This is a genomic window from Allocatelliglobosispora scoriae (assembly GCF_014204945.1).
Taxonomy (GTDB): Bacteria; Actinomycetota; Actinomycetes; order Mycobacteriales; family Micromonosporaceae; genus Allocatelliglobosispora; species Allocatelliglobosispora scoriae.
On sequence record NZ_JACHMN010000002.1, the window covers coordinates 3,860,547 to 3,918,217 of the forward strand.

General features: G+C 69.6%; 47 protein-coding genes and 2 pseudogenes (2 of these 49 cut by a window edge). 35 read left to right on the plus strand and 14 right to left on the minus strand.

Features of this window, described 5'->3' with window-relative positions; translation table 11 throughout:
- The 13 genes and pseudogenes from F4553_RS23185 to F4553_RS23245 form a co-directional block, all read left to right on the plus strand.
- On the plus strand, window positions 1-1,054 hold the 3' portion of the coding sequence (locus F4553_RS23185) for an NADH-quinone oxidoreductase subunit D (protein WP_184839227.1). The gene continues 275 nt to the left of window position 1, outside the view; 1,054 of the gene's 1,329 nt are visible here — the last part of the coding sequence; the start codon falls outside the window, past its left edge; the stop codon is at window positions 1,052-1,054.
- A 62-nt stretch (window positions 1,055-1,116) separates the two neighbouring features.
- Window positions 1,117-1,785 (plus strand): annotated as a pseudogene (gene nuoE, locus F4553_RS23190) (NADH-quinone oxidoreductase subunit NuoE); the annotation flags it as partial.
- A 20-nt stretch (window positions 1,786-1,805) separates the two neighbouring features.
- The gene (nuoF, locus tag F4553_RS23195) at window positions 1,806-3,107 is read left to right on the plus strand and encodes an NADH-quinone oxidoreductase subunit NuoF (protein ID WP_184839231.1); all 1,302 of its coding nucleotides are present in this window, start codon (window positions 1,806-1,808) and stop codon (window positions 3,105-3,107) included.
- Window positions 3,107-5,518, plus strand: coding sequence for an NADH-quinone oxidoreductase subunit G (locus tag F4553_RS23200; RefSeq protein WP_184839233.1), 2,412 nt, complete (start codon window positions 3,107-3,109; stop codon window positions 5,516-5,518). Before nuoF ends, F4553_RS23200 begins: the two co-directional genes overlap by 1 nt.
- Window positions 5,515-6,882: an NADH-quinone oxidoreductase subunit NuoH gene (gene nuoH, locus F4553_RS23205; RefSeq protein WP_184839236.1), complete on the plus strand. Its 1,368-nt coding sequence runs from the start codon at window positions 5,515-5,517 to the stop codon at window positions 6,880-6,882. The genes F4553_RS23200 and nuoH overlap by 4 nt, the downstream gene beginning before the upstream one ends.
- Window position 6,883: 1 nt before the next feature.
- Window positions 6,884-7,411, plus strand: a pseudogene (gene nuoI / locus F4553_RS23210) (NADH-quinone oxidoreductase subunit NuoI); the annotation flags it as partial.
- A gap of 5 nt (window positions 7,412-7,416) precedes the next feature.
- Window positions 7,417-8,202 (plus strand): NADH-quinone oxidoreductase subunit J, encoded by a 786-nt coding sequence (locus F4553_RS23215; RefSeq protein WP_184839240.1) that lies wholly within the window; start codon window positions 7,417-7,419, stop codon window positions 8,200-8,202.
- A 2-nt stretch (window positions 8,203-8,204) separates the two neighbouring features.
- Window positions 8,205-8,504 (plus strand): NADH-quinone oxidoreductase subunit NuoK, encoded by a 300-nt coding sequence (gene nuoK / locus F4553_RS23220; protein WP_184839242.1) that lies wholly within the window; start codon window positions 8,205-8,207, stop codon window positions 8,502-8,504.
- A gap of 10 nt (window positions 8,505-8,514) precedes the next feature.
- A complete protein-coding gene (gene nuoL, locus F4553_RS23225; RefSeq protein WP_184839244.1) occupies window positions 8,515-10,434 on the plus strand; it encodes an NADH-quinone oxidoreductase subunit L in 1,920 nt (639 codons plus the stop codon).
- A gap of 4 nt (window positions 10,435-10,438) precedes the next feature.
- Entirely contained in the window at window positions 10,439-11,968 is a 1,530-nt protein-coding gene (locus tag F4553_RS23230) for an NADH-quinone oxidoreductase subunit M (RefSeq protein WP_184839246.1), read from the plus strand.
- 68 nt (window positions 11,969-12,036) lie between these two features.
- On the plus strand, window positions 12,037-13,533 hold the full coding sequence (gene nuoN / locus F4553_RS23235) for an NADH-quinone oxidoreductase subunit NuoN (protein WP_246467334.1): 1,497 nt from the start codon (window positions 12,037-12,039) through the stop codon (window positions 13,531-13,533).
- A 63-nt stretch (window positions 13,534-13,596) separates the two neighbouring features.
- Complete coding sequence (locus F4553_RS23240; RefSeq protein ID WP_376776285.1) at window positions 13,597-14,622, plus strand: polyprenyl synthetase family protein; 1,026 nt, start codon at window positions 13,597-13,599, stop codon at window positions 14,620-14,622.
- 142 nt (window positions 14,623-14,764) lie between these two features.
- Complete coding sequence (locus tag F4553_RS23245; RefSeq protein WP_184839248.1) at window positions 14,765-15,553, plus strand: IclR family transcriptional regulator; 789 nt, start codon at window positions 14,765-14,767, stop codon at window positions 15,551-15,553.
- 62 nt (window positions 15,554-15,615) lie between these two features.
- Here F4553_RS23245 and F4553_RS23250 read toward each other — a convergent pair whose 3' ends face one another.
- The 4 genes from F4553_RS23250 to F4553_RS23265 all read right to left on the minus strand — a co-directional run bounded on the left by F4553_RS23250 (window position 15,616) and on the right by F4553_RS23265 (window position 21,038).
- The gene (locus F4553_RS23250) at window positions 15,616-17,724 is read right to left on the minus strand and encodes a PhoX family protein (RefSeq protein WP_184839250.1); all 2,109 of its coding nucleotides are present in this window, start codon (window positions 17,722-17,724) and stop codon (window positions 15,616-15,618) included.
- A gap of 70 nt (window positions 17,725-17,794) precedes the next feature.
- Window positions 17,795-18,697: an EamA family transporter RarD gene (gene rarD, locus F4553_RS23255; protein WP_184839252.1), complete on the minus strand. Its 903-nt coding sequence runs from the start codon at window positions 18,695-18,697 to the stop codon at window positions 17,795-17,797.
- 127 nt (window positions 18,698-18,824) lie between these two features.
- Window positions 18,825-19,202 carry a phage holin family protein gene (locus tag F4553_RS23260; protein WP_184839254.1) on the minus strand — a complete coding sequence of 126 codons (378 nt, stop codon included), beginning with the start codon at window positions 19,200-19,202 and terminating at the stop codon, window positions 18,825-18,827.
- 9 nt (window positions 19,203-19,211) lie between these two features.
- Window positions 19,212-21,038, minus strand: a complete 1,827-nt coding sequence (locus F4553_RS23265; RefSeq protein ID WP_221469985.1) for a type VII secretion EccE family protein — start codon at window positions 21,036-21,038, stop codon at window positions 19,212-19,214.
- A 50-nt stretch (window positions 21,039-21,088) separates the two neighbouring features.
- Between F4553_RS23265 and eccB the strand changes: the two genes are divergently transcribed.
- The 3 genes from eccB (at window position 21,089) to F4553_RS23280 (ending at window position 23,273) form a co-directional block, all read left to right on the plus strand.
- Window positions 21,089-22,477 (plus strand): type VII secretion protein EccB, encoded by a 1,389-nt coding sequence (gene eccB / locus F4553_RS23270; protein WP_184839259.1) that lies wholly within the window; start codon window positions 21,089-21,091, stop codon window positions 22,475-22,477.
- Window positions 22,478-22,627: 150 nt separating this feature from the next.
- Window positions 22,628-22,951: a WXG100 family type VII secretion target gene (locus F4553_RS23275; RefSeq protein ID WP_184839261.1), complete on the plus strand. Its 324-nt coding sequence runs from the start codon at window positions 22,628-22,630 to the stop codon at window positions 22,949-22,951.
- 22 nt (window positions 22,952-22,973) lie between these two features.
- On the plus strand, window positions 22,974-23,273 hold the full coding sequence (locus tag F4553_RS23280; RefSeq protein ID WP_184839263.1) for a WXG100 family type VII secretion target: 300 nt from the start codon (window positions 22,974-22,976) through the stop codon (window positions 23,271-23,273).
- A 230-nt stretch (window positions 23,274-23,503) separates the two neighbouring features.
- Here F4553_RS23280 and F4553_RS23285 read toward each other — a convergent pair whose 3' ends face one another.
- Complete coding sequence (locus tag F4553_RS23285) at window positions 23,504-24,718, minus strand: S8 family serine peptidase (protein ID WP_184839265.1); 1,215 nt, start codon at window positions 24,716-24,718, stop codon at window positions 23,504-23,506.
- Between the two features lie 139 nt (window positions 24,719-24,857).
- Between F4553_RS23285 and F4553_RS23290 the strand changes: the two genes are divergently transcribed.
- Together F4553_RS23290 and F4553_RS23295 are read left to right on the plus strand one after the other, a co-directional pair.
- The gene (locus F4553_RS23290) at window positions 24,858-26,357 is read left to right on the plus strand and encodes an SseB family protein (protein WP_184839267.1); all 1,500 of its coding nucleotides are present in this window, start codon (window positions 24,858-24,860) and stop codon (window positions 26,355-26,357) included.
- Window positions 26,354-26,719 (plus strand): UCP033725 family protein, encoded by a 366-nt coding sequence (locus F4553_RS23295; RefSeq protein WP_184841108.1) that lies wholly within the window; start codon window positions 26,354-26,356, stop codon window positions 26,717-26,719. Before F4553_RS23290 ends, F4553_RS23295 begins: the two co-directional genes overlap by 4 nt.
- A 213-nt stretch (window positions 26,720-26,932) precedes the next feature.
- Here F4553_RS23295 and F4553_RS23300 read toward each other — a convergent pair whose 3' ends face one another.
- Entirely contained in the window at window positions 26,933-27,856 is a 924-nt protein-coding gene (locus F4553_RS23300) for an alpha/beta fold hydrolase (protein ID WP_312875318.1), read from the minus strand.
- Window positions 27,857-27,881: 25 nt separating this feature from the next.
- On the minus strand, window positions 27,882-29,108 hold the full coding sequence (nhaA, locus tag F4553_RS23305; protein ID WP_184839269.1) for a Na+/H+ antiporter NhaA: 1,227 nt from the start codon (window positions 29,106-29,108) through the stop codon (window positions 27,882-27,884).
- A gap of 156 nt (window positions 29,109-29,264) precedes the next feature.
- On the opposite strand from nhaA, the gene F4553_RS23310 reads away from it, so the two are divergent.
- Window positions 29,265-30,398, plus strand: coding sequence for a C45 family autoproteolytic acyltransferase/hydrolase (locus F4553_RS23310; RefSeq protein WP_281395044.1), 1,134 nt, complete (start codon window positions 29,265-29,267; stop codon window positions 30,396-30,398).
- On the opposite strand, the gene F4553_RS23315 is transcribed toward F4553_RS23310, so the two are convergent.
- The 3 genes from F4553_RS23315 to acs all read right to left on the minus strand — a co-directional run bounded on the left by F4553_RS23315 (window position 30,391) and on the right by acs (window position 35,573).
- Window positions 30,391-30,786, minus strand: coding sequence for a hypothetical protein (locus F4553_RS23315; protein ID WP_184839273.1), 396 nt, complete (start codon window positions 30,784-30,786; stop codon window positions 30,391-30,393). The two genes, F4553_RS23310 and F4553_RS23315, sit on opposite strands and share 8 nt — an antisense overlap.
- Before the next feature lie 144 nt (window positions 30,787-30,930).
- Window positions 30,931-33,306 (minus strand): immune inhibitor A domain-containing protein, encoded by a 2,376-nt coding sequence (locus F4553_RS23320; protein WP_184841112.1) that lies wholly within the window; start codon window positions 33,304-33,306, stop codon window positions 30,931-30,933.
- A 314-nt stretch (window positions 33,307-33,620) separates the two neighbouring features.
- Window positions 33,621-35,573, minus strand: coding sequence for an acetate--CoA ligase (gene acs, locus F4553_RS23325; protein ID WP_184839275.1), 1,953 nt, complete (start codon window positions 35,571-35,573; stop codon window positions 33,621-33,623).
- Between the two features lie 160 nt (window positions 35,574-35,733).
- Here acs and F4553_RS23330 point away from each other — a divergent pair, with 160 nt between their 5' ends.
- Window positions 35,734-36,519 (plus strand): Fic family protein, encoded by a 786-nt coding sequence (locus F4553_RS23330; protein ID WP_184839277.1) that lies wholly within the window; start codon window positions 35,734-35,736, stop codon window positions 36,517-36,519.
- Between the two features lie 6 nt (window positions 36,520-36,525).
- Here the strand turns inward: F4553_RS23330 and F4553_RS23335 are convergent, their stop codons facing one another.
- On the minus strand, window positions 36,526-37,017 hold the full coding sequence (locus tag F4553_RS23335; RefSeq protein WP_184839279.1) for a hypothetical protein: 492 nt from the start codon (window positions 37,015-37,017) through the stop codon (window positions 36,526-36,528).
- A gap of 388 nt (window positions 37,018-37,405) precedes the next feature.
- The gene (locus tag F4553_RS23340) at window positions 37,406-38,218 is read right to left on the minus strand and encodes an HAD family hydrolase (RefSeq protein WP_184839281.1); all 813 of its coding nucleotides are present in this window, start codon (window positions 38,216-38,218) and stop codon (window positions 37,406-37,408) included.
- A gap of 497 nt (window positions 38,219-38,715) precedes the next feature.
- Here F4553_RS23340 and ssd point away from each other — a divergent pair, with 497 nt between their 5' ends.
- From ssd to F4553_RS23375, 7 genes are all read left to right on the plus strand, one after another.
- Window positions 38,716-39,762: a septum site-determining protein Ssd gene (gene ssd / locus F4553_RS23345; RefSeq protein WP_184841114.1), complete on the plus strand. Its 1,047-nt coding sequence runs from the start codon at window positions 38,716-38,718 to the stop codon at window positions 39,760-39,762.
- 5 nt (window positions 39,763-39,767) lie between these two features.
- Window positions 39,768-40,943 carry a TadA family conjugal transfer-associated ATPase gene (locus F4553_RS23350; RefSeq protein WP_376776286.1) on the plus strand — a complete coding sequence of 392 codons (1,176 nt, stop codon included), beginning with the start codon at window positions 39,768-39,770 and terminating at the stop codon, window positions 40,941-40,943.
- Window positions 40,937-41,716, plus strand: coding sequence for a type II secretion system F family protein (locus F4553_RS23355; RefSeq protein ID WP_184839282.1), 780 nt, complete (start codon window positions 40,937-40,939; stop codon window positions 41,714-41,716). The genes F4553_RS23350 and F4553_RS23355 overlap by 7 nt, the downstream gene beginning before the upstream one ends.
- Window positions 41,713-42,318: a type II secretion system F family protein gene (locus tag F4553_RS23360; protein WP_312875319.1), complete on the plus strand. Its 606-nt coding sequence runs from the start codon at window positions 41,713-41,715 to the stop codon at window positions 42,316-42,318. The genes F4553_RS23355 and F4553_RS23360 overlap by 4 nt, the downstream gene beginning before the upstream one ends.
- Before the next feature lie 9 nt (window positions 42,319-42,327).
- Window positions 42,328-42,501, plus strand: a complete 174-nt coding sequence (locus F4553_RS23365; RefSeq protein WP_184839284.1) for a DUF4244 domain-containing protein — start codon at window positions 42,328-42,330, stop codon at window positions 42,499-42,501.
- Entirely contained in the window at window positions 42,498-42,941 is a 444-nt protein-coding gene (locus tag F4553_RS23370; protein WP_312875320.1) for a TadE family type IV pilus minor pilin, read from the plus strand. The genes F4553_RS23365 and F4553_RS23370 overlap by 4 nt, the downstream gene beginning before the upstream one ends.
- A gap of 152 nt (window positions 42,942-43,093) precedes the next feature.
- Window positions 43,094-43,423 carry an Rv3654c family TadE-like protein gene (locus F4553_RS23375; RefSeq protein ID WP_281395271.1) on the plus strand — a complete coding sequence of 110 codons (330 nt, stop codon included), beginning with the start codon at window positions 43,094-43,096 and terminating at the stop codon, window positions 43,421-43,423.
- A 108-nt stretch (window positions 43,424-43,531) separates the two neighbouring features.
- On the opposite strand, the gene F4553_RS23380 is transcribed toward F4553_RS23375, so the two are convergent.
- Window positions 43,532-44,413, minus strand: a complete 882-nt coding sequence (locus F4553_RS23380; RefSeq protein WP_184839288.1) for a bile acid:sodium symporter family protein — start codon at window positions 44,411-44,413, stop codon at window positions 43,532-43,534.
- A 103-nt stretch (window positions 44,414-44,516) separates the two neighbouring features.
- Window positions 44,517-46,772 carry a DNA 3'-5' helicase SftH gene (locus F4553_RS23385; protein ID WP_312875321.1) on the minus strand — a complete coding sequence of 752 codons (2,256 nt, stop codon included), beginning with the start codon at window positions 46,770-46,772 and terminating at the stop codon, window positions 44,517-44,519.
- A gap of 82 nt (window positions 46,773-46,854) precedes the next feature.
- Between F4553_RS23385 and F4553_RS23390 the strand changes: the two genes are divergently transcribed.
- The 8 genes from F4553_RS23390 to tmk form a co-directional block, all read left to right on the plus strand.
- On the plus strand, window positions 46,855-47,217 hold the full coding sequence (locus F4553_RS23390; protein WP_184839292.1) for an STAS domain-containing protein: 363 nt from the start codon (window positions 46,855-46,857) through the stop codon (window positions 47,215-47,217).
- Complete coding sequence (locus F4553_RS23395; protein WP_184839294.1) at window positions 47,218-47,628, plus strand: ATP-binding protein; 411 nt, start codon at window positions 47,218-47,220, stop codon at window positions 47,626-47,628.
- 225 nt (window positions 47,629-47,853) lie between these two features.
- On the plus strand, window positions 47,854-50,226 hold the full coding sequence (locus F4553_RS23400) for a sodium-translocating pyrophosphatase (RefSeq protein ID WP_184839296.1): 2,373 nt from the start codon (window positions 47,854-47,856) through the stop codon (window positions 50,224-50,226).
- 68 nt (window positions 50,227-50,294) lie between these two features.
- A complete protein-coding gene (locus F4553_RS23405) occupies window positions 50,295-50,834 on the plus strand; it encodes a hypothetical protein (RefSeq protein ID WP_184839298.1) in 540 nt (179 codons plus the stop codon).
- Window positions 50,825-51,628: a hypothetical protein gene (locus F4553_RS23410; RefSeq protein ID WP_184841294.1), complete on the plus strand. Its 804-nt coding sequence runs from the start codon at window positions 50,825-50,827 to the stop codon at window positions 51,626-51,628. The genes F4553_RS23405 and F4553_RS23410 overlap by 10 nt, the downstream gene beginning before the upstream one ends.
- A gap of 135 nt (window positions 51,629-51,763) precedes the next feature.
- Window positions 51,764-54,592, plus strand: coding sequence for a type I DNA topoisomerase (topA, locus tag F4553_RS23415; RefSeq protein ID WP_221469988.1), 2,829 nt, complete (start codon window positions 51,764-51,766; stop codon window positions 54,590-54,592).
- A gap of 119 nt (window positions 54,593-54,711) precedes the next feature.
- Complete coding sequence (locus F4553_RS23420; RefSeq protein WP_184839302.1) at window positions 54,712-55,341, plus strand: TetR/AcrR family transcriptional regulator; 630 nt, start codon at window positions 54,712-54,714, stop codon at window positions 55,339-55,341.
- A 302-nt stretch (window positions 55,342-55,643) separates the two neighbouring features.
- Window positions 55,644-57,671, plus strand: the 5' portion of a protein-coding gene (gene tmk / locus F4553_RS23425) for a dTMP kinase (RefSeq protein WP_312875395.1). It continues 21 nt past the right edge of the window; 2,028 of the gene's 2,049 nt are visible here — the first part of the coding sequence; the start codon lies at window positions 55,644-55,646; its stop codon lies beyond the right edge, outside the window.

The following is a 57,671-nucleotide window of genomic DNA, read 5'->3' on the forward strand; positions in this document are numbered from 1 at the left end:
GGGCACCACGTTCGTCACCCGGATGGACTACCTCGCGCCGATCTTCAACGAGACGGCGTACTGCCTGGCGGTGGAGAAGCTGCTCGGCGTCGAGGACCAGATTCCGCAGCGGGCCACCACGATCCGCGTGCTGATGATGGAGCTCAACCGCATCGCCTCGCACCTGGTCTGGCTCGCCACGACCGGCATGGAGCTCGGCGCGCTCTCGATGATGATCTACGGCTTCCGCGAGCGTGAGTTCATCCTGGACATCTTCGAGATGATCACCGGTGCCCGGATGAACATGGCCTACGTCCGCCCCGGCGGCGTGGCACAGGACCTCCCGGACGCCGCGATCCCGAAGATCCGCGAGCTGATCGACTTCATGCCCAAGCGCATCAAGGAGTACGAGGCGCTGCTCTCGGACAACGCGATCTGGGAGGCGCGCACCAAGGGTGTCGCCGTCCTCGACGTGACCGGGTGCCTCGCGCTCGGCATCACCGGGCCGGTGCTGCGCAGCTCGGGCCTCGCCTGGGACCTGCGCAAGACGCAGCCCTACTGCGGCTACGAGACCTACAACTTCGAGGTGCCGGTCGCCGAGACCGCCGATGTCTACGGCCGCTACCTGGTGCGGCTGGCCGAGATGAAGGAGTCGGTGCGGATCGTCGCGCAGGCGCTGGACCGGCTGGAGCCGGGTCCGGTCATGATCGCCGACAAGAAGATCGCCTGGCCGGCGCAGCTCGCGGTGGGTCAGGACGGCATGGGCAACTCGCTCAACCACGTCGCGAAGATCATGGGTCAGTCGATGGAGTCCCTCATCCACCACTTCAAGCTGGTGACCGAGGGGTTCCGGGTGCCCGCGGGGCAGGTCTACGTCGCGGTCGAGGCGCCTCGGGGGGAGCTTGGCGTACACGCCGTCTCCGATGGCGGAACGCGGCCGTTCCGGGTGCACTACCGCGAGCCGAGCTTTATCAACCTGCAGGCCATCCCCGCGATGGCCGAGGGCGGCCTGCTCGCCGACGTCATCGCCGGCGGCGCGTCCCTGGACCCGGTTATGGGAGGGTGTGACCGATGAGCACCGGCGCGAAGAGCCACCTCATCCAGCTGAGCGCTCGTGACTCCGACTCCGATGTCGAGGTGCACTTCAGCGACGCCACCTATGAGCGGGCGAAGGAGATCATCGCCCGCTACCCGGCCGGCAAGGAGCGCTCGGCACTGCTGCCGCTGCTGCACCTGGTCCAGTCCGAGGACGGCTACGTCACCCCGGCCGGCGTCGCGTTCTGCGCGGAGCAGCTCGGCCTGACGAAGGCCAACGTCGGCGCGGTCGCGACCTTCTACACCATGTACAAGCGCAAGCCGACCGGCGACTTCCTGATCAGCGTCTGCACCAACACCATGTGCGACGTGCTCGGCGGGCAGAAGGTCTTCGACGAGCTCAGCGAGCACCTCAACGTGGGGCACGACGAGACGACCGCCGACGGCAAGATCACGCTGGAGCACGCCGAGTGCCTCGCGGCCTGCGACTACGGCCCGGTGCTCACCGTCAACTACGACTTCTTCGACCGGGTCACCCCCGAGTCGGCGGTCGCGCTCGCGGACAAGCTGGCGGCGGGCGAGCGGCCGATGCCGACGCGCGGCGCGCGCCTGTGCACGCTCAAGGAGATGGCGCTGCAGCTCGCCGGTTTCGGTGACGAGCGCGACGGCGCGGTCGCGGACGGTCCCGCCGGAGATCCAACCCTCCAGGGGGTACGCCTGGCGCAGCAGCACGGCGTCAGCGTGGCGGACTTCGACATCAACACTCCGATCCCCACAGCGGGAGGTAGCAAGTGAGTGTCTACGAGAAGCTGACTCCGGTGCTGACCAAGCGGTGGCTCTCGCCGGACGCCTGGCGCCTCGACGTCTACGAGCAGCTCGACGGCTATGCGGCGATGCGCAAGGCGCTCCAGGCGCACCCGGACGACCTGATCGCTCTGATCAAGGACTCCGGGCTGCGCGGGCGTGGCGGCGCCGGCTTCCCGACCGGTCTGAAGTGGGGCTTCATCCCGCAGAACGACGGCAAGCCGCACTACCTGGTCGTCAACGCCGACGAGGGTGAGCCGGGGACCTGCAAGGACCTGCCGCTGATGACGCACGACCCGCACTCGCTGCTGGAAGGCGTCATCATCGCGTCCTACGCGATCCGCTCCAACCGGGCCTTCATCTACATCCGGGGCGAGGCCGTGCACGCGGCCCGGCGGCTGCGCAACGCGGTCGCCGAGGCCTACAAGGCCGGCTACCTCGGCAAGAACATCCTCGGTACCGGCTTCGACCTCGACGTCGTCGTCCACTCCGGCGCGGGTGCCTACATCTGCGGCGAGGAGACGGCGCTGCTGGACTCGCTGGAGGGGTTCCGCGGCCAGCCCCGGCTGCGCCCGCCCTTCCCGGCGACCCACGGCCTCTACGCCTGCCCGACGGTCGTCAACAACGTCGGCACCATCGCGAGCGTGCCCTACATCGTGCTGGGCGGCGCTGCCTGGTGGAAGACGATGGGCACCGAGAAGTCGTCCGGCCCGATGATCTATTCGCTCTCCGGGCGGGTGAAGAACCCCGGGCAGTACGAGTGCTCGATGGGTGTCACCCTGCGGGAGCTGATCGAGCTGGCGGGCGGCATGCTGCCGGGTCACGAGCTGAAGTTCTGGACGCCGGGCGGCTCGTCGACGCCGCTGCTCGCGGCGCAGCACATCGACACGGCGATGGACTTCGAGTCCGTCGCCGCGGCCGGCTCGATCCTCGGCACCACGGCGACCCAGATCTTCTCCGATCAGGACTGCCCGGTCTACGCGACCTATCGCTGGCTGGAGTTCTACCACCACGAGTCGTGCGGCAAGTGCACCCCGTGCCGCGAGGGCAACTACTGGATGGTCCGGGTCTACCGCCGCATCCTCACCGGCCACGGCACGCACGAAGATCTGGACACGCTGCTCGACACGGCCGACAACATCCTGGGCCGGTCGTTCTGCGGTCTCGGTGACGGCGCGACCAGTTCGGTGACGAGCTCGCTGCAGTACTTCAAGCAGGACTACCTGGACTACATCGAGGGCCGGAAGCAGCCTGTGCTCTCGGTCCGCGCACTGGCAGGAGCACACTGATGACTGCTGAGGTAGTAAAAGCGACCGATACGGTCACGCTCACGATCGACGGGATCGAGGTGACCGCGCCGAAGGGTGCGCTGCTCATCCGGGTCGCCGAGACGATGGGCATCGAGATCCCGCGGTTCTGCGACCACCCGCTGCTCGCCCCGGCCGGTGCCTGCCGCCAGTGCCTCGTCGACGTCGAGGGCCAGCGCAAGCCGGTCGCCTCGTGTACGCAGACGGTCGCCGACGGCATGGTCGTGCGGACCCAGCTCACCTCCGAGGTCGCCAAGAAGGCGCAGGAGGGGGTCATGGAGCTGCTGCTCGTCAACCACCCCCTCGACTGCCCCATGTGCGACAAGGGCGGCGAGTGCCCGCTGCAGAACCAGGCGATGTCGACCGGCCGCACGGAGTCCCGCTTCCACGAGCACAAGCGCGAGTACGAGAAGCCGATCAACATCTCCACCCAGGTGCTGCTGGACCGCGAGCGCTGCGTGCTCTGCCAGCGCTGCACCCGGTTCTCGGAGGAGATCGCCGGTGACGAGTTCATCGACCTGATGGAGCGCTCGTCCAACGAGCAGATCAACACCTACCGGGACTCGTTCTACGGCAAGGAGGACGGCGAGACCGAGCCGTTCAACTCATACTTCTCGGGAAACACGATCCAGATCTGCCCGGTCGGGGCACTGACGAGCGCGCAGTACCGCTTCCGCGCCCGCCCCTTCGACCTCGTCTCCACCCCGAGCGTCTGCGAGCACTGCTCGGCGGGGTGCGCCCAGCGCACCGACCACCGCCGCGGCAAGGTCATGCGCCGCCTCGCCGGTGAGGACCCGCAGGTCAACGAGGAGTGGAACTGTGACAAGGGCCGGTGGGGCTTCCGTTACGCCACCAGCTTCGACCGCCTCCTGACGCCGAAGATCCGCGATGCGGAGAGCGGTGAGCTGCGCGACGCCTCCTGGAGCGAGGCGCTGCAGTTCGCCGCCGCCGGGCTGCGCAAGGCCCGCGACGGTGCCTACGGCGTCGGGGTGCTCCCCGGCGGCCGGTTGACGGTCGAGGACGCCTACGCCTACGCGAAGTTCGCCCGCGCGGTCCTCGGCACCAACGACATCGACTTCCGCGCCCGCCCGGTCAGCAACGAGGAGACCGACTTCCTCGCCTCCACCGTGGTCGGCGACAACAGCGTCACCTACGCCGACCTGGAGAAGGCGAAGCACGTGGTCCTCGTCGGGCTGGAGCCCGAGGAGGAGTGCCCGATCGTCTTCACCCGGCTGCGCAAGGCGCACGCCAAGGGCAAGCTGCGGGTCACCTCGGTGGCGCCGTTCGCGACCCGGGGTCTGGAGAAGCTCGGCGGTGCGCTGATCAGCACGGCACCGGGCGGCGAGCCCGGCGCGCTGGAGGTGCTCCAGGGCGTCGACACCGACACGGTCATCCTCGTGGGTGAGCGGCTCGCCACGGTCTCGGGCGGCTTCTCGGCGGTGGCGGGGCTCGCCGGGCGTACCGGCGCGAAGTTGGCCTGGGTGCCGCGGCGCGCGGGTGACCGCGGCGCCGTCGACGCGGGCTGCCTGCCCAACCTGCTCCCCGGCGGCCGGTCGGTCATCGACCCGGCCGCGCGGGCCGAGCTCGCGCAGGCGTGGGGCCTGGAGCCGGGGCAGATCCCCGGCCAGCCCGGACGCGACACCGACGCCATCATCGCAGCGGCCAACAGCGGCCGCATCGGCGCGCTGATCGTGGCCGGAGTCGACCCGGCCGACCTCGCCGACCCGAAGGCCGCCGAGGACGCGCTCGACAAGGTCGAGTTCCTCATCTCGCTGGAGGTGCGCGGCACCTCGGTGGCGCGCCGGGCCGACGTGGTCTTCCCGGTCGCCCCGGTCGCCGAGAAGGCCGGCTCCTTCGTCAACTGGGAGGGTCGCCTGCGCACGTTCGAGCAGGTCTTCGACCTCTCCTCGATGTCGGACGCGCGGGTCCTCGACGCGATCGCCCGGGAGCTCGGCGTCACGCTCGGCACCGGCGACGTCCTCTCCATCCGCCAGGAGCTGGGCAGCCTGCCCGCCACGACCTCGGCCCGGCCCCTGCCGCCGGCGACCCCTGCGGGCGAGCGGACGCTGCCGGGCAGCGGCGAGGCGATCCTCGCCACCTGGCACCACCTGCTCGACCTCGGCAGCCTGACCGACGGCGACGAGGAGCTGGCCGGCACGGCCCGCACCCCGGTCGTCCGGGTCTCCAAGGCGACCGCGACCGAGCTCGGCGTCGCCGACGGCGACCCGGTCACCGTCGGCACGAAGCGCGGCGCCATCACGCTCGCGGCGCTCGTCACCGAGATGCCCGACGGCGTGGTGTGGGTTCCGACCAACTCACCCGGCAGTACCGTGCGGCGCAGCCTCGGCGTGGCCGCCGGTGCGCTGGTCTCCATCTCTGGGGGTAAGTCATGATCCTCGCTCAGGATCCCACCCTCGCCGACTTCGGCAAGGACCCCTGGTGGCTGGTCCTGCTCAAGGTCGTCGCGATCTTCGCCTTCCTGGTGGTGATGACCCTCTTCGCCATCTGGTACGAGCGGCGTGTCGTCGCCCGCATGCAGGTGCGTCCCGGCCCCAACCGCAACGGGCCCTTCGGCCTGCTGCAGTCGCTCGCCGACGGTCTGAAGCTCGCCTTCAAGGAAGACATCATGCCGAAGGCCGCCGACAAGGTGGTCTTCTTCCTGGCACCGGTGATCTCGACGCTCTGCGCGTTCACGGCGTTCGCGATCATCCCGCTCGGCGGCATGGTCTCGATCTTCGGCACGAAGACCCCGCTGCAGCTCACCGACATCCCGGTCGCCGTGCTGCTGGTGCTCGCCTGCGGCGGCCTCGCCGTCTACGGCATCGTGCTGGGCGGCTGGGCGTCGGGCTCGACCTACCCGCTCCTCGGTGGTCTGCGCTCCAGCGCCCAGATGATCTCTTACGAGGTCGCGATGGGCCTGTCGATCGTGGCGGTCTTCATGACCGCGGGCACGATGAGCACCTCGCAGATCGTCGCGGCGCAGGGTTCGGGCATCAAGGTCTCGCCCTTCGGGCTCGACTTCACCGCACCCGGGTGGTACGGCATCCTGCTGCTCCCCAGCTTCATCATCTACTTCGTCTCGGCGGTCGGTGAGACGAACCGTGCTCCCTTCGACCTCCCCGAGGCCGAGTCCGAGCTGGTCGGCGGCTTCCACACGGAGTACAGCTCGCTGAAGTTCGCGCTGTTCTTCCTCGCCGAATACGTCAACATGGTGACCGTCTCCGCGCTCTGCACGACGCTCTTCCTGGGCGGCTGGCGGGCACCGGCACCGATCACCACGTGGTGGGCGGGCGCCAACAGCGGCTGGTGGACCTTCCTGTGGTTCACGATCAAGGTCCTGATCCTGCTCTTCGTCTTCGTCTGGCTCCGGGGTACGCTGCCGCGGCTCCGCTACGACCAGTTCATGCGCTTCGGCTGGAAGGTGCTGATCCCGGCGAATCTCGTCTGGATCCTCCTGCTCGCCGGCATCAAGATCGTCCAGAACCAGCAGGGCTGGGACACCCAGCAGCGGCTCATCGCCCTCGGCATCCCGCTGGGCATCGTGCTGTTCATCGCGATGGTCTGGCCGACCAAGGAGAAGCCGAAGCCGGAGACGATCGCCGAGCACATCCGCAAGCGCCCCCGTGGCAGCTTCCCGGTCCCGCCGATCGATCTGCAGGTCCCGGTGAATCCCCGTACCGCCAAGCGGCTGACCGCGGACCGGGAAACGGTCCCGGCCGGCGCCGACGGCGGCACCGACAGTGCAGAGGAGGCATGACATGGGCATGATCATCGGCGCGGCCAAGGGCTTCGGGGTGACCTTCTCGCACATGTTCAAGAAGGTCGTCACCACCGAATACCCCGAGAAGCCGGACGCCACCGCGCCCCGCTACCACGGCCGGCACATCCTCAACCGTCACCCCGACGGCCTGGAGAAGTGCATCGGCTGCGAGCTGTGCGCCTGGGCGTGCCCGGCGGACGCGATCTACGTGGAGGGTGGCGACAACTCCGAGCAGGGCCGATTCTCGCCCGGCGAGCGGTACGCCACGATCTACCAGATCAACTACGCCCGCTGCATCTTCTGCGGCCTCTGCATCGAGGCCTGCCCGACCCGTTCGCTCACGATGAGCAACGAGTACGAGCTGGCCCGCGACAGCCGCAAGGACCTGATCTTCACCAAGGAGATGCTGCTCGCGCCGCTGCTGGCGGGCATGGAGCAGCCGCCGCACCCGATGCGGTTGGGCGAGACGGAGAAGGACTACTACCTGTCGGGCCCGAGCAACCCCGGGACCTCGGTTGGAGCTGAGGGCGTATGAGCACGTCAACGCAGATCCTTGCGGCAGCGGCGGGTGCCGCGAGCACCGGCGAGCAGGTGACCTTCTTCATCCTCGCCCCGCTGGCCCTGATCGGCGCGCTCGGCATGGTGCTGGCCCGCAACGCGGTCCACTCCGCGCTCTGGCTCGTGCTGACCATGCTCTGCCTGGGTGTCTTCTACATCATCCAGTCCGGGCCGTTCATCGGCATGGCGCAGATCATCGTCTACACCGGCGCGATCATGATGCTCTTCCTCTTCGTGCTGATGCTGGTCGGCCGGGACGCCTCGGACTCGGTGATCGAGACACTCCGCGGGCAGCAGGTCGCTGCGGGCGTGCTCGGCATCGCCTTCGCGGTCCTGCTCGGCACCGGCGTCTTCCGCGCGATGAAGGGCGTCACCCCGGTCGGCCTGACCGAGGCGAACAAGGTCCACGGCGGCAACGTCGAGGGCCTCGCCGCGAGCGTCTTCACCAAATACGTCTTCGCCTTCGAAGTCACCAGCGCGCTGCTGATCACCGCAGCCGTCGGCGCCATGCTGCTGGCCCACATCGTGCGGCGCAAGGAAGAGAAGCTCAGCCAGCCCGAGCAGATGCGGGCGCGCTTCGCACCCGGCAACTACCCGGGGCCCAAGGCCGGGCCGGGCGTCTTCGCGACCTCCAACTCGGTGGCCACCCCGGCAAAGCTGCCGGACGGCACACCCGCGCAGCGCAGCATCTCGCCGATCCTGCCGACCCGCGAGCTCACCTCCGCGGAAGTCACCAACAAGGCGACGGAGGGCAAGTAACCATGACTCCCACGTACTACATCGTGCTCGCGTGCGTCCTGTTCACGATCGGCGCGGTCGGCGTACTGATCCGGCGCAACGCGATCGTGCTCTTCATGTGCATCGAGCTGATGCTGAACGCCTCGAACCTGGCGCTGGTCACCTTCAGCCGGATCAACGGCACGCTGGACGGTCAGATCATGGCGTTCTTCGCGATGGTCGTCGCCGCAGCCGAGGTCGTGGTCGGCCTCGCCATCATCATGTCCATCTTCCGGACTCGACGCTCCGCGAGTGTCGACGACGCGAACCTGCTGAAGTACTGAGGTCAGGCAGATGACGGCTGTAACCTACGAGCCAGCCACCGGGCTGCTCTCGTCGATGTGGCTGCTCGTGGCGATCCCCGCCGCCAGCGCCGCAGTGCTCCTGCTGCTCGGGCGTCGCGCGGACAAGTGGGGGCACTGGCTGGGCGTACTCGCGCCGGTCGTCGCCTTCGCCCTCGGCCTGTCGATGTTCCTGCAGCTCGACGACCTCAGCGGGGAACGGGCGGTGCAGGTCAATCTCTGGACCTTCATCGAGTCGGGCTCGCTCAACGTCAAGTTCGGCATGCTCTTCGACCCGCTCACCGCGGTCTTCGTCCTGCTGATCACGGGTGTCGGTTCGCTGATCCACCTGTACGCCGTGGGCTACATGTCCCACGACAGCGGGCGCCGCAAGTTCTTCGGGTACTTCAACCTCTTCGTGGCGTCGATGCTGCTGCTGGTGCTGGGCAACAACTTCGTGATGCTCTACCTCGGCTGGGAGGCCGTGGGTCTGGCGTCATACCTGCTCATCTCCTTCTGGTACCTGCGCAACTCGGCTGCGACCGCCGGTAAGAAGGCCTTCCTGATGAACCGGGTCGGTGACGCGGGCTTCGCCCTCGCCATCTTCCTGATGTTCGCCCAGCTCGGCTCGGTCAACTACGACACCGTCTTCAACAACGTCGGTTCGCTCTCCGCGACCGTCGTCCTGATCATGGGTCTGCTGCTGCTGCTCGGTGCCGCCGGCAAGTCCGGCCAGTTCCCGCTGCAGGCGTGGTTGCCCGACGCGATGGAGGGCCCGACCCCGGTCTCGGCCCTCATCCACGCAGCGACGATGGTCACCGCCGGTGTCTACCTGATCGCCCGGTCCAACCCGATCTTCTCCCAGAACGAGACGCTGCAGACGGTCGTGGTCAGCGTGGGTGCGCTCACGCTGCTCATCGGCTGCATCATCGGCTGTGCGAAGGACGACATCAAGCGGGTCCTCGCCTGGTCGACGGTGAGCCAGATCGGCTACATGTTCCTCGGTGTCGGGCTCGGCGGCGGGGCGTACGCCCTGGCCATCGTCCACCTGCTGGCGCACGGCTTTTTCAAGGCGGGCCTGTTCCTCGGCGCGGGCTCGGTCATGCACGGCATGAACGACCAGACCGACATCCGGCGCTTCGGCGGCCTGTGGAAGTACATGAAGATCACCTGGGCCACCTTCGGCCTGGCGTGGCTGGCGATCATCGGCATCCCGCCGCTGTCCGGCTTCTTTTCCAAGGAGCCGATCATCGTGGCCGCCTTCAACCGGCCCGGCTGGACCGGCTGGCTCTACGGCTTCGCCGCGCTGCTCGGCGCGGGCCTGACCGCGTTCTACATGACCCGCCTGTTCATCCTGACCTTCCACGGCCCGAAGCGGTGGACCGACGACATCAAGCACCCGCACGAGTCGCCGGCGGTCATGACGATCCCGCTGATCCTGCTCGCGGTCGGCTCGGTCGGTGCCGGTGCGCTGATGGCGACCCGGGTGCCCGAGTGGCTGGAGCCGGTCCTCGGCGAGCCGATCAACGAGGAAGCACACCTGGCGCACCTGAACCACACGCTGATCACGGTCCTCTCGATCGGCATCACCGTGCTCGGCGCGGGCCTGGGCTACCTGCTGTTCCGCCGGGGCACCGCTCTGGTCGAGCAGCCGGCCGGCCCGCTCGTCACGGCGGCTCGCCGCAACCTCTACGCCGACGCCTTCAACGAGGCGGTCTTCGAGAAGCCGGGCCGCTGGCTGACCCGGGCGCTGGTCTACGTCGACAGCAAGGGCGTCGACGGCCTGGTCAACGGGCTCGCCGCGCTGGTGGGCGGCTCGTCCGGCCGGCTCCGGCGGACCCAGACCGGCTACGTGCGCACGTACGCCCTCTCCATGCTCACCGGCGCTGTGCTCGTCGTCGGCGCATTTCTGCTTGTGATCGCGCAGGGGTGAAACAGTGAAATACCTGTCAATTGTGACCATCGCCCCGTTCGTGGGCGCCCTGATCGTGGCGATGGTGCCGCGGTCGAAGGGCTCGCTCGCGAAGCTGATCGCGCTGATCTGGTCCCTGGCGATCCTGGCCTGGACGGTGGCCGCCTGGGTCGCCTATAAGCCCAGCGGCGCCCGGCTCCAGCTCGTCGAGAGCTACCCGTGGATCGCCGAGTGGGGCGTGCGCTTCACCTTCGGCGTCGACGGCATCGCCCTGGTGATGCTGGCGCTGACCGCGGTGCTCACCCCGCTCGTGGTTCTGGCGAGCTGGGACGACGCCAAGCGGACCAACCGCAGCGAGCCGGCGTACTTCGCGCTGATCCTGGCGCTGCAGGGTTCGATGATCGGCACCTTCACGGCCGCCGACGTCTTCCTCTTCTACGTCTTCTTCGAGCTGATGCTGGTCCCGATGTATTTCCTCATCGGCAGCTACGGCGACGGGCAGAAGCAGCGGCAGTACGCAGCCGTCAAGTTCTTCCTCTACTCGCTCGTCGGCGGCCTGCTGATGCTCGCCGCCGTGATCGGGCTCTGGGTCGCCGGTGGCCACAACTTCGACTGGCAGACGCTGACCAGCGCGGAGTTCAGCCAGAGCACGGAGCGGTGGCTCTTCCTCGGCTTCTTCATGGCCTTCGCGATCAAGGCGCCGTTCTTCCCCTTCCACACCTGGCTGCCGGACGCCGGTGGTGCCGCACCAGCGGGCGCCGCAGCGCTGCTCGTCGGTGTGATGGACAAGGTCGGCACCTTCGGCATCCTGCGCTACTGCCTGCCGCTGTTCCCGAACGCCTCGAAGTACTTCGCCCCGCTCGCGATCACTCTCGCGCTCGTCGGCATCGTCTACGCGGCGCTCCTGGCGGTCGGACAGAACGACCTGAAGCGACTCGTCTCCTACACGTCGATCGCCCACTTCGGGTTCATCGGCATCGGGATCTTCGCCTTCACCACCCCGGCCGGGTCCGGAGCGGTGCTCTACATGGTCAACCACGGCCTCGCGACCGGCCTGCTCTTCCTGGTCGTCGGCATGCTGGTGACCCGCCGCGGCAGCGCGCTGGTGAGTGACTTCGGCGGTGCGGGCAAGCTGGTCCCGGTGCTCGCCGGTGTCTTCTTCATCGCCGGTCTCGCCTCGCTGGCGCTGCCGGGCCTGGCGCCCTTCGTCTCCGAGTTCCTCGTGCTGGTCGGCGTCTTCTCGGTCAACAAGGTGGTGGCGGTGATCGCCACGGCCGGGATCGTGCTCGCCGCCGCCTACGTCCTGTGGATGATCCAGCGGACCACGCAGGGCACGACGAACCCGGCCCTGGCCGAGATCGGCGCCATGCGCAAGGACCTCACCCTGCGGGAGGCGGCCGTCGTGACGCCGCTGATCGTGCTGCTCCTCGTACTCGGCTTCTATCCGAAGCCGGTACTCGACGTCATCAACCCGGCGGTGCAGGCAACGCTGACCCAGGACTTGGGTACGACTGACCCGGCTCCGAAGGTCTCGACCGTGGAGGCGAACAAGTGACGCTGCAACTAGCCGAGGCTGCTGAGACCCTGAAGCTGCCTCACCTGGACTACGCGGCGCTCGCGCCGATGCTGATCCTCTTCGCCGTGGCGTGTATCGGTGTCCTCATCGAGGCCTTCGTCGGCCGCGCGGTGCGCAACATCGTCCAGCTCACCGTGGGCATCCTCGGCCTGGTGGGTGCGTTGATCGCGATCGTCAAGCGGGCAGCCGACGTGACGGCGGACAACGCGATCACGGCGGCCGGTGCCGTCTCGGTCGACAAGCCGGCCCTCTTCCTGCAGGGCGCGATCGTGCTGCTGGCGATCGTCGCGCTGCTGCTCATCGGCGAGCGCACGCTGGAGAACGGCGGCCCGTTCGTGGCGCAGGCCGCGATCACGGTCGGCTCCGAGGCCGACCAGCGGCAGGCGAAGGACGAGCCGGGCGCGACCGAGGTCTTCCCGCTGGCGATCTTCGCGGTCGCCGGGATGCTGCTCTTCGTCTCGGCCAACGACCTGCTGACGATGTTCATCGCGCTGGAGGTCTTCTCCCTCCCGCTCTACCTGCTCTGCGCACTGGCTCGCCGCCGGCGGCTGATCTCGCAGGAGGCGGCGATGAAGTACTTCCTGCTCGGCGCCTATGCCTCGGCGTTCTTCCTCTTCGGCATCGCCCTCGTCTACGGCTTCGCCGGCGGGGTGACCTTCGCCGAGATCGACAGCGCCCTGCTCGGGTCCACCAAGAACACCGGCCTCGTCTACGCCGGTCTGGCGCTGCTCGCGATCGGCCTGCTCTTCAAGGCGGCGGCCGCGCCGTTCCACGTCTGGACGCCCGACGTCTACCAGGGCGCCCCGACCTCCATCACGGCCTTCATGGCGGCGTGCACGAAGGTCGCGGCTTTCGGCGGCCTGCTGAGGGTCCTCTACGTGGCCTTCGAGCGCGCGCAGTGGCCCTACGTGCCGGTGCTGGGCGCGATCGCGGTGCTGACGATGCTCGTCGGCGCCGTCCTCGCGGTGACGCAGACCGACATCAAGCGGCTGCTCGCCTACTCGTCCATCGCCAACGCGGGCTACCTGCTCGTCGGCGTACTGGGCGGCGGCCAGGACGGCCTGTCGAGCACGATGTTCTACCTCGCGGCCTACGGCTTCGCGGTGATCGCCGGGTTCGCGGTCATCACGCTCGTCCGCGATGCCGACGGAGAAGCGACGCACCTGTCCCGCTGGGCGGGTCTGGGACGGCGTTCACCGTTCTTCGCCGGTATCTTCACGTTTGTCCTGTTCGCCTTCGCCGGTATTCCGCTGACCAGCCTCTTCGCTGCTAAGTTCGCGGTCTTCGGTGCGGCGATCACCGGCGGGCAGACCTGGCTCGCGATCGCGGGTGTGATCACCAGCATGATTCTCGCCTTCCCGTACCTGCGGGTCGTCGTGATGATGTGGCTCTCCGAGCCCGGTGAGTCCACCCCGTCGGTCTCCGTTCCCGGCGGGCTCACCGCTGCGGCGCTGATGATCGGGGTCGTGCTGACGTTGGTCCTGGGCGTGGCACCGCAGCCGCTGCTCAACCTGGCGTCCGAGGCGGCCAACTTCATCCGGTGATCGGGGCCGGTGACGGCGCCGGTTACAGTCGGGTGCAGTGCTTGGGGAGGGGCAGGGTGTGGCATCGTGGGAACCGTGGTGGTGAGCAGCGCTAACGCGCGATCAGGTGTCGAGTTCACGGATCCGGGGCTGGAGACGGCGATCTCGGCCGCGCTCGACCTGGTCGAGCAGCGGCTGTATGCAGCCGTCGCGAGCTCCGACCCGTTCGTGCAGGAGGCCGCGCGGCACCTCGTCGACGCCGGAGGCAAGCGCTTCCGGCCGATGCTGGTCACGCTGGGCGGCCAGTTCGGCGATCCGACCGACGCGCGGCTCGTCGACGCGGCCGCCGTCATGGAGCTCACCCACCTCGCCACCCTCTATCACGACGACGTCATGGACGAGGCGCACGTGCGCCGGGGAGCACCCAGCGCCAACGCGCGCTGGGGCAACTCCCTGGCGATCCTCGTCGGCGACTACCTCTTCGCCCAGGCCGCCGACATCGCCGCCGAACTGGGCACCGAGGCCGTCCGGCTGCAGGCGCGCACCTTCGCCCGGCTCGTGCACGGGCAGATCGCCGAGACGATCGGGCCCCGCGACTCGGACCCGATCGAGCACCACCTCACCGTCCTCGCCGAGAAGACCGGATCGTTGATCGCCACCTCGGCCCGGATCGGCGCCATGATGGCCGGTGCTCCCGAGCACGCCATCGAGGCGCTCACGGAGTACGGCGAGATGATCGGCATCGCCTTCCAGCTCTCCGACGATCTGCTCGACATCGCCAGCGACAGCCTGCAGTCGGGCAAGACGCCGGGCACGGACCTGCGCGAAGGCGTACCAACCCTGCCTGTGCTCTATGCCCTCGCCGACGACGAGCCGTCGCTGGAGGCGGTGCGCCTGCGCGAGATCCTCGCGGCCGGTCCGGTGACCGACGACGACCTGCACGCGGAGGCGCTGGCGCTGCTGCGCGACTCGGCCGCGCTCAAGCGGGCACGGCAGACGGTGCGCGACTATGCCGACCAGGCCGCCGAGGCGCTGAGCGGGCTGCCGGACATCGCCGCCCGCCGCGCCCTCGCCTCGCTGTGTCACGCCATTGTGGACCGAACGAGTTAATTTGTTGCACGGGCATTAATTCCATGCAATTTGCGACACGCAAAACTCATTCTTCTCACGGGCCCTTCACGGGATGGGCGTTTGTGCATATGGTGGAGAGCCGGTACGTCTTCGACAACTGAGAGTGTTGACGGAGGGCGATGTGCGTGACCCGCAAGCAGAACCAACTGATCTGATTCGCAGTGTCTCTCGCGCGCTCCGCGTGCTGGAGGCGGTCGGCCGCACCCCCGGCGGACTCACGGTGAAGCAGATCGCCCGGCGCTGCGAATTGACCGTTGCGACCACCTACCACCTGGTGCGGACGCTGGCCTACGAGGGCTATGTCAACCGGCGCGAGGATGGGACCTATGTGGTCGGCCTCGAGGTCGCTGATCGATATCGCGAGCTCGTGACCGCTTTCCGGGGCCCCGTCGGCGTCGGTGACGTGCTGCGGCGAGCGGCGGTGGAGACGGGCTACAGCCACTACATGGCGAGCTTCGTCGGCGGCCGGGTCGCGATCACCGCGGTGGGGGAAGGCCCGAGGTCGCCCTATCTGGAGGATCTCGTGCCGGGCTTCGACGACGGCGCGCACGCGACCGCCCTCGGCAAGTCCCTGCTCAGCACCCTCACTCTTGACCAGCGCAAACGCTACGTCAAGGACACCGGCGGGCTGCGCCAGTTCACCAACAACACGATCATCTCGACGACCGGCCTCGAAGCCGACATCGCCAAGGGCCAGCGGCACGGCATGCAGGTCGAGGTGGCCCAGTTCCGCCCCGGCGTCGCCTGCGCATCCGTGCTGGTCAGTGCCGATCGGGAGCTGGAGCGGCGCTACGTCGTCGCCTGCTCGCTGCCGGCCGAGGACATGTCGCCGCACGCGATGGCGATCCGCCAGCGCCTCCAGACGACGGCGAAGCTGCTCGCCAGCACGATGGTCGACGCGACGGTGTGAGAAAGCGGCGGCTCCCCGGAAAAGGAGCCGCCGCCGACCAGTGCTGACCAGATCAGTGCTGGTTACACGCCTGCCGGGCGTCCGTCCGGGCGCCACGCCACTGCGACGGCGGGACGGGCGAAGTCGCCGTCGGGCCAGCGCGAGGCCGGGTTCTCCACCGTGGCACCGGCGATCTCACCCGGGTGCTGCACGGCGACGAAGACGCTGCGTCCGTCCTCGGTGACGACGGGGCCGCACGCCTCGGCGCCGTAGGGCACCGAGAGGAACTGCTTGACGTGACCGGCCTCCGGGCCGCTCAGCGGCGTGGCGAAGATGCCGTCGTTGAGCGAGAGCCCCTCCGGCGTACGCAGAGCGTTGCCGTCCGTCGAGATCCACAGGTTGCCCGACGGGTCGAAGGCGAGGTTGTCGGGGCAGGAGATCGGCGAGACCTTGGTCTTGTCGAAGCCCGCGAAGTAGGTCTTCGGGTCCGCCGGGTCGCCGCAGACGATCGGGATCGACCAGGTGAAGGTCAGAGCCGCCGCGTCGTTGTGCGTCTCGATCAGCTCCAGGATGTGCCCGTGCTTGTTGTTGTTGCGCGGGTTCGCCTCATCGGCGGAGGCCTTCGCGCCCGGCGCCCGAGCGGTGTTGTTGGTGAGCGCGACGTAGACGCGGCCGGTCACCGGGCTCGGCTGGACGTCCTCGGGCCGGTCCATCTTCGTCGGACCGATCTTGTCGGCGGCGAGGCGGGTGTGGACGAGCACCTGCTCCACGGTCATGCCGGGGACCTTCGAGACGCCGTCCTTGACGAGCGGCAGCCAGACGCCGCCGCCGTTGAAGGCGCCGTCGGAGGGCAGGGTGCCCGTCCCGTCGATCTCCGACTCCGGGCTGGAGTAGGAGAGCTTCGCGACGAAGAGGTCGCCCGACTCGAGCAGCGTCAGGTTGTGCTTGCGCTGGCCGGGGCGGTATTTCTTGTGCGAGACGAACTTGTAGAGGTAGTCGAAGCGCTCGTCGTCACCCATGTAGGCGACCGCGCGGCCGTCCTTGGCGATCTCGATCGTCGCGGCCTCGTGCTTGAAGCGGCCCAGCGCCGTGTGCTTGCGCGGGGTCGAGTCGGGGTCGGTCGGGTCGATCTCCACGATCCAGCCGAAGCGGTTGGCCTCGTTGGGGTTGACCGCCAGGTCGAAGCGGGCGTCGGCCCGGTCCCACTTGCGCGAGCCCGAGGGGTAACGGGTGGTCGTGGCGAAACCGTAGCGGGCCAGCGACTCCTTCGCCTCGGCCGGGGCGCCGTCGGCACCCACGAAATACTGGTTGTAGTTCTCCTCGCCGGACAGGATGGTGCCCCACGGCGTCACGCCGCCGGCACAGTTGTTGAGCGTGCCGATCACCTTGCGACCGGTCGGGTCGGCGGCGGTCTTCAGTGACGCGGTGCCTGCGGCCGGTCCCGTGACCGCGAACTTCGTGGTCAGGGCCGAGATGCGCCGGTTGTAGGGGCGGCGGCCGTGGGTGACCAGGCGCCAGGCACCACTGTGCCCGATCCGCTCGATCTCCACGATCGACAGTCCGTGCGCCGAGATGGCGATCTTGAGCTGCTCGACGGTGAGCGCGTCGTGGCCCGTGAAGCCGGGGAAGATCAGCTCCTCGTTCGTGTACTCGTGGTTGGCGACGAGCAGCGCGCTGCGGCAGTGCTCCTTGTGCCCGTCGAGCGGCAGGACCGCCACGAAGTCGTTGTTGTAGCCGAACTGCCGCTCCTGCGACGCGACCGTCTGGTTGTGCACGTCGAAGGCGGGTGCGCCGGGCAGCACCGGGTCGCCCCAGCGGATGACGACGCGCTGGGCGTACCCGTCCGGGACCGTGATCGCGTCGGCCCGGTTCGGCGGCACGGAGGTGAAGGTGAGCGGGCGCGGGCCGTGCCCGTGGCGCCAGCCCTGCGTCTCCGAGGTGCCGTGTGCCAGAACGGGCTCGGCCGTCGCGGCGACGGCCGTCCCCGCCAGTCCGATGACCACGGCACCGGCACCGGCGGCCTGGAGCAGCCCGCGACGGGACACCTCGGCCGCCACGACATCGCCGAAATACTCGTTGGCGGAGGTGTTGGGAACCGGGTGGTCGCAGGCGTTGCCGCAGCGGTAAAGGCACGTCATCGACGATCGCCCACCGTGCTGCCCGCCCAGGAGTGGGAGCATTCTGGGGTTCATAGGAGAAGCCTCAATTCGTGGATTGGCCGGGTGCTACCGGCCGCACGCTAGAAGGGCTTCCTGAGCGCAGCTAGGCCGTTGCGTGAACCAGACGTGAACTACGCCTGGCGGCCCAGATCCCATCGAGGCTGAAGACGACGAGCGCGATCCAGACGATCGCGAAACCGGCCCAGCGGGCGGGCGGCATCGGCTCGTGGAAGAGGAAGACGCCGAGCGCGAACTGCAGCACCGGCGCGACATACTGCAGCGTCCCGAGGGCGTAGAGCGGGAGCCGGTTGGCCGCGCCCGCGAAGAGCAGCAGCGGCACGGCGGTCGCCACGCCGGAGGCGAGCAGGAGCAGCGTGTGGGTGGTCCCGGCCGTGCCGAACGAGCTCTCCCCGGTCCCGACGAGCATCCCCAGGTACGCCAGACACGGCAGCACGAGCACCGCCGACTCCATCAACAGGCCATCGGCGGCCGGCAGGCCCAGGCGCTTCTTGACGAAGCCGTACATGCCGAACGAGGCGGCGAGGGTGAGTGCGATCCAGGGCAGCCTGCCGTAATCGACGGTGAGCACGACGACGGCGATCGCGCCGATCCCCACCGCCGCCCACTGGGCCGGCCGGAGCCGCTCGTGCAGCACGACGACGCCGAGCAGGATGACGAAGAGCGGGGTGATGAAGTAGCCCAGCGAGGTCTCCACCACCCGATCGGCGTTGACCCCGTAGATGTAGGTGCACCAGTTGATCGCGATCAGCACGGCGGCGACGGCGATCCCGCCCATCGTGGCGGGCTTCCTGACCAGCTCGCGGATCGTGGCCCAGCGGCGCATGGCGGTGATCGCGACGGCGACGCAGAGCAGGGCCCAGACGACCCGGTGCGACAGGATCTCCAGTGCTCCGGCGGCGTGGAGGTGCTTGAAGAGGAGCGGGAAGAAGCCCCACAGCACATAAGCGGTGAAGCCGAAGAGATAACCACGCCGAAGGTCGCTCACGTTAAGTACCGTACTGCCCTTCGGTCATTACAATGCTCGCCCCCGAGGTGCCCCGCGTCACGTTTTGCAGCAAAGCGTGGCCTCGATTCGAATCGAGGCCACGCTTTGCTGCAAAACGTGCCATGAGTCAGTCGTCGCTGTTGATGAACATGTTGACGAGCCAGCTGACGACGCCGACGAAGAGGGCGCCCAGGACCGCGTCCCAGAAGAACTCGTCGACGTGGAACGGGATGCCGAGCTGCCCGGCGATCCAGCTCGTGAGCATGAACAGCAGGGCGTTGACGACGAGCGCCAGCAGGCCGAGCGTCAGCACGTAGAACGCGCAGCCGACGGTCTTGATGATCGGCCGCAGGACGGCGTTGACGACCCCGAAGATCAGGGCGACGAGGACGAAGGTGCCGACCTTGCCGGCGGTGGTCTCGGCGGTCACCGAGATGCCGTCGAAGACGAGGGTGGCGAGCCACAGTGCGAATGCGCTGGCTCCCAGGCGGAGGAGAATGCCCATCAGCAATCCTTACGTGAGAAGTTGTTGTTCGAGTGGAGCGGTGCCGAGCGAGGCCCATCGGACCGATCGGCGGTGCACGACGCCGATGAGCCCGGGGACGGGCCGGGCGAAGGCGTCGCGTTGGCTCTCGGAGAGCCCGAGCACGGCGACGGCGATGCCTGCTGCCTGCGCCGACATCGGCTGGACCAGGGCGATGTCGGCATGGCCCAGCGCGTCGATGTCGACGGCGGCCAGCTCGTCGCGGAGCACCAGCGTCGTGTGCCACGGGTGCCCGGCGGACCGGTCCGCGCCGACGGCGCCCACGTCCACCACGAGGAGCAGGGGTCGGAGCCGGGTCGCGGCCGGTACGGAGACCTGCTTGCCGGGGATGGCGAGCGCGATCGAGTCGTTGGGCCCGCCGAGGTTGCGGAAGAACCGCTCCCATGCCTGGGGACGGGTCGTCTGCACGATGACCCGGGCGCCGAGCGCCATTGATCGCAAGGCCAGGAGCTGCGCTGATGTGACACCGCCGATGAGCATCGCACGGGTCGGCTCCGGCCGGAAGAACCGCACGGTGACGGGCTCCCGGCGGCGGTTGGGTCCGACCATCAGCCCGGCGGTGCCGAAGGGCAGCCGCAGACCGGAGAGCGGGGCGGCGGGCCGGATCGAGCCGTGCTCGACCTGGGTCGGCAGGACCGCCGGTGCGGTGCCGCCCAGGGGCAGGGTCGCCGCGAGCCCGTCGAGGTGCTCGCCGTCGAGTCGCCGGGCCGCTGCCTTCTCCGATGCGAGCACCCGGTGCAGGGCGGTGGTGGCGGCGGCGAGCGACGGTGCGTCGGCGGCGGTCAGGCGTACCACCAGATCGGCTCTGAGGGTGGTGGCGGCCGTGACCCACGGGCCGACCGTGAGCGAGACGGTGACCGTGCTGCCGGGGAGCGCGAGCAGCCGGGGGATGAGGTCGCGCGCGGCCTCGCCGCGCAGGTCGGGCCAGCGCCGCAGCCGGAAGGCGGCCTGCGGCAGGCCGCCTGCGTGGAGACTGCTCCACGTCTCGCGCACCGGGTGGGCGCCGTCGTGGTGGGCGAGCTCGGTCAGCGCGGCGAGGACGCCGTCCGGTCCGAGCACGCGGGCGGGCGAATCGCCGAGCTTGCGGTGGACCTTGCGGACCGCGCCGCTGAGCGCTCGGCGCAGGTCGCTCTCGGACCACTCCTCGGCCGCGGGCACGTGCACCGCGAGGACGGCGCGCTCACCGGCGGCGATCCGACCCTCGGTGAGCTGCCGATAGGCCGAACCCACCGAGCCCGACCCGCTCGCGTGGACGGCGGAGAGCACGAGCTGGAACCGGTGGCGGGGCGTGTCGGGCGCGGGCGTCGGCAGCAGGTCGACCGGTGAGCGCAGCAGGACCATCGCCTGCGCGGGCAGGAGGGCCGGGTCGCCGAGGTCGACGAGCGCGGTCAGCCCGCCGCCGTCGGCGATGATCGCGCCGGGAACGCCGTCGAGCTCGGCCTCCTCGATCCGCGCGCCGGGTCGCAGCAGCGTGATCAGCGCGGTCGCGTCGGAGGCGGGCGCCAGAGTGCGGCACCGGGTGCGGTAGCTGAGCCAGACCCGCGTCCACTGGAAGAGCCATCGACCGCGAAGCCGGCTCCACGCGAGCACGAGCAGCGCGGCGGCGATCGGGGCGAGCGCGAGCGTGGCGACGACTCCCGCGGCGACGCCCACGATCATCGCGACGACGGCGATCTGGGTGGCGACGATCTGACCACTGTGGACGCCCGTGGTACGCGAACCCCGTCGCGGCACCGCTGCCGGAGTGGCCCTGCTTCGCTCCGCCACCACCGTCATCCGCCGCGCCCCCTTCCGCATGCCTCAGCGCCGCTATCCTAGGCCCCACGTGCGTCACATGGGGAGGATCGATGCCTTCGAGGCAGGATCAGCTGCACTCATACCAATTCATGGTGCAGCGTGTGGTCTCGGCATTGGTCGTCCGGGAGACCGATCCGGCGCAGTCGCCGTTCCGCCGGGTCGCCGTCGCCGCACTCGCGAGCCTGATGATCGCGATGGTGGGGGTGGCCGGATTCGCCGTCTACGGCGTCTTCGCGGGCGGCTCCAACGCCGACTGGAAGGCGACGCCCAACTCGGTGATCGTCGAGAAGGAGTCCGGCGCGAGCTTCGTCTACCGCGACGGCGTGCTCCATCCCGTACGCAATCTGGCATCCGCGCTGCTCATCGCCGGTGGCGGCGCGCCCGCCGTCCTCCAGGTCGGACGGTCCTCGCTCGCGGACACGCCGCGCGGTTCGCTGCTCGGCATCACCGACGCACCCGATGCGGTGCCCGCGCCGGAGCAGCTGGTCAGCGGCGCGTGGACCGTCTGCGCTGCCACGACGCCCACGGCCGAGGCGGTCTCGCTGCTCGCGATCGGCGACCGGTCCGTCGGTGGCAGGCCGCTGGCCGAGGAGTCGGCCACGACCGTCGCGGCGGCGGGCGATCCGAACACCGTCTACCTGCTGTGGCGCAACCGGAAATACCTGGTCCGGGGCAGGGGCGACGGCAACTCCGTGCTCGCGGCGCTGCGGATGCACAACGCACCGGCGCGGTCGGTGGACCCGGCCTTCCTCAATGCGGTGCCCGCCGGGGATCCCATCGTCGCGCCGCCGCTCGGCCCGTCGGGTCGATCCAGCTACGGCGACGCCTCCGTCGGCGACGTCTTCCGGTTCGAGCCGCCCGACGGCGGCACGCCGCGCTACTTCGCCGCCGTGCGGGACGGCCTCGCGGAGATCACCGCACTGCAGGCCAACGTGCTGGGGCAGCGGAGTCCGACCAGGACGGTCGGTGACGCGCCGCCGTCGAACCCCCGGTCGCTCCTGCCCGCCGGCGAGCTCGCGCCGCCACCGTTCGTCCCGGCCTTCGTCAACACCGGGTCCGCGGGACTCTGTGCCACCACCACGGACGACCAGGGGGTACGCGAGATCCGCTTCAACGCCACCGTGCCGGATCTGTCGGCGCTGTCCCGGACGGCGGGGGAGCGGAAGGGCACCCGGGCAGTGATCGCCGATTACGTCCTCGTCGAGCCCGGGCGCGGCGTGCTGGTGGAGGGCTTCACCACCGCGGGCACCTCCGGCGGCGTGGTCAGTCTCGTCACCGATCTCGGACAGCAGTTCGCCCTTGAGAACGCGGCAGCCCGAGCAGCACTCGGCTTCGCCACCACCGTCCCCGTACGCATGCCGACGGCGCTCGTCGCCCTGCTCCCCGAGGGCCCCAGGCTGGGCGTGGACGACGCGATGCAGGCTGTGACTCTCAGTTGATTGAGTTATCCACATGGGGTAGCACGGTCGATGGGTCGCGACTAGCGTCTCCTCCAGCGCGCGGATCCATCGGTTCCTGACGAACTCCTCTGTGGAGGGACGGTGCCGACCGTGTCGCATGGTGAATCGACGACAGAGGACGGGGTGACGATGTCCCAGACACAGGCTCAGGCCGCGATCATGGAGAGCACGGCGGCGAAGTTCGAAGCCACCAACGACTCGCTCCAGGGCATGCTCAAGCGGCTCATGGACGAGCTGTCCGTGCTGCAGGGCGCTTGGAAGGGCCAGGGCAGCAGGTCCTTCGACCAGGTGAAGCTCGCCTGGGAGGCCGACCAGCGCAAGCTTCAGCAGGCGTTGCGGGAGACCGCGACCGCCATCCGGACGGCAGGCAAGCAGTACGACGCGACCGACACGGACGCCGCCGGCCGAATGAACTCCATCCACAGCGGCGGCGGCGTCCAGCTCGCGCTGTAAGAAGACCTTCGGGGAGGTAGTCATGAGTCACGACGGCGACACGCTGATCATCAACTTCGCTGCCCTGCAGCAGGCCGGCCTGGATATCCACAACGCGCTCAACACGCTCAACTCGCAGCTCGGCCAGCTGGAGTCCGACGCGGCACCGCTCGTCGCCAGCTGGGACGGTGACGCCAAGGTCGCCTACGAGCAGCGACAGAAGGCCTGGCGCGCGGCGGCCGGGGATCTGGAGAACATCCTGCGGGAGATCCGGCGGGCGCTCGAGGAGTCCGCGGGGCGGTATCGGGAGACCGAGGATTCCAACACCCGCTTGTTCGAGTAGGTGTAGCGCTCCGGATTTCGGGGCGGGAGTGGCATGCGACGGCCGGTGAGGCGTGATCCCGTCGCACGCCACCCCGCCCCGAACCCTTTCCCGCGTTTGTCGGCGTGTCAGCCTGCGCCAAGATCGCCGCAACTCTTCAAGAGTTGGTCCTAACGGGGCTCCCCGGGTGTGTTTGCGGCGAGATCGCGTTGCTTCCCGGAAACAGGCCCTACCGACGCGCTGCGAGGGGGCTATTTCCGGGAAACAGCACGATCTCGCGCGATCTCCTCAGCGCGGGGGCGGGCTCGGGCTCGGATGGTGGCGGCGAGGAGGGTCAGGGCTGCCAGGGCTGCACCGGCTGCGGCCAGCCACAGAGCCAGATGGCGCCGACTCGTCGCCCGGGCGGCGGCGGCCACTGCGGCAGGGTCCGCTGCGGTGGCGGCCAGGGCGGGAACGGCGAAGGGCTTGCCGACGGCAACGGTCTCGGTGAGTGCCCGGACCGGGTTGACCACGCCGGCCCCGTGAGTGGTGGAGCCGCGACCGCCCAGGGACGGATCCGCTGTTGCGGTGATCTGATCGACGACCTGACGAGCGGTCCAGTCAGGGTGGGCCTGGCGGAGCAGCGCGGCGACTCCGGCGACGATCGGCGCGGCGAAGCTGGTGCCGGTCTGCACGTTGCGGGTGCCGTGGGGCCAGGCGACCGCGATGTTCTCGCCGGGTGCGGTGACCTTGACGAAGGAGCCGATCATCGACGCCTGCTGCCGGGTGCCGTCCCCGGTGATGGCACCCACCCCCAGCACGCCGTCATATCCGGCCGGAAAGCTGACATTCTTGGGATGATCGTTGCCGACGGCAGCCACGATGACGATGTCTGCCGCGACCGCTCGGGCGATGGCGGAGCGCACCTCGGGGGCGTCGGCCTCGGACTGCTCCGCCCGGTCGGCGGTGATCGCGAACGACATGTTGATGACATCGACGTGCCGGTTGATCGCCAGGTCGATGGCGTCGGCGAGCTTCTGCGGCGAGGCAGTCTCGGCACGTTTGTCGTCGGCTCGGGTGCGTTCGCTCACGCGTACCGGCAGGATGGTTGTTCCGGGGGCGATGCCGCGGAAGTCGCCGACGGCCTTGCCCGCGATGAGGCTGGCGACCGCCGTGCCGTGGCCGACGCAGTCCTCGCGGCCCCTGGTCGCCGAGGAGTGCAGCATGTCCGCGCCGTCGATGACCCGGCCGGTGAGCAGGGGATGGTCGGCCTCCACGCCGGAGTCGAGGACGGCGACGACGGTGCCCCGGCCGTCGATGCCGGACGGGAGCCGATCGAGTCCGAAGCGCTGGAGCGCCCAGTAGCTCTCCTTGGTCGGTTTCGCGGTCGGCGGTGGCGGATCGCACGCGGCGCGGGCGACGCCCGGAGCGAAAATTATTGCGATCGAGGCGATGAATGTTCCGGCCATCAGGGCACGAATCGTCATCAATCGCCTCCCCAGCGCGCGATTGTCGGCGAGTGGACCGCGCCGATGCTATCCGCTAAGGCGCGCCGCGTGTTGCCTTGCTTGTAAGTTGTACGCGACGGACCACACAGTGTGTCCCCGATGCGTGGCGGAGGTGACCGTGACCGAGTGGCAGCCGAGCACCGAGGCCGAGGCGGCGCTGCGTGATGCCCTGCGCAACGGTGACCAGGAGATGTATTTCCGCATTCTCTCCCGGATCGAGCTGCTCCTGCCGGTCTCGGCGGAGGCGCTCGCCGGTCGGGCGCCGATGGGCTGGGCGACGTGGAGTGCCGACACGCGCACCCACCTGCTCGCCTTCACCTCCGAGCAGGCGATGTATGCCTGCCTCGCCGACAACGCGGGCTCCGCCCGGCGCGTCCCCTATGCCCAGCTCGCCGAGGAGTGGCCCAACCACGACTGGTGGCTGGCGATCAACCCCGGCCTGCCGATCGAGGGGTACCTGCCGTCCTGGTTCGTCTCCCAGCTCGCGCGCGGCGACGTGCGGATGCCGGGGCGCTCCCGGTCCGAGGCGGAGTCGAACCCCGTGCCCGCCGCACCGCCGCTCGCGCTGGAGGCCGCCCCCGGCGTCTCGTCGTCCTCGACGGCGCGCCGCCCGGCCGGTGCCCGGCACGCCAACACCTTCGCCCCGGCCAACCAGGTCGAGCGCGACCTCTTCGACGCGGCCGAGGCCGGCGACACCGACGTCTTCCAGTCGGTGCTGCTGCTCGCCTCGGTGCTCGTGCCGATCAGCCCCGGCGCCGACCCCAACCTGCGCCCGCGCGACCCCGACTTCGACTGGCACTTCGAGGAGATCGGGGGTGAGCCGTTCATCGTCGTCTACACGTCGCCGGAGCTGGCCGCCGCAGCGCCGCCCGAGTGCGAGCTGGTCAAGTGCCGTTTCGTGCAGATCATCGCGGCGTGGCCGGACGAGCGGCTCTCCTTCGCCGTCAACCCCGGCACCCCCGTCGGCGCCACGCTCCCCGGCGAGCAGGTGCTCGCGCTCGCGAGCTGGGCGGCGCAGATGGGCCTCGGCACCGAGGACCGCAAGGAGATCGCGCCGACTCCGGCTGCGGCTTCGCGTTCGGCCGCCGACACGGTGATCGACATGCAGAAGGCGATCGCGCCGAGCCAGGTCTCCTACTACCTCGACCGGGGGTACGACCGCGTCTCGGGCTTCGTGCATCGCGCGCGCGAGGTGGGCCGCCTCAAAACCCCCGCCCAGGTACGCGCAGCGCTGGGCCTGACCTGGTCCGGCTCCCCGTTCGCGCCGGACGCCGACGAGATCTACGTCCTGCGCTGGGCGGCACACCGGCCGAGCCTCTACCGCATCCCCTACGGCGGCTCGAATGAGGCGGCGATGAAGGCGATGGAGGGCTGGGTGATCGAGCGGGCTCCCTTCCGGGGCAACGGCTTCGCACCCGGCGAGTCCCGCGAGATCATCGCCGAGTTCAAGGTGGACAGCACCCGGCTGCCGCACGGCGCGCGCCTCTTCCGGCTGCACGCCGACGGTTCCGAGGACCTGGTCGCGGTGCTCGACGCCGACGGACCTCGCTGGCTGCGCGTCGGTGGCGACTCCGCGACCGACGGCGATGCCGATTCCTACGTCGGAGGCGGTGCCTGATGCGCGACGGTTACATCGCCCGCTGGCAGGAGATGGAGTATGAAGCCAGCCCCGACGGCGACGACGTGCGGATCTACCTGCCCGATCCGGCGCCCGGCTTCGAGGAGGTCCGGCCCGGCCGCTACGTGCGGGTGCTGTCGATCGGCGAGGTCGAGGACGTCTGCTACATCCGGACCGCCTGCGTGTGGCGCGGCGAGCCGTTCATCATCCTCGGCGAGCACAACACCTGGCTGCGCGTGGAATACACGGGTGGCAAGGCGCCGGTCGCGATCGAGCTCGGCCTGGAGGAGTTCGACTTCGGCGTCTACCAGGGGTGGGCGGCGAAGGCCGAAGTGACGGACGTCCGCGAAATCCGCGTCTGACCCCCCTCACCCCCCTCACCCAGCACGCGCGCCCCAGCCCCCGCCCCCTCCCCTGAATTTTAATGCTGGACACGCCGTCAAAAGTGCAACAAAAGTCAGGATCAACTAGTACGTGGAAGTTGATCCTGACTTTGGTGACGGGTTTACCGGCGTGTCCAGCATTAAAATTCAGGGGAGGGGGCGGGGGCGAGACAGGTATGCCGAGCTGGGGTGTCAGCTCTTGGCCCAGCGGATGATCTCGCCTGCCACCAGGTCGGGCTCCTCCAGGTGCGGGAAGTGGCCGACACCGTCGAGCATGCGCCACTCGTAAGGCGCGATCACATAGCGGCCCGAGCCCTGCGCCGTGCCGGGCAGCGATGCGGCGTCGAGCTCACCGTGCAGCTGGAGCGTCGGCGTGACGATCGGCTGGCGGACCTGGCGGACGAAGCGATAACCGTGCAGCCGCAGCACCGACCGGAACGCCCAGCGGTAGGCCTCCAGCGCGCAGAACATCGCCTGCGGGATCTGCATCGCCTCGCGATAGCGGGAATCGGTCTCGGCGAACGACGGGGTGTCGAGCCACTGCGGACCGGCCCACCCTCGCAGCAGCTCACCGATGCCGGCCGCGTCGTCCTTGGTGAGCGTGTGCTCGTACCGCGGAATCTGGAACTTGAGCAACGGCGCCGAGGCCGCCATCTGGCCGCGCGGATCGGTGATGATCGCGGAGCGTAGCCGCAGCGGGTGCGCGGCGCCGAGCACGACGAGCCGCCGCACCATCCGGGGGTGGAACGCGGCGGTGGTCCACGCGACCAGGCCGCCGGCACCGGCGCCGACCAGGACCGCGTCGCGCTCGCCGAGCGCGCGGATCAGGCCGACCACGTCGGCGGCGAGCGTGAAGCCGTCATAGCCGCGCGGAGGTTTGTCGGTGGCGCCGTAGCCGCGCAGGTCGATGGCGACCGCCCGGAACCCGGCGTCGGCGAGCATCGTGAGCTGGTCGTGCCAGGCCCACCAGAACTCGGGGAAGCCGTGCAGCAGCAGCACCAGCGGTCCGGTGCCGGCTTCGACGACGTGGAAACGGGAGCCGTTGGCATGCACGAAGCGGTGCGTCCAGTCGCCTTCGACCAGGACGCAGGCCTCATCAACCACCGGGCTACCCACGGCCACAGGCTACCTTGCCGCCAGGTTAACGGCGGGCTTTGACCCGTCGCCGCAGCAGCGCCGCGGAGAGCAGCGCGGCGACGAGTGAGCCGAGCAGCACCGCCATCTTGATCCGGTCCCGCTGCGGTCCGGCGTCGAAGGCGAGTTCGGCGATGAGCAGGCTCACCGTGAAGCCGCAGCCGGTGAGCACGCTGACGGCGAAGAGGTCGCGCCAGTCCAGGTCCCCGGGCAGGCTCGCGAGGCGCAGCCTGGTCGCGACGAGCGCTCCGCCGAAGACGCCGATCGTCTTGCCCACGACCAAGCCGATGAGTACGCCGAGCGCTGCCCGGTCGGTGAACAGCCGCGACATCGCGTCGGCGCTGACGGGGATCCCGGCCGCGACGAAGGCGAACAGCGGCACGCAGATGCCCGCGGAGACGGGTTGGAGCTTGTGTTCCAGCAGCTCGGCGGGGGATTCGTGCTCGCCGGGATCGTGCTTGACCCGGGTGACGAGTCCGATCGCGACGCCCGCGAGGGTGGCGTGGATGCCGGAGGTGTGCAGCAGCGCCCAGGCGGCGACACCGAGCGGGAGGTAGATCCACCAGCCGGTGACCCGCATCTGCTGGAAGACGGCGTAGACGGCGATCGCGGCGACCGCACCGATCAGCGCGAGCAGGTTGAGGTGCGCGGTGAAGAGGGCGGCGATGAGCAGGATCGCGCCGAGGTCGTCGACGATCGCCAGGGAGAGCAGGAAGACCCGCAGGCTGGGCGGGAGCTGCCGGGCGCAGATCGCGAGCACGGCGAGCGCGAAGGCGATGTCGGTGGCGACCGGGACGGCCCACGCCTCGCCCCCGCCGGGCGCCCCGATGGCGACGAAGTAGCAGACGGCGGCCGGGACGATCATGCCGCCGAGAGCGCCGATGATCGGCAGCATCGCCTGGCGGGGCTCGCGCAGCTCGCCGATGACGAGTTCCCGCTTGAGTTCGAGCCCGGCGACGACGAAGAAGATGGTGAGGAGCCCGTCGGTGGCCCACTGCTGCACGCTGAGGTGCAGGTGCAGGCTCTCGGGGCCGAAGGAGGCGCTGACGAGCCGGTGATAGGCGGAGGCGAGCCCCGAGTTGGCGACGATCAGCGCCAACGCGGTCGCGGCGAGCAGGATCATCCCGCCGACCTGCTCGGTCCGCAGGAACCGCACGACACCCGAAGCGGCCCCGACCACCCGCCGCCGCTTCAGCATCCGGACTCGCCGCCGCCGCTCCCGCTCCCCAGTCACGCCCCGAGCCTATGCGCATTTCGCGTTGATCAAGGGAAGACTCCAGGCATATCGGACACCCCGGATGGTGAGTCTTCCCTTGATCAACGCGAAATATGGGGCTTACCGCGCGGAATTGGCGTCGCGGTGGAGGGGCTGGCGCGGTTAGGGTGCGCCATGAGCTCTTCTCAGCTTCTCGTCGTTGATGTCAGTGGGACGCCTGCCGAGTTGGGGGCCGCCTACGGGGCTCAGGCTGCGGAGATGATTCGGGCCAACGTCGAGGCCTATCTGGAGCGGTTCTCGGCCGGGGTGGGGCTCGATCGGGCCGCCGTCACCGTGCAGGGTGCGGTATATCGGGCCACCACGCTGGCGCACTTTCCCCGGCTCGCCGCGACGCTGGACGCTGTGGCGGAGGCTGCGGGCGTGGAGGTGGAGCTGATCTACGCGATCAACGCGCGGTCGGAGCTGCTCTACGGGACCGTCGCCTGCGGGGCGCCCGGCGACCCGCCGGCGGGTGAGGGGGAGTGCACCTCGCTCGGGGTCCTCGGCAGCCACACCGTCAACGGGCACACGATCATCGGGCAGAACTGGGACTGGCACCCGGAGCAGCGGCCGTACACGCTGCTGCTGATCACCCGTGACGAGCGCGGGCACGAGATCGCCGCGCTCACCGAGGCGGGCATGCTCGCCAAGGCCGGGCTCAACTCCCGGGGCGTCGGCGTCTGCGTCAACCTGCTCGGCAGCGATCGGGACGGCCGTCCCGGCGGCGTGCCTTACCACGTCCTGCTGCGCTCGGTGCTGGAGGCGGACTCGCTCTCCTGGTCACTGCGCAACGCCATCCGGTCGCCCCGGTCGGCCTCGATCAACCTGATGATCGGTGCCGCCGCCCAGGACGGGCCCGGCGAGGTGATCGACCTGGAGCTCGTGCCCGGCGACAGTGCCTGGCTGCACCCGCAGGACGGCCTGCTGGTGCATGCGAACCACTTCGAGGCGCCACTGCCGATCTACGACACGATCAAGGACTGGGGCGGCTCGTCGCTCTTCCGGTCGGCCCGGATGCGGCGGCTGCTCGCCGACCGGATCGCCGAAGGAAAGGGTCGCATCGATGGGCCGGGCATCGTTGAAGCCCTCTGTGACCATCAGAGCGCCCCGATCTCGATCTGTCGGCACGTCGATGAGCGGGATGCCGTTCTCGACCGCTCAGAAACGATCTGGACCGTCGTGATGGATCTGGAGGACCGCAGCATCCAGCTGATCGCGGGACCGCCCTGCACCGGCGGCGAGGGGCAGACCTTCCGGCCCTTCAGCTGACGGGCTCGACCTTGACGATGCTGCGGTGCTCGCCGGGTCCACAGTAGATCTTGATGAGCAGGGGTGCCGTCTGCACCCGGACGACCTGGCCCTCGGTCAGTGTGGTCCCGGCGGTGCTGTAGAGCGCGTACTGCTTGTCGTCGTCGGTGATGAGGCCGTAGCAGGGGCCGGTGCCGCCCTTGGTGATCCGACCCACGACCACATCGGTCGGCAGTGCGTCGGTCGGGCTCTTCGGTGGTGCCGTCGGCGGCGTCATCGTGGGGAGCCCGCTGCCGGCGGGGCTCGTGACCGGTGCGGTCGGTGATGCGGACGGATCCGGCTGGTCGGCGCACCCGGCCACGGTGCTGAGCCCGACCACCAGCATGAAACCGGCAACTGTTCTGTTCATCGAGCATCTCCTCCAGATGGCTGTGCTCTAGATCGACGCAGCCGGACCAGGTTTCGTTCCCAGAAAGCGGGAAATGCAGCGGCGCCCGGGGAGTGATTCCCCGGGCGCCGCCGTTGTCTAACTCAGATCAGCAAACCCTTTGGATCAGAACACCGCGACCCAGGTCGAGGTGCCGCTGGTCCACAGAACGGCGATCTGAACACCCGCGTTGGCAACCTTGACGCCGTGGTTCGGCAGCTCGGGGTACCAGTAGGTCTTCGTGTCGTCGAACAGCGGGTTGCCGGCCTGGCTCTTGATGGTCTCAAGAACGCCAGCCTGGTGGATCTGGACCTTGCCCGTCTTGTTCAGGCCGAACGGAGCGTCGTAGACCTGGACACGAGCGCGCCAGATGACGCCGTCCGAACGGACGAGCGGCTTCGGGTGCGAGTCGATGATCAGGTTACGACCGTTGCCCGGGTGGACGAACGTGTCGTTGTCCGCGTACGAGGTGTCCCAGTACGAGATCAGCAGACCCTCGTCGTACGAGTAGTGGTCGACCTTGTCCGGGAACGTCGGGTTGTACCCGAAGTAGTACGGACCGGTCTTGAGGTACTTGTCGTACGACGTGTAGGTGCGACCACCCGCGATGTAGAAGTGGTCGAACTCCTGCGTCGACGTGGAGCCGACGACGGAGAACCCGTCGAGCGCCCAGGTCGTCGCGGTCTCGGCGCCGTCGGCGAAGATCTCGGCACCGTTGGCGGTGACGGAGATGTTGTCGCCGAAGAAGCCACCCTCGAAGACGCCACCGTCGGTGACGTAGTGCAGGCGGACCTGCACCGGAGCACCGGCGTAGGCGGTCAGAGGGACGTTGATGTCCACCCACGCGCCACCGGTGTTGCCCTCGATGGCCGGACGGCCGCCGCCATCGGCACTGAACGGCGCTCCGCCGACGGTGCCGTTGAGAGCGGTCCAGTTGGTGCCGTCGGTCGAGGCCTCGAAGTAGAGGTAGTCGAACCCTTCCTCGATGCCGTACCGACCCTTGAGCGACAGAGCCGCGGACGACTTGCCGGTCAGGTCGAACGACCGCGTCTGCGTGGTGTTGAGGTCGTCGGCGTTGCCGGAGAAGTACTGCTTGGAGCCCGCGAACGGAGCACCCAGGTCAGAGGTGACCTGCTTCTTCGGCAGTGTGACGACGAGAGCCTGCGGCTTCGCGGTGTTGTACTCCTGCGGGCCGAGCTCCAGCAGCTTGACGTCGCCGGCCTTGACGTTCTTGTAGTTCAGCCAGCCGAGCTGCAGCTTGTTCCAAGCACCGAGGTCACCGGCACGGTCGCCGATCCACTGCTCGCCAGCCGCGCCGAGGCGGGACTGGGCCATCAGGGTCCAGTGCTCGTTGTTGTTGTCGCCACCGCTGCTGACGTTGTAGTCGTCCGGGAGACCGAGGTCGTGACCGTACTCGTGGAAGAAGACCGACCGTCCGCCGTTCTCAGGCTGGATGGTGTAGTCGCCGATCCACAGGCCGGTCGTGCCAACCTGGGTGCCGCCGAGCGGGTTGTACGCCGGTCCGTCCAGGCCAGCGTTGCTGACGTAGGCGTACCAACGGTGGCTCCAGATCGCGTCCTCACCCTGCTGCGGGTCGCCGTCGGCCTGGTCGCCGCCGGAGTGGACGATCTGGAAGTGGTCGAGGTAACCGTCCGGCTCGTTGAAGTTGCCGTCGCCATCGAAGTCGTAACGGTCCCACTTGTCGAAGGTGGCAAGCTCCGCCGCGATCTGCGCGTCGGTGCGTCCCATCGCCTTCTGGTCGGCGACCCACTGGTTGGCGGCGTCCTTGACCAACACCCAGGTGTTGTTGCAGACGTTGCCACCGCACGGGAAGCCGTTGGACCGGCCGTACCGGGCCTCGTTGTACTTGACCTTCACCCAGTCGGTGACGGTGCCGGAGACGCTGTAGCGACCCGAAGACTGGGTCTCGTAGTAGGTCTTCAGCGACTCGGTGTTGGTGCCAGCGCCGAAGTACACGTTCCGGAAGTAATCCGGGGTGAAGTCGGACTGCCACTTCGTCGAGTTGTCGACCGTACGGTCGGGTGCCGGGATCGCGTTGTGCAGCGGTCCCTGGAAGGTCGCCGGTCCCTGCGTCGTCGGGTCAGTGTCCTGATCCGGGTAGCTGGGGTGCCGGTCGTTGCCGAACTCCGCGAGGATGACGAACACGCGGTCCGTCGTCTCGCGCGCGAGCTCGACATACTGGTTGCGCTTGCCACCGAACAGCCCGCCGATACCCCTGCCGCCTGAAACGCTGGCACCGTTGGTTTGGCCGACCTTGGCGACGGTGCTGGCACCGCGCTTCTCGGTGGAGATCTGACCCGTGAGCACCTCGCTGAGCGCCTGCTCGCGAAGCTCACGCCGCTTAGCCTCAAGCGGGTTGGGCAGATCGTCGTCTGCGGGGGCGGGGGAACTGGGATCGGCCTGCACCGATGGTGCCGCGAACGCAACCGGGCTGAGCGTGAGGCCCATCCCTGTCGCGAGCGACACGGTGAGCAGGCCCACCATGAGTTTACGCACCTACGAACCTCCGGGTTGGGGGATGCCGAATGCCCTCCTGAGGATGGGGAGGGCCTACGCAGATGACAATGTCGTCATGCGCAAGGGCTAACTGTGAAGATAGACACTGCGAGGGTTTCTGGGAACCCACCGACGACTAAATCATTTTCACAGTAGTCGTTAACTCGACATGAATGGATTCGTGCGCAGGTCGCATGGCTCGTGTGTCCACTGTAGAGATAACGTCGGTGCCCAAGACAAAACGGCGGGTAACAGCCCTCCAGGCCGTTACCCGCCGCTTATTCGGTTGGTCTGAGTGGTTAGTCCTCGTCCGATTTGCCAGCCTGAACTCCGGCGGAGATCAGGTCCATAACGGACGAATCCTGCAATGTAGTGACATCGCCCATTGTTCGCTTCTCGGCGATGTCGCGGAGCAGGCGACGCATGATCTTGCCGGACCGCGTCTTCGGCAGCTCGGCGACGACCTGGATCGAACGCGGCTTGCAGATCGGGCCGAGCGTCTTGGCCACGTGCTCGCGCAGCGTCGCCTCGTCGACCTCGGCGCCGCCGCGCAGGATGACGAACGCGACGATCGCCTGGCCGGTGGTGGGGTCGGTCGCGCCGACCACCGCCGCCTCGGCGACCGCGGCATGGGCGACCAGCGCCGACTCGACCTCGGTGGTGGAGATGTTGTGCCCGCTGACGAGCATCACGTCGTCGACCCGGCCGAGCAGCCAGAGCGCGCCGTCGTCGTCCTTCTTGGCACCGTCGCCGGCGAAGTAGTAGCCCTGCGCGGCGAAGCGCGACCAGTAGGTCTCGATGAACCGGTCGTCGTCGCCCCAGATCGTGCGCAGCATCGACGGCCACGGCTCGTTGAGCACCAGGTAACCGCCGCCGCCGTTGCCGACCGGGTTGCCCGCGTCGTCGACGACCTCCGCACTGATGCCGGGCAGCGGGCCCATCGCCGAGCCCGGCTTCGTCACGGTCACGCCCGGCAGCGGGGAGACCATGATGGCGCCGGTCTCGGTCTGCCACCAGGTGTCGACGATCGGACAGCGGTCGCCGCCGATGTGCTCGCGGTACCACATCCAGGCCTCGGGGTTGATCGGCTCGCCGACCGAGCCCAGCAGCCGCAGGCTCGACAGGTCGAACTGCGCCGGGATGTCGTCACCCCACTTGGCGAAGGTGCGGATCGCCGTCGGCGCCGTGTAGAGGATCGTCACCTTGTACTTCTCGACGATCTCCCAGAACCTGCCCCGGTGCGGGGTGTCGGGCGTGCCCTCGTACATTACCTGGGTGGCGCCGTTGGAGAGCGGGCCGTAGACGATGTAGCTGTGGCCGGTGACCCAGCCGATGTCGGCCGTGCACCAGTAGACGTCGTTCTCGGGCTTGAGGTCGAAGACCGCGTGGTGGGTGTAGCTCGCCTGGGTGAGGTATCCGCCGGTGGTGTGCAGGATGCCCTTGGGCTTCGCCGTCGTGCCGGAGGTGTAGAGGATGAAGAGCGGGTGCTCCGCGTCGAACGCCTGTGCCTCGTGCTCGGAGGACGCGTTGTCGACCACGTCGTGCCACCACACGTCGCGGCCGTCCTGCCAGTCGACATCCTGGCCGGTACGCCGGACGACGAGGACCTTCTCGATCGTCGGGCACTCGGCGACGGACTCGTCGACCGTGGGCTTGAGCGCGCTCGGCGCACCGCGGCGGTAGCCGCCGTCGGCGGTGATGACGACCTTGGCGCTCGCGTCGCGGATGCGTCCGGCGAGGGCGTCCTTGCTGAAGCCGCCGAAGACGACGGAGTGCGTGGCGCCGATGCGGGCACAGGCGAGCATCGCCACCGCCGCCTCGGGGATCATCGGCATGTAGATCGCGACCCGGTCACCGGCCGTGACACCCAGGTCGGTCAGCGCGTTGGCGGCGCGACACACCTCGGTGTGCAGGTCGGCGTAGGTGATGGTGCGGGTGTCGCCGGGCTCGCCCTCCCAGTGGATCGCGACGCGGTCGCCGATCCCGTTGAGAACATGCCGGTCGAGGCAGTTGTAGGCGATGTTGAGCCGGCCGCCGACGAACCACTTCGCAAACGGCGGGTTGGACCAGTCGAGCACCTGGTCCCACTCCTTGGACCAGTCCAGCCGGTGGGCCTTGTCGGCCCAGAAGGCGAGCCGGTCGGCGGCGGCGTCGTCGAATGCCGAGGCGGTGACGTTCGCGTTCGCGGCGAGTTCTGCGGGCGGCGGGAAGAGCCGATCCTCCTGCAGCAGGTTCTCCAAGGTCTCGCTCATCGATGAGACTCCTCAGTGTGCGCGGTGTGTGCCTAGGTTAGTGCTGGTCGTGCTCCGGGTCGAGGGGTCGGCAACCCGTCGAGCCAGGCCCGCGCCGAACGGTCCCAGCGTTGCGCTCACTGGCGTTGCGTGCGCAGTTCGGCTTGATAGTGCTCACATAATGCCCTTTCCGCGCAGCTTCGAGCAACACGCCCTTCATATTAAGCTGATCAACGTGACCGACCCGCTTGCTCCACTCTTGCAGCTTCCCGACGTCGAGGCGGCGGTTGTCCGTGCGCGGGCGGCGGTCGACGGCGCGCTGAAGCACTGGTCGCTGCGGAAGAAGGGCGGTCCGGTCGCGGCCGAGGTCAGCCTGCGGGCGGCGGTGGCGAGCGCTGCGTTGAGTGATCATCGGTACGCCACCGAAGAGGTCCGCACCGGCGCCGTCCTCGACCCCGTGGTCCAGGGCTCCCTGCGCGTCGCCGAGGCGCTGCCCGGCATGGTGGAGCTCTGGCCGAAGGTCCCCCGCCAGGCGCTGGCCCGCCTGCACCTGCTCGCCGCCACCGGTGTCCTGCCCGAGTCGGAGCTGGGCCGGCCGGTGGCCGACCCCGTCGTCGCGGCCCGCCTGGAGGCGCTCTCCGAGCTTGTCATCGCAGCCGAGGGGGAGCCGATCATCCGAGCGGCCGTCGTCCACGGGGAGCTGCTCGCCCTGCGCGCCTTCGAGGGGGCCAACGGGGTGGTCGCGCGGGCGGCGGCGAGGCTCACGCTGGTGAGCAGCGGGTTCGATGCGCGGGGCGTCATCGCGGTCGAGGAGGGCCACATGCGCCGCGAGCCCGAGTACGTCGGAGCCGCCAACGCCTTCGCCACCGGTACGCCGGACGGCCTGCGCTCCTGGCTGCGCCACTACACGACGGCGATAGAGGAAGGCGTCGGCGTCTTCACGGAGATCGCCGACGCCTTCAACTGATGCGTCCTACTGCTCCTGGACCGGGCTGACCGGCGCCGGCTGCGCGGCCTGCGGTGCTGCAGGCTGGGGTGCGTAGGGCTGGGGTGCTGCAGGCTGGGGTGCGTAGGCCTGCGGTGCTGCCGGCTGGGGTGCGTAGGGCTGGGCGGCGTTCGCCTGCGGCGGGTAGGCCGGGTAGGGGTTCGCCTGCGCCTCGACCGGGCCGGCCTTGCGCTCCTTGCGGCGGGTGATCGCGTTGCGGATCACGTTGAAGATCAGCACGGCGGGCACGATGAACGCCTTGAAGACGATCCAGTAGGTGCCGCCGTCGAAGAGCAGGGCCAGGTAGAAGCCGTAGCCGAAGAAGGCGAGGCCGACCACGGCGCTGACCGCCCGCTCGCCCTTCGTCTGCTCGCCGACGCCGCTGATGCCGAGGAACAGCATGATCAGGCCTGAGATGACCAGGAGGACGACGTAGGCCGAGAAGCCGGGGTCGGCGTCGAAGTCGAGATTCCAGTACATGAGGGGCTCCGCAGGTGGGGGTTGAACACAAGAACGGCGTGACTCTAGAGCAGAACGCCGAAGCTGTGTGTCCCCTGGGAACTGAGCATGACTGGCGGTAATGACGGGAAAGTAGGATGGCGCCGCTACAAGACGCGGCGCCATCGCGCACTTCCCGCCGGGTTACCAGGCGTGCACCTATGACGAACGACGCCGGTCCTTGCGGTGCCGACGCCTCGTGCCTACTCGCGGCTGATCGCGCGTGGGTGCCCGGAGGCCGTGCCCGGAATCCAAGTCACCAAGTGCGGTTATTCGGTTCCGTATCCACTTTTCTACGCTTCTACCTGCGAGTAGTGAAGCGGTCGCCGTGATCCTGTGACTGGTGGGGCAGATGAGGCTGGTGTGACGGTCAGGCGTCCAGCTTTCGGGCGGCGCGGCGCTTGTGCCCGTACCAGGCGATGCCGATGGCGAGACCGACGCCGACCGCGGCGGCTGCCGCGACCGGGACCGCCGGGCGCTCCTTGAGCTGCTTGCGGACCCGCATGCTGAGCGGCACCGGGTGGCGGAACTCCAGGATCGGCCAGTCGTGCTCGACGGCGAGCTTGCGCAGCCCGCGATCGGGGTTGACCGCCGTCGGGTGGCCGACCTCCTCCAGCAGCGGGGCATCGGAGATCGAGTCGGAGTAGGCATAGCACTCGGCGAGGTCGTAGCCGCGCTCCTTGGCGAGCTCGCGAACCCCGTCGACCTTCGCCGGACCGGCGGCATAGAAATCGATCTCGCCGGTGTAGGTGCCGTCGACGACGCGCATCCGGGTCGCGATCACGTCGCTGACCCCGAGCTGCTCGCCGATCGGGCGCACGAACTCGTCGCCCGATGCCGAGACGAGGACCACGTCCCGCCCCGCCGCCTGGTGCTCGGCGATGAGCGTCGCCGCCTCCGCGTAGACATAGGGCTTGATCAGCTCGTTGAGCGTCTCCGCGACGATCTGCTGCACCTGGTCGGCTCGCCAGCCACGGCAGAGCTCGGCCAGGTAGTCGCGAGTCTTCGCCATGCCGGCCTCATCGGCGCCGCCCAGCTTGAAGGCCAGGTGCGCGTAGGCCGCCTTGACGGCATCGCGTCGCGTGATGAGCCCATCACGATAGAAGGGACGACCGAAGGCCAACGCGCTTGATTTGGCGATGACGGTCTTGTCCAGGTCGAAGAAAGCGGCGCTACGCCCCACGGCTGGCGAGTCTACGCGGCCCCCGCGAGCGGGTGTGACCCCACGCCGGTGGCCACATCCGGCCGGTGCTTTTGTTACTGATCAGCGACTCAGTGATTGCGCAGAGTACGATCTTGAAAGCGAATCGGCGTGTCGGCGCGTTTTAGGCAAATCCCCCCTCGACGCGCACGGCTCGCTCAGGCATGCTTGACACACGCGAGCCCTCGGCGGTCGCACCCCCCCCGTGACCGCTGAGCGGGTTTCGGCTCAACCCCCCCGGAGCCGGACCCCTAGGACGACCCCCGTCTATCGACGGGGGTCGTCGCCATTGTGGGCTGACATCCAGGCCCCCGTAGTCCTGTGGAACGCACCCCCCGGTTGTCCACATGGCCGTGATGTCCACAGAAGTGGACATCATCAATGGCATCGAGCGCTGTCCGGTAGAGGACCGTGAACGGGTCACCTTCCCGACCCGAGACCGGAGCCCGCCGATGCGTTCGACCGTCCGACCCCTGGTCATCACCGCCGATCCGGAGATCCTCGACGACCTGCTCCGGCTCGTCTCCGTCGCCGGTGCCGAGGCCGACGTCGTCATCGATCCCGCCGGCGCGCGTTCCCGTTTCGGCACCGCGCCGCTCGTCCTGATCGGGGCGGATCAGGCGCCCGCCTGCATGCGGGCCCGATTCCCACGTCGGCGGCGTGTCGTCTTCGTCGCCCGCGACGGCGCGACGGCCGAGCAGGTCAACGAGTTCGCGCCGCAGTTCGGGGCCGAGTTCGTCGCCGTGCTGCCGATCGCCGAGCCGTGGCTGGTCGACCTGATCGCCGACTGCCACAGCGATGCGAGTGCCCGGCCGGGCCGGGTCGTCACCGTCGTCGGCGGTCGCGGTGGGGCCGGTGCCTCGACGCTCGCGGCCGGGCTCGCGACCACCGCGGTGCGGGCGGGCAAGCGCACCCTCCTGATCGACGCGGATCCCCTCGGCGGCGGGCTCGACCTGGTGCTGGGCTGGGAGACGGTGCAGGGGCTGCGCTGGCCGTCGCTGGTCGAGGCGAGTGGCCGGGTCGACGAGGCGGCGCTCGTGCGCGAGCTGCCCGGCCGAGGCGATCTGGTGGTGCTCTCGTGGGGTCGGGCCGACCGCGACGGCGAGTCGCCCACCTGGCTGCCGGCCGAGGCGATGGCCGCGACCCTGGACGCCGGTCGCCGTGGCCGCGACCTCATCGTGGTCGACCTGCCCAGACGTCTCGACGACACCGCGATGGTCGCCCTCGCCGCCGCCGACCTCGCGCTGATGGTGATCCCCGCGGAGCTGCGTGCCGCCGCTGCCGCCGCCCGCTTCGCCGTCGAGGTGCTGCGACATCGCGACTCGCTCGACCTCATCGTGCGCGGTCCGTCCCCGGGCAACCTGCGCCCGGAGGAGGTCGCCAAGGCGGTCGGGCTGCCGCTCGCGGGAGTGCTGCGCCCCGAGCCCGGCCTCGACGCCGCTCTCGAACGCGGTGAGGCGCCCGCGGCGAGCGGACGTGGACCGCTCGCCGAACTCTGCACCCGCCTGCTGAAGGAGCTGCCGTGACACTGCTGGCCCAGGACCATTTCACCGACCGGGTTCGCGAGCGCCTCGCGGGCAGCGGCGATGCCGCCTCACCATCGGCGGTCGTCGCGGCGCTGCGGGCCGAGCCCGGCGTCGCGCCGCTCGGCGACACGACGCTGCTGCGTCTCGCCGATCGCGTGCACAGCGATCTCGCGGGTGCGGGGCCGCTCGCCGGGCTCCTCGCCGACCAGGCCGTCACCGATGTGCTCGTCAACGGGGTCGAGGTCTGGGTCGATCGAGGCCACGGCCTGGTCCGGGGACCGTCGCTCTTCCGCGATCCGCAGGAGGTGCGACGGCTCGCGCAGCGCCTCGCCGCCGGGGCCGGTCGTCGGCTCGACGACGGGAGCCCGTTCGTGGACGCCCGTCTCGCGGACGGCACCCGGCTGCACGCGGTCCTGCCGCCGGTCGCCCCCTTCGGTCCGTGCCTGTCGCTGCGTACGTTTCGCCAGCGCCCGTTCGTCATCGGCGAGCTGGTCCCGGCGCCCGTCGCCGAGTTGCTCGCGGCGGTGATGGCGGCCCGGCTGAGCTTCGTCATCAGCGGCGGGACCGGTTCGGGCAAGACGACCATGCTCAACGCGATGCTGGGGCTCGTCCCGGTGACCGAGCGGATCGTGCTCGTCGAGGACTCCGCCGAGCTGCGCCCCCGCCATCCGCACGTCGTGGGGCTGCAATCCCGAACAGCCAATGTGGAGGGTGCGGGATCGGTCGCGATGGCCGACCTCGTCCGGCAGGCGCTGCGGATGCGCCCCGATCGCCTCGTGGTGGGGGAGTGCCGCGGTGGCGAGGTCGCCGACCTGCTCGCTGCCCTCAACACCGGCCACGAGGGCGGCGCGGGCACGCTGCACGCCAACGCGGCGACCGACGTACCGGCCCGGCTCGAATCGCTCGGGCTGCTCGGCGGCCTGCCGAGAGCGGTGCTCCACGCACAGCTCGCCGCAGCGCTCCAGCTCGTCCTGCACCTGCGCCGGGTCCCCGGCGGCCGGGTGCTGGAGGAGGCGTGCCTGCTGCTGCCGTCCGGCCGCGACGGCTTGGTGGCCGCCGTCCCGGCCTGGCAGCTCGGTCGCGGCGCTGGGCCCGCAGCGCAACGCCTCTCCGACCTCTTCACCACCCGTGGGGTACGCCCACCGGCGCTCCTCGGCACCCCGGGGTCCGCACCGTGCTGACCGGGTCGACCCGCCGGCTGCGCCGGATCCTCCCCTCCGCCGCACCGGTCGGCGGGGCCAGGAGGCTCGCCCTGTCCGGCAGGGTCGTGACGGTGGCCGTGGTGGGCGTGGGTTCCCTGGTCGGGGGCCTGCTCGGCGGGCCGGTCGCCACCGTCGTGGCCGCCGCCTATCTCGGCACCGCCGCTTACCTGGTGCACCGGACCCGGCGCGACGCGGCAGCGCAGCGGCGATTCGGTGCGGCGCTGGACACGCTCGCCGACGGTGCTGCCGCACTGCGGGCGGGGCTCGTCACCACCGATCTGTCCCTTGTGGAGGACGAGGTCCTACGTGCGCAGGCCTGGTCCGCGCTGTCGCTGTCGGAGCGGACGGGCGCACCCCTCGCCGAGCTGCTGGAGCGGATCGAGACGCAGCATCGGCTCGCGATCCGCTCGGCCGCCCGGGCCGGGAGTGAGGCGGCGGGCGCCGCGACGACGGCGGTGCTGCTCGCGGCCCTGCCGATCGGCGGAGTCGCCCTGGGCTACGTGCTCGGCGTGAACCCGGCCCGGATCCTGCTGCACACGCCGCTCGGTGCGGGGTGCGCGATCGGGGCGATCCTGCTGCAGCTGGGCGGCCTCGCCTGGGTCATGCGGTTGGTGCGTCCGCCGCGGTCCGATCCCACGGCGCGGGTTCTCGCGGCCGGCGCTCGAAGACCGGCGGACCTGCGGGGACCAGGAACGGCCCGCCCCGGCCACGCGTCCCCCGAGAGATCTCCGCTGTCTCGAAGTCGCACGTGAGCGGTGCTCTGATCAAGCCGGTGCTGATCGCGGCCGGTGCCGGTGGCGTGCTCGTGATCTGCGTCGGCGGCACTGCGGGCATCGTGGCCGGGCTCCTCGGCGCGGGCGCACTGCTCGCCTTTCTGCTGCGGGCCGAGCCGCCCGAGCGACGCCGGGAGCGCGAGGCGGCCCGCCGGGACCTGCCGCTCGCGATCGACCTCATCGCCGCAGCCCTGCGTGCCGGTGCGCCGCTGGACCACTGCCTGCTCGCCGTCTCGGACTCGTTGCAAGGGCCGATCAGCGAGCGCCTCGACCGGGCCGGGCGCTCGCTCGCCCTCGGCGCGCCGGTCCGTGATGCGCTGCGCCACCTGGCCGACCTCGACGGCGCGGCCCGTGTCGTGACGGCGGCCGAGCGGAGCTCCGCCAACGGAGCGGCGCTCGCGGGTGTCCTGCAACGCTGCGCGGCCGACCTGCGCGACCTCGACGCGTTGGCGGTCGAGACCGCGTCGCGCCGGGCCGGGGTGCTGATCGTGCTTCCCCTGGGGCTGTGTTTCCTGCCCGCCTTTGTGCTGGCCGGCCTGGTGCCGGTGCTGATCGCCTATCTCGGCGACCTGACCCTGTGAGGAGATGTCATGAGGCTGTTCAAGAGGCTCAACCGGAATGCGCGGGACGCGGGCATGAGCACCGCGGAGTACGCGGTCGGCACGCTCGCCGCCGTCGCCTTCGCGGGGATCCTCTTCAAGGTGGTGACGAGCAATGCCGTGCAGTCGGCGCTCGCCGCGATCGTCCAGCGGGCGCTCAAGTGAGCCGTGTCGTTCCGGCCGGCCGCGAGCCGGCGGACGGCGGTGCGGCTGCCGGACGAGCGGCGCGTGGCGGACGAGCGGCGCGTGGCGGGCGAGCGGCGTGTTCGCGGCAGCGGGGCTCGGCGACCGCTGAGCTCGCGGTCAGCCTGCCCGTGCTGATGATGCTGCTGATGTTCGGTCTGACCTCGGTCGTCGCCGTGACCCGGCAACTGCGGTGTCTGGACGCGGCCCGCGACGTGGCGCTGGCGGTGGCGCGCGGCGAGGATCCGCCGACGCTGCCCGCGGGGTCGTCGGTGCGGATCAGCCGCGACGGCGATCAGGTCGTCGCGGTCGTCAGTGCGGCGGTGTCGCTGCCCGGAGGGCGCCTGCCGGAGCTGACGGTGACTGCACGCGCCACCGCGGCGGTCGAGGTGTCCGATAGCGGAAGAGGATCGTCGACGTGACGCCGACGATGCCGGCCAGCACCATGCCGCCGAGGAAGAAGCCGGCGACGATGCCGACCGCAATCCCGACGGCGACGACGGTGGCGACGGCCACGATCAGGCCGAGGATCATGAAAATCAGGACGAGCGCGGTCCCCATGGTCAGGAAGCGTATGACCGGTGACCGGGGCAGCGCATCCCTGTGTGTTCTCTTTGTAGGGATGATCATCTCGCTCTTCGCCGCCGCGTCGGCGCTCATCGGCACGGCGGTCGCGACCCGGCATCAGGCCCAGGTGGCGGCCGATCTCGGTGCGCTGGCCGGGGCTCGGCGATCCGCGTGGGGTGCGGCGGTGGCGTGCGAGCGGGCCGGGGCGTACGTCGCGGCCAACGGAGCGGTGCTCACACAGTGCCGTCTCGACGGCCTGAATCTGCTGGTGACGGCTCAGGTGCGATGGCACGGCCTGTCCGCCGAAGCGGTTGCCCTGGCGGGCCCGGTGCTCTAGCCGATCCGTTCCCCGCTCGCGGCATGATCGCGCCATTTCCCGGAAGGTGACCCTTCAAAGTGCAGTTGAGGGGACTGTTGGCAGGAAATGGCGCGATCATGCCCGGTGCTATGCCGGTTCGGCGGGTGGTGTTGCGGGGCGGCGACGGATCAGCAGGCCGAAGACGGCTGCGGTGAAGAACATGATGAGGCCGTAGACCGCGGCGGGGATCGCCATCTCGGTGCTGTCGAGCAGGGCCGGGCTGATCGCGATGGTGATCGCGAGCGTGCTGTTGTGGATGCCGATCTCGAAGGCCGCCGCGATGGACTGGGTCCGCTCGACGGTCGCGAGCCGGGGCAGCCAGTAGCCGACCGAGAGGCTGATCACGTTGAAGATCAGCGCCGCGACACCCACCGCCACGAAGTAGTCGGCGATGTGCTCCTTCTCCTTCAGGACGGCTCCCGCGATGACCGCGACCAGCACGACGATCGACAGGATCTTGACCGGGCGCTGCATCCGGTCGGCGAAGGCGGGTGCCTTGGCACGGATCAGCATGCCGATCGCGACCGGGACGAGCACGATCGCGAATACCTGGGCGACCTTGTCGAATTGGAGGCCGATGCTGTCGTTGCCGCTCATGAAGTTGGCGATCGCGAAGTTGACCACCACCGGCAGGGTGACGACGGCGAGCACCGAGTTGATCGCGGTGAGGGTGACGTTGAGGGCGACGTGACCGCCGAAGAGGTGGCTGTAGAGGTTGGCGGTGGTGCCGCCGGGGGAAGCCGCGAGCACCATCATGCCGACGGCGAGCGCGGGCGGCAGGTCGAGCAGGATGACGAGGCCGAAACAGAGCGCGGGCAGCAGGAGGAGCTGGCAGCCGAGCGCGATCAGCACCGCCTTGGGGTAGAGGACGACGCGCCGGAAGTCGTCGACGGTAAGGCCCAGGCCGAGCCCCAGCATGATGATGCCGAGAGCGACCGGGAGAAAGACGAGGGTCAGTGCGGAGTTCATCGCAACTCCTTGATCCGAGGGGTGCCACGAATTGTGTCCGTCTTGTTACTCACCCGGCATCGTGCAATTGGATGACCGCCAAACCCGGCGTAGGGCAGCGAAATCAGCGCAGGGCGGTCAGCACCAGATCGAGGATCTCGACGGCGCCCGGCTTGCTGAGCGGGTCGTTGCCGTTGCCGCACTTCGGGGACTGCACGCAGCTCGGGCAGCCGGTCCGGCATTCACACGCGGCGATGGCGTCCCTGGTCGCGCCGAGCCACTGCTCGACCACGGCGTACGCCCGCTCGGCGAATCCCGCCCCACCCGGGTGCCCGTCGTAAACGAAGATCGTCGGCGCTCCCGTGTCCGGGTGCAGCGCCGTGGAGAGCCCGCCGATGTCCCAGCGGTCGCAGGTGGCGATGAGCGGCAGCAGGCCGATCGCCGCGTGCTCGGCGGCGTGCAGCGACCCCGGCAGGTCGACCACCTCGGCCGTCGACTCCTCCGTGAGGGTGGCCCACACGGCGACGGTCCGCAGCTGACGCGTAGGCAGGTCCAGCGGAAACGTGCCGATCACCTCGCCCGAGCCGACCCGCCGCCGCTGGAAGGAGACGACCTGGTGGGTGACGTCGACATCGCCGAGGAAGAGCCCGATCGGCCCCAGCGCGCGGTGCTCGCGGATCTCGATGACATGGAGATCGGTGACATCACGGGCATGCGTCGTGTAGTCCGGCTCGTCGGGGTGCACGAGCGCGGTCGCGTCCGCGAGGTCGAGGTCGTCGACGACGAAGGACCGGCCCTGATGCAGGTAGACGGCACCCTGGTGCAGCGCGTGGTGCGCGGAGCCCGCGTCGAGCGTGCCGACGAGCCGCCCGGAACCGGACTCGACGATGGAGATCGGCGCACCGCCGGAGCCGCGCAGGTCCACCTCGGGCCGGGTGGCGTGCGTCCAGTAGTAGCCCGTCGGCCTGCTGCGCAGCGCCCCCGCCCGGACCAGATCGTCGACGAGGCCCTGCGGTGCGCCGAAGAGCTCCAGGTCGTCGCCGGTGAGCGGCCGCTCCATCGCGGCGCTGCACAGGTGCGGTGCGAGCACGTAGGGGTTGCCGGGGTCGAGGACGGTCGCCTCGATCGGCCGGGCGAAGAGCGCCGCCGGGTGGTGCACGAGGTAGGTGTCGAGCGGGTCGTCCTTCGCCACCAGCACGCAGAGGGAATCGCGCCCGGCCCGGCCGGCCCGCCCGGCCTGCTGCCACATCGAGGCGAGCCGTCCCGGATACCCGGCGAGGATCACCGCGTCGAGTCCGGTCAGGTCCACGCCGAGCTCCAGCGCGTTGGTGGTGGCGAGGCCGGTCAGCGTGCCGTCGAGCAGCGCCCGCTCCAGCGCTCGCCGGTCCTCGCGCAGGTAGCCGCCCCGGTATGCCGCGACGCTCGCGCCGAGCCCCGGCACGGCCTCGTCGAGCGCGCGCTTCGCCATCGCCGCGACCACCTCGGCGCCGCGTCGCGAGGGCACGAACGCGAGGGTACGCATCCCGCGCAGCACGGCGTCCGTGAGCAGGTCGGCGGTCTCGGCGAGGGTGGACCTGCGGTGCTGCACCCCGTCGGCGTCGGACTGCATCGGCGGTTCCCAGAGCGCGAAGGTCGACGCGCCCCGGGGAGCGGTGTCCTCGGTGACGGCGACGACCGGTGCTCCGACCAGCCGGGAGACCGAGGCGGCCGGATCACCGGCGGTGGCCGACGCGGCGATGAAGACCGGTACGCCGCTGAGCCGCCGCAGCCGCCGCAGCACGTGCGCCACGTGGGAGCCGAAGACTCCCCGATATGTGTGGCTCTCGTCGACGACCACGTAGCGCAGGTGCTTCAGGAACAGCCGCCAGCGCTCGTGCCCGGGGAGGATGCCGTGGTGCAACATGTCCGGATTGGTGAGCACCAGGTTGGCGTGCTGCCGAACCCATTCCCGCTCCTCCCGTGGCGTGTCACCGTCGTAGACGGCAGCGCGTACCCCCGGGAGGTTGAGGTTTGTGATCGAGCGCAACTGATCCGCGGCGAGCGCCTTGGTCGGAGCGAGATAAAGGACGCGGTCGCGCGTGCCCGTGAGCAGCGCGGTCAGCGCCGGGAGCAGGTAGGCGAGCGATTTGCCGGAACCGGTCCCGGTGGCGATCACGATGTTGGTGCCGCCGTGCGCGAGCGACGCGGCCTGGGCCTGGTGCCGCCACGGCTCATCGATCCCGATCGTGGCGAGCGCCTTGATCAGCTCCTCCGGCACGAAGGCCGGCCAGGGTGACCGCTCGCCCGCGCGGGCGGCGGTCCGCTCGATGTGGGTGATCGCCTCGGCCGAGCGCCCGGGCCGCAGCACAGCCAGGCGGTCTTCCAGGGGGAGGGAGGCCACGCCCGGCAGCGTACCCGGGAGGGGATGAATATAGACCGTGGCGGGGAAGCGCTCGGGTTGGCCGCAGTGGCAAGATGCGTGCATGGACTTGTCCCTGGCGACGCGCGTCGTCGCGGCACACACGGTGCTCGAGGTCGGCGGTGAGATCGACGTCTATACGGCGCCGAAGCTTCGCGAGCGCCTGGTCGAGCTGCTGGAGGCGGGCACGAGCGCGCTCGTCGTCGACCTCGGCAAGGTCGAGTTCCTCGACTCCACCGGGCTCGGTGTGCTGGTCGGCGGGCTCAAGAAATCTCGTGCCGCAGGAGCGACCTTCAGCCTCGTCTGCTCGCGCGACAACCTGCTGAAGATCTTCCGGATCACCGCGCTCGACCAGGTCCTGCCGCTCTATCCGACGGTGGAAGCTGCCGTGGCCGAGGGCGCCGCGACCGGCGAGGCCGCGTCCTGAATGGCGATCGTGCGTCTGGAGTTCAGCCCGGAGCCCGCCCACGTGCGGACCGCGCGCCTGGTCGGCGTCGCCGTCGCCCGTAAGGCGGGACTGCCCGAGGACCGGCTCGACGAGGTGCGCCTCGCGATCGGCGAGGCCTGCGGCCGGGCCGTGACCCGCCACCAGCGGCACCGGCTGCGTTCGCCGATCGTGGTGGAGATGAGCGACGACAACCCCTACACGGTCCGGGTGACCGATCGGGCGCCCGGCGGCATCGAGTCACGCTCGACCGACCCCGTCGAAGAGATCACCGAGGAAGCGAGCCTGCTGCTGCTCACCGGGGTCGCCGACGAGTTCTCCGTCGCGGCCGCCGAAGAGGGCGGCGGCTCCGTGGTCAGCATGATCTGGCCACTGAAGCGCTCGCGTAGGTAAAAGGTCGGCGTCGGCGCGATCTTGCAGGCCATGCCGGGTCTCGCAGCTCACGCAGGGCAAAGTTAGGAACCTTAGCGGAAACTCCGGAGTAACACAGCGGCAAAGATCACCGCGACACTTCGGGGTTCTGATGTGACCTGCAACACGCCCTAAAGCTAGAGTGCACGGGTTATCTGCAACCGCCGCCTCCCTTGTGGGAGGCGTCGTGCCAACAGGAGGACATCGATGTCCGGGACTCAACTCGTCGCCGCTGGCGACGGGCTGTCCCTTACCGGCACCAACGTTACGTTGATCGTCGTCGCCGCCGTGATTGCACTGGTGGCGCTTGGCTTCGCCGCAGCACTCGTGCGCGCGGTGCTGGCGACCGGTAAGGGCACCAAAAAGATGCAGGATATCGCGGGTGCCGTCCAAGAGGGCGCCTCCGCATACCTGTTCCGTCAGTTCAAGACGCTGGGCATTTTCGTCGTGCTCGCCGTCGTCGTGCTCTACCTGCTGCCGGTGAGCCACGCTTCCGGCGACAACGAAACCATGGTGAAGATCGGCCGGTCGGCCTTCTTCGTCGTCGGTGCCCTCTTCTCCGCCTTCATCGGCGGCGCGGGCATGGCACTCGCCACCCGGGCGAACCTGCGGGTGGCCGCAGCTGCCCGTGAGGCCGAGGGCGGCCGTGAGAAGGCGATGAGCATCGCCTTCCGTACGGGTGGCGTCGTCGGCTTCCTCACCGTGGGCCTCGGCCTCTTCGGTGCCGCGCTCGTCGTCTTCCTCTACGAGTCCGACGCTCCGACCGTGCTCGAGGGCTTCGGCTTCGGCGCCGCGCTGCTCGCGATGTTCATGCGCGTCGGCGGCGGCATCTTCACCAAGGCCGCGGACGTCGGCGCCGACCTGGTCGGCAAGGTCGAGCAGGGCATCCCCGAGGATGACCCGCGCAACGCCGCGACGATCGCCGACAACGTCGGTGACAACGTCGGTGACTGCGCCGGCATGGCCGCCGATCTCTTCGAGTCCTATGCGGTCACGCTCGTCGCCTCGCTGATCCTCGGCAAGGCGGCCTTCGGCACGCAGTACGGTCTCGTCTTCCCGCTCGTCATCTCGGCGGTCGGCGTCATCGTGGCGATCATCGGTGTCTTCATCACCCGGCTCCGCAAGGCCGACAAGAGCGGCCTCACCGCGATCAACCGGGCGTTCTATATCTCGGCTGTCATCGCGGCAGCGGCCGTCGCCGCCGCCACCTGGGCGTACCTGCCCGGGACCTGGGCCGGCCTCGCCAGCCCGCTGAAGAACGTCGGCGCCAACACCAACCCGCGGATCATCGCGCTCGCCGCGGTCGTCATCGGCATCGCGCTCGCTGCGGCGATCATGGCGCTGACCGGCTACTACACCGAGACGAGCCGCCGCCCGGTCAAGGACATCGGCAAGTCGGCCCTCACGGGTGCCGCCACCGTCGTCCTCGCGGGCATCAGCGTCGGCCTCGAGTCGGCCGTCTACAGCGCGCTGCTCATCGGCGGTGCCGTCTTCGGCGCGTTCCTCCTGGGTACGGGCTCCATCACGCTGTCGCTCTTCGCGGTGGCGCTGGCGGGCTGCGGTCTCCTCACCACGGTCGGCGTGATCGTGGCGATGGACACCTTCGGTCCCATCAGCGACAACGCTCAGGGCATCGCGGAGATGTCCGGCGACATCGACGAGAAGGGTGCGCGCACCCTGACCGAGCTCGACGCCGTCGGCAACACCACGAAGGCGATCACCAAGGGAATCGCGATCGCGACCGCCGTGCTCGCGGCGACCGCGCTCTTCGGCTCCTACACCGACACCCTGGTCAGCTCGCTGACCACGGCCGGTCAGAACGTCGCCGAGGCGCTGGCGGACATGCTCAACGTCTCCAACCCGGCCAACCTGGTCGGCCTGCTCATCGGCTCCGCGGTGGTGTTCCTCTTCTCGGGGCTCGCCATCAACGCCGTGTCGCGGTCGGCCATGGCCGTCGTGTTCGAGGTGCGCCGCCAGTTCCGGGAGTTCCCGGGCATCATGGACGGCACCCAGCGTCCGGAGTACGGCAAGGTCGTCGACATCTGCACCCGGGACGCGCAGCGCGAGCTGATCACGCCCGGTCTGCTGGCCGTCCTGGCCCCGATCGCGGTCGGCTTCGGCCTGGGCGCGGGTCCGCTCGCGTCCTACCTCGCCGGTGCGATCGGCACGGGCACCCTGATGGCCGTCTTCCTGGCCAACTCGGGTGGCGCGTGGGACAACGCGAAGAAGATGGTCGAGGACGGCGCCTACGGTGGCAAGGGCTCGCCCGCCCACGAGGCGACGATCATCGGTGACACCGTCGGTGACCCGTTCAAGGACACCGCCGGCCCGGCGATCAACCCGCTGCTCAAGGTGATGAACCTGGTCGCGCTGCTCATCGCGCCGGCCGTCGTCGCGCTGAGCGTCGGACCGGACTCCAACACCGGCGCCCGCGTCGGCATCGCCGCGTTCGCCGCCGCCGTGATCGTCATCGCGGTCTGGTTCAGCAAGCGCAAGCCGCTCTCGCTGGGCGAGGTCGACGGCGAGGGAAAAGGTGACGGGACGGTGACCCCCTCCCAGCGGGAGAAGGCCGCCGTCTAGCAGGTGCGATAAAACGAAGGGCCGAAGCGCATCGCGCGCTTCGGCCCTTACGCTTTACGCTGCTAGCCATGCGAAGGCTGGTGAGCGCTGGCTTGAAGCCCTCCTTGGCGCTGGCGCTGCTCCTCGCCGGGCTGGGGGGTTGTGCGGGTGAACCACCGCCGGAGGTGTGGGCGGCATCGGTCTGCTCGGCGCTGACCCCGTGGCGCACGGAGATAAACGCGCTGACCAAGCGCACCCAGCAGCAGCAGGAGGCGGCGCCCAACACGGCGCAGGCGAAGGAGAACCTGACCAGGCTCTTCGCCAGCGCCGAGACCGCCACCGAGAGCGCCCGGTCCAAGGTGGTCGCCGCCGGCGCACCCGATGTCACCGACGGCCCCGCGATCGCTGCGAGCTTCGTCACATCGCTCGCGGGGGTCCGCGACGCTTACGCGCACGCGAAGAACGGCATCTCGGCGATCACGGCCACCGAGAACAAGGACTTCTCCGACCAGGTCGCCGCGGTGCTCGACACCCTCAACTCCGAGTACGCCAAGACGGCCCCCGACCTCGGCAAGCTCCAGTCGGTGGAGCTGCGCGAAGCCTTCGAAGAGGTACCGGAGTGCCGCTAGTCGCCGGGCAGCTCCCGATCTTCGGCGCCTCGTCCGCCGACCCCTCACCCAACGATCTCGCCGGGCTGCTGATCGGACCCGGCCGACTGGTGCGGATGGGCGGCACCGCGCGGGTCTCCGTCGTCGTCAGCCACGCCTGGCGGGTGCACGTGCTCATGGCGGAGCTCGGCGTGCGTCAGCTCAACCCCGCCTGGGAGCCCGCTCAGGTCCCCGGACAGCGTCGCGAGCCCGAGCTTCAGGTCCCCGACATCGATGCGCCGATCGAGGCTCCACGGCCCGCTCAGCCCTCGCAAGAGGTCGACCACGTCGACGAGGTCGAGGATGTGCTCGCGCCCGACGGGGACTCGCTGCCGGAGCGCGACATCCGGGAGGGGGTGGTGGAGTCGCCCGCCCCGGTGCCGGAGGAGCCCGTTCCGGACGGGGAGCACCCGGCACCTGCGCCGGAGGAGTTCACGGTGCGGACGGCGTACACGGGGATATTGGCTCCGCTGAGCGCGGCCTGGCTGCGGGAGACCGAGAAGGTGCCACCGGAGGCCTTCGTGCTCGACGGCGTGCGGCTGCGGCTGTGGTTCGTCGCGGCCGGGTCGCTGCGGTTGAACGACTCGGAGATCCTGCTGCGCCTCGGTGCGCAGGACGCGGAGTGCTGGCAGCCGGCGCAGAAGGCGCTCTGGCAACTCGGCATCGACGCGGAACTCGCCAAGGGCCCGGTGCTCAAGATCTCCGGTCGTCGCAAGATCCGCCGCTTCGGCGAATTGATCGGCGATCATCCGCACGCCGCCGCTCCGTGGCCCTAACGGGCATAGTCTAGTCTTATGTCCGGTTTGGGACGACCTTGCGGCGATCATTGACAGGGTGCGCAACTTGGGGTTTCAGCGGAGCGTTACCTTGGACATCCGCGGGCGGGCAGAACCGTCCAATCATCCGAACCAATGCGGAGAGGTGCCGTGCCGACAGCCGCCAAGAACCGACTGGTCATCGTCGAGTCCCCGGCGAAGGCTAAGACGATCTCGGGCTATCTCGGCCCGGGTTATGTCGTCGAGGCCAGCCTGGGACACATCCGGGATCTCCCGGCCGGTGCCAAGCAGATGCCCGAGAAGTACAAGAAAGAGCCGTGGGCATATCTCGGTGTCGATGTGGATCACGACTTCGCCCCCGTTTACATCATCAATCCTGACCGCAGCAAGCACGTCGCCAAGCTGAAGCAGCTGCTCAAGGATGCCGACGAGCTCTATCTCGCGACGGATGAGGACCGCGAGGGCGAGGCGATCGCCTGGCACCTGGCCGAGACGCTGAAGCCCAAGGTCCCGGTCAAGCGGATGGTCTTCCACGAGATCACCAAGGCCGCGATCCAGGCCGCCGTCGCCAACCCGCGCGAGATCGACCGCGACCTCGTCGACGCGCAGGAGACCCGGCGCATCCTCGACCGCCTCTACGGCTACGACGTCTCCGCCGTGCTGTGGAAGAAGGTCTCCCGAGGCACCTCCGCCGGCCGCGTGCAGTCCGTCGCGACCCGGATCGTCGTCGAGCGCGAGCGCCACCGGATGGCGTTCCGCTCCGCCGAATACTGGGACATCGCGGCGAACCTGCTGGCCTCCGGCAAGGACGGCGGCTCCTTCACCGCCACGCTGATCGCCCTCGACGGGGACCGGATCGCCACCGGCAAGGACTTCGAACCGACGACCGGCAAGGTCAAGGGCGGCGTCGTCCACCTCGACGAGAGCGGCGCCCGAGGTCTCGCGGCCCGCCTCGAAGGGCGGCCGTTCAAGGTCACCAAGGTGGAGGAGAAGCCCTACCGGCGCAAGCCCGCGGCTCCCTTCATCACCTCGACCCTCCAGCAGGAGGCGGCCCGCAAGCTGCGCTTCTCCTCGCAGCAGACGATGCGTACGGCGCAGCGCCTCTACGAGAACGGCTACATCACCTACATGCGTACGGACTCGGTGAGCCTCTCCGAGACCGCCCTCGCGGCGGCCCGGACGCAGATCGCCGAGCTCTACGGCCCGTCGGCGGTCCCGCCGCAGCCCCGGCGCTATGCCAGCAAGGTCAAGAACGCGCAGGAGGCGCACGAGGCGATCCGTCCCTCGGGTGACAGCTTCCGCACCCCCGGCGAGCTGGCCAAGGCACTGTCGATCGAGGAGTTCAAGCTCTACGAGCTGATCTGGCAGCGGACCCTCGCGTCGCAGATGACCGACGCGGTCGGCAACACCGTCAGCGCCCGGATCCGTGCCGTCACGCTCGGCGGCGAGGAGGCCGACTTCGGTGCCTCCGGGCGGACCATCACCGACCCCGGCTTCCTGCGCGTCTACGTCGAGTCGACCGACGACGACGAGGACACCGAGAGCGCCGAGCGCCGGCTGCCGGTGCTCGTCAAGGACCAGCCGCTCACCGAGCAGGGGCTGACCCCGGTCGGGCACACCACCCAGCCGCCCGCCCGATACACGGAGGCATCGCTGGTCAAGGCGCTGGAGGAGCTCGGCATCGGCCGACCCTCCACCTACGCGTCGATCATGCAGACGATCCAGGACCGGGGCTACGTCTGGCGCCGGGGGCAGGCCCTCGTGCCGTCGTTCCTGGCGTTCGCCGTGGTCGGGCTGATGGAGCAGCACTACCCGAGGCTGGTGGACTACAACTTCACCGCCGCGATGGAGGACGACCTCGACCAGATCGCGGCCGGGGACGCCACCGCGCTCGCCTTCCTGACCAGCTTCTACTTCGGTGCGCCCAACGCCGCCGAGGGATCCGTCGCCGCAGCGGGCGGCCTGCGCAAGCTCGTGACGGAGAACCTGGGCGAGATCGACGCCCGCTCGGTCAACTCCATCCCGCTCTTCACCGACGAGCAGGGGCGGGAGGTCGTCGTGCGGGTGGGGCGCTATGGCCCGTACCTGCAGCGTGGCGGCACCGCCGGGGAGGTCGACCCCGAGGCCGAGAGTGCGGCGGACGGAGATCGGGTCTCGATTCCGGACGGCGTCGCGCCGGACGACCTGACCCCGGAGAAGGTCGAGGAGCTCTTCCTCGGCGGTGGCGGCGAGCGCAAGCTCGGCGAGCACCCCGAGACGGGCGAGCCGATCCTGGTGAAGTCGGGCCGTTACGGTCCCTACATCACCAGCGGTGAGAAGAACGCCTCGCTGCTCAGCACCCACTCGCCGGAGACGCTGACTCTGGAGGAGGCGCTCAAGCTGCTCACGCTCCCGCGCCTCGTCGGCACGGACGCCGAGGGTGTGGAGATCTTCGCCTCCGGCGGCCGCTACGGCCCCTATATCAAGCGGGGCGACGACACCCGGTCGCTGACGAGCGAGGACCAGCTCTTCACGGTCACGACCGAGGAGGCGCTGGCGCTGCTCGCGGCGCCGAAGGGGCGGCAGCAGCGCCAGGCGAAGCCGCCGCTCAAGGAGCTCGGCATCGACCCGCTCACCGAGAAGAAGCTGATCATCAAGGAGGGCCGCTTCGGGCCCTACGTCACCGACGAGGAGACCAACGCCTCGCTGCGGCGCGGCCAGTCGCCGGAGACGTTGACGCTGGAGCAGGCCTCGGAGATGCTCTCGGAGAAGCGGGCCGCGGGTCCCGCCACGCCGCGCAAGAAGGCGGCGGCACCGGCGAAGAAGGCCGCGGCCAAGAAGACGACTGCGGCGAAGAAGACGACGGCCAAGGCGACCACCGCCAAGAAGGCGACGGCGGCCAAGGCGACCACGGCGGCGAAGAAGACGACGGCCGCGGCGAAGAAGGCCGTGCCGAAGAAGGCAGCTCCGAAGAAAACATCCTGAAAGCGGAAACGTCCGTCCAGGCAGAGACGTAGCCGTCACGCGCTCGTTGATCCGAGTAAGGTTTCGGTTTCAGTGCGTGACGGCCGTCCGGCTGTCACGCCTTGGCGAAGGAGCGGCGAGTGTCCACACCAGCCGTGCTGTCCCGGCCTCTACGCCGGGTGCCAGTGCAGGGTCGCAGCGTGGCGCGCGTGCAACGCATGCTCGACGCGTGCGCGGAGTTGGTCGATGAGGTCGGTTACGAGGGTTTGACGACGACGCTGCTGGCCGAACGGGCTGGCGTGGCGATCGGCTCGGTCTATCAGTTCTTCCCCGACAAGCGGGCGGTCGTGCAGGCGCTGACCCTGCGCAACGTCGAGGCTTACCTGGCGAGGCTGGCCGAGCGCATCCCCGCCGGTGAGCTGCTGGACTGGTGGGACGGTGTCGATGCGGCGATCGAGGAGTACATCGAGCTGCACCGGACCGTCCCGGGATTCCGGACGCTGCACTTCGGCGATGTCGTCGACGTGCACCTCATCGACGCGGAGCGCGACAACAACCAGGTGATCGCCGATCACCTGGCGGATCTGCTCATCCGCTACCACTCGGTGATCGACCGGCCCAAACTGCGGTTCGCGCTCATGATCGCGGTCGAGGCGGCCGATGCGCTCATCAAGTTGGCATTCCGGCGTAACACCGACGGCGACGACGAGGTTCTGATCGAGTCGAAGGCGCTGGTGCGCGAGTATCTGCACCGCCACGTGGGAGTCTGATCCGCCCCTGTGCGGCTGTCCCGGCGTGCGCCCGGTCTCATATCCGGGTAAGTTCCGGGTCCGCTTCGCTGGCCTCACCATTAGAGTGAGGCCAGCGGGGGCGGACGGGCGGAGGAGAGACCATCAGCAAGTCAGGTGGCGGGACGGGTGACACACCCCGGACCGAAGAGAAAACGGGGGAGGCGGGGATCGGCCAAGCCGATGCCGCTCCCTATCCTGCCGAGACAGCTGCGGTTGAGCTCTCCGGCTTCGCCGAACTGCGGGCGATCCTGCGCATCCGCGCCTTCCGGCGCCTGTGGATGGTGCTCGGTGTCGCGTCCCTCGGCGACTGGTTGGGCCTGCTCGCGACCGCCACCTTCGCTTCCGCGCAGGTCACCGGTTCAGCGGCGAAGGGCGTCGCCTTCGGCTCGGTGATCGCCGTGCGGCTGCTCCCGGCCCTCGTGCTCGGTCCGCTGGCGGGCGTCCTCGCCGACCGGTTCGACCGCCGCTACACCATGGTCGTCTGCGACCTGCTGCGATTCCCGCTCTTCGCCTCGATCCCCACCGTCGCGCTCCTGTCGGAGAACGCGGCGGTCACGGTCGGCTGGGCGGCGATCGCCACCTTCCTGGTCGAGGCGATCACGATGATCTGGACGCCGGCCAAGGACGCCTCGATCCCCAACCTGATCCCGCGCGCCCGGCTCGAAGCGGCCAACCAGCTCACGCTGATCACGACCTACGGCATCACGCCGGTCCTCGCCGCGATCAGCCTCGCCGGACTCAGCCAGCTCTACCAGTCGGCCGTCTCCAACGGCGTGGACCTGCCGACGAGCACCGCGTCGTCGGTCGCCCTCTACTTCCTCGCGCTCTCGCGCCTCGCGACCGCAGTCGTCGTCTTCTTCGGCATCAAGGAGATCGGCGGCCGGGAGAGCCGGGGCGACGGCGCCGACCAGGGCGTGCTGCGCCAGTTCGTCGACGGCTGGAAATACGTGGCGCGGACGCCGCTGGTGCGGGGCCTCGTCCTCGGCATCCTCGGCGCCTTCGCCTGCGGCGGTCTCGTGGTCGGCACCGCCCAGTTCTACGCGCTCTCGCTCGGCGGCGGCGACTCAACCTTCTCGCTGCTCTTCGGCCTGATCTTCGTCGGTCTCGGGCTCGGCATCGCCTTCGGTCCCCGGCTCGTCGGCGCGCTGTCCCGCCGCCGCTGGTTCGGCTTCTCGATCATGCTCGCCGCCTCGTCGGTCGGGCTGCTCGCGCTCGCTCCGCACCTCAGCATCGCCGCCGCGGTCACCCTGCTGGTCGGCGCGGGCGCCGGGATGGCCTTCCTCTCCGGCACCACCCTGCTCGGCGGGGAGGTCGAGGACGACGTCCGGGGCCGGGTGTTCGCCTTCGTGCAGACCGCCGTGCGCGTGGTGCTGATGCTCGCGATCGCGCTCTCCGGCGTACTGGTGGGGGTGGGCGGGTCGCGGGAGTTCCACATCGCCGGGCTCGCCTTCCCGATCTCCTCGACCCGCCTGCTGCTGCTCGTCGCGGGCATCGCCGGGACGTTCGCCGGCATGTGGGCCCTGCGGCAGATGGACGACAAGCCGGGCGTCCCGCTCTTCCGCGACCTGTGGAGCTCCATGCGGGGACGTCCGCTGGAGATGCCCGAGGGACACACCAAGGGCGGAACCTTCATCGTCTTCGAGGGTGGCGAGGGCGCGGGTAAGTCGACACAGCTCGAACTGCTCGCCGAGAAGCTGCGCGGGCTGGGCCACGACGTGGTCGTCACCCGCGAGCCGGGTGCCACGCCCGTGGGTGCCGGCATCCGCAAGCTCGTCCTGGACCGCGAGTCCGCGGATGACGCGCCCATCGGCCCGCGCGCCGAGGCCCTCCTCTACGCCGCGGACCGCGCGCATCACGTCGCCTCGCTGGTACGCCCAGCGCTGGCCCGAGGTGCCGTCGTCATCTCCGACCGCTATGTCGACAGCTCGCTCGCCTATCAGGGTGCCGGTCGCGCCCTCGCCGCCGAGGATGTCGCCTGGCTGTCCCGGTGGGCCACCAACGGGCTCAAGCCCGACCTCACCATCGTGCTCGACGTCGACCCGACCACCGGCCTGAGCCGGGTCGCTGATCGTGGCGCCGGACATGATCGGCTGGAGAGCGAGAGCCTGCGGTTCCACGAGCGGGTGCGCCACGCCTTCCTCGACCTCGCCGCGGCGGAGCCCGCCCGATACCTCGTCGTCGACGCCGCCGAACCGGTCGAGACGATCACGGAGCTCATCGCCGAGCGGGTCACCGAGCTCCTGCCGCCTCCCCTGGAGGGTCCTTTTCTGACCCCACCGTCCGACGCCGAGTTGAGTTCCATCGTGGAC

What these genes read in the sequence shown, in the direction of transcription:
- F4553_RS23200 (WP_184839233.1), top strand. Translation starts at nt 3,107, where the DNA reads ATGACTGCTGAGGTAGTAAAAGCGACCGATACGGTCACGCTCACGATC.
- nuoH (WP_184839236.1), top strand. Translation starts at nt 5,515, where the DNA reads ATGATCCTCGCTCAGGATCCCACCCTCGCCGACTTCGGCAAGGACCCC.
- F4553_RS23215 (WP_184839240.1), top strand. Translation starts at nt 7,417, where the DNA reads ATGAGCACGTCAACGCAGATCCTTGCGGCAGCGGCGGGTGCCGCGAGC.
- nuoK (WP_184839242.1), top strand. Translation starts at nt 8,205, where the DNA reads ATGACTCCCACGTACTACATCGTGCTCGCGTGCGTCCTGTTCACGATC.
- nuoL (WP_184839244.1), top strand. Translation starts at nt 8,515, where the DNA reads ATGACGGCTGTAACCTACGAGCCAGCCACCGGGCTGCTCTCGTCGATG.
- nuoN (WP_246467334.1), top strand. Translation starts at nt 12,037, where the DNA reads ATGCTGATCCTCTTCGCCGTGGCGTGTATCGGTGTCCTCATCGAGGCC.
- F4553_RS23250 (WP_184839250.1), bottom strand. Translation starts at nt 17,724, where the DNA reads ATGAACCCCAGAATGCTCCCACTCCTGGGCGGGCAGCACGGTGGGCGA.
- F4553_RS23260 (WP_184839254.1), bottom strand. Translation starts at nt 19,202, where the DNA reads ATGGGCATTCTCCTCCGCCTGGGAGCCAGCGCATTCGCACTGTGGCTC.
- F4553_RS23265 (WP_221469985.1), bottom strand. Translation starts at nt 21,038, where the DNA reads ATGCGGAAGGGGGCGCGGCGGATGACGGTGGTGGCGGAGCGAAGCAGG.
- eccB (WP_184839259.1), top strand. Translation starts at nt 21,089, where the DNA reads ATGCCTTCGAGGCAGGATCAGCTGCACTCATACCAATTCATGGTGCAG.
- F4553_RS23275 (WP_184839261.1), top strand. Translation starts at nt 22,628, where the DNA reads ATGTCCCAGACACAGGCTCAGGCCGCGATCATGGAGAGCACGGCGGCG.
- F4553_RS23280 (WP_184839263.1), top strand. Translation starts at nt 22,974, where the DNA reads ATGAGTCACGACGGCGACACGCTGATCATCAACTTCGCTGCCCTGCAG.
- F4553_RS23285 (WP_184839265.1), bottom strand. Translation starts at nt 24,718, where the DNA reads ATGACGATTCGTGCCCTGATGGCCGGAACATTCATCGCCTCGATCGCA.
- F4553_RS23310 (WP_281395044.1), top strand. Translation starts at nt 29,265, where the DNA reads ATGAGCTCTTCTCAGCTTCTCGTCGTTGATGTCAGTGGGACGCCTGCC.
- F4553_RS23315 (WP_184839273.1), bottom strand. Translation starts at nt 30,786, where the DNA reads ATGAACAGAACAGTTGCCGGTTTCATGCTGGTGGTCGGGCTCAGCACC.
- acs (WP_184839275.1), bottom strand. Translation starts at nt 35,573, where the DNA reads ATGAGCGAGACCTTGGAGAACCTGCTGCAGGAGGATCGGCTCTTCCCG.
- F4553_RS23330 (WP_184839277.1), top strand. Translation starts at nt 35,734, where the DNA reads ATGCCCTTTCCGCGCAGCTTCGAGCAACACGCCCTTCATATTAAGCTG.
- F4553_RS23335 (WP_184839279.1), bottom strand. Translation starts at nt 37,017, where the DNA reads ATGTACTGGAATCTCGACTTCGACGCCGACCCCGGCTTCTCGGCCTAC.
- F4553_RS23365 (WP_184839284.1), top strand. Translation starts at nt 42,328, where the DNA reads ATGAGGCTGTTCAAGAGGCTCAACCGGAATGCGCGGGACGCGGGCATG.
- F4553_RS23375 (WP_281395271.1), top strand. Translation starts at nt 43,094, where the DNA reads ATGACCGGTGACCGGGGCAGCGCATCCCTGTGTGTTCTCTTTGTAGGG.
- F4553_RS23380 (WP_184839288.1), bottom strand. Translation starts at nt 44,413, where the DNA reads ATGAACTCCGCACTGACCCTCGTCTTTCTCCCGGTCGCTCTCGGCATC.
- F4553_RS23390 (WP_184839292.1), top strand. Translation starts at nt 46,855, where the DNA reads ATGGACTTGTCCCTGGCGACGCGCGTCGTCGCGGCACACACGGTGCTC.
- F4553_RS23395 (WP_184839294.1), top strand. Translation starts at nt 47,218, where the DNA reads ATGGCGATCGTGCGTCTGGAGTTCAGCCCGGAGCCCGCCCACGTGCGG.
- F4553_RS23400 (WP_184839296.1), top strand. Translation starts at nt 47,854, where the DNA reads ATGTCCGGGACTCAACTCGTCGCCGCTGGCGACGGGCTGTCCCTTACC.
- F4553_RS23405 (WP_184839298.1), top strand. Translation starts at nt 50,295, where the DNA reads ATGCGAAGGCTGGTGAGCGCTGGCTTGAAGCCCTCCTTGGCGCTGGCG.
- topA (WP_221469988.1), top strand. Translation starts at nt 51,764, where the DNA reads ATGCGGAGAGGTGCCGTGCCGACAGCCGCCAAGAACCGACTGGTCATC.